At 60.6% G+C, this 55,933-nt stretch carries 58 protein-coding genes (2 of these 58 running past the window's edge); 47 read left to right on the top strand and 11 right to left on the bottom strand.

Going from position 1 to position 55,933, the window contains the following annotated elements; genetic code table 11:
* The 40 genes from HKD27_RS08030 to HKD27_RS07835 all read left to right on the top strand — a co-directional run.
* Window positions 1–655, top strand: partial view of an efflux transporter outer membrane subunit gene (locus HKD27_RS08030; protein ID WP_228518386.1) — the 3' end only. It extends 1,016 nt beyond the left edge of the window; 655 of the gene's 1,671 nt are visible here — the last part of the coding sequence; its start codon lies off the left edge, out of view; it ends in the stop codon at window positions 653–655.
* A 99-nt stretch (window positions 656–754) separates the two neighbouring features.
* On the top strand, window positions 755–1,189 hold the full coding sequence (gene rplK / locus HKD27_RS08025) for a 50S ribosomal protein L11 (protein WP_008852418.1): 435 nt from the start codon (window positions 755–757) through the stop codon (window positions 1,187–1,189).
* Between the two features lie 4 nt (window positions 1,190–1,193).
* The gene (gene rplA / locus HKD27_RS08020; RefSeq protein ID WP_011251974.1) at window positions 1,194–1,886 is read left to right on the top strand and encodes a 50S ribosomal protein L1; all 693 of its coding nucleotides are present in this window, start codon (window positions 1,194–1,196) and stop codon (window positions 1,884–1,886) included.
* A 308-nt stretch (window positions 1,887–2,194) separates the two neighbouring features.
* Complete coding sequence (gene rplJ / locus HKD27_RS08015; RefSeq protein ID WP_041110860.1) at window positions 2,195–2,719, top strand: 50S ribosomal protein L10; 525 nt, start codon at window positions 2,195–2,197, stop codon at window positions 2,717–2,719.
* Between the two features lie 68 nt (window positions 2,720–2,787).
* Window positions 2,788–3,162: a 50S ribosomal protein L7/L12 gene (rplL, locus tag HKD27_RS08010; protein ID WP_041110858.1), complete on the top strand. Its 375-nt coding sequence runs from the start codon at window positions 2,788–2,790 to the stop codon at window positions 3,160–3,162.
* A gap of 240 nt (window positions 3,163–3,402) precedes the next feature.
* Window positions 3,403–7,575, top strand: a complete 4,173-nt coding sequence (rpoB, locus tag HKD27_RS08005) for a DNA-directed RNA polymerase subunit beta (RefSeq protein WP_194264069.1) — start codon at window positions 3,403–3,405, stop codon at window positions 7,573–7,575.
* Window positions 7,576–7,655: 80 nt separating this feature from the next.
* Complete coding sequence (gene rpoC, locus HKD27_RS08000) at window positions 7,656–11,975, top strand: DNA-directed RNA polymerase subunit beta' (RefSeq protein WP_041110855.1); 4,320 nt, start codon at window positions 7,656–7,658, stop codon at window positions 11,973–11,975.
* 375 nt (window positions 11,976–12,350) lie between these two features.
* Entirely contained in the window at window positions 12,351–12,722 is a 372-nt protein-coding gene (rpsL, locus tag HKD27_RS07995) for a 30S ribosomal protein S12 (protein ID WP_011251969.1), read from the top strand.
* A gap of 12 nt (window positions 12,723–12,734) precedes the next feature.
* A complete protein-coding gene (gene rpsG / locus HKD27_RS07990) occupies window positions 12,735–13,211 on the top strand; it encodes a 30S ribosomal protein S7 (protein WP_011251968.1) in 477 nt (158 codons plus the stop codon).
* 115 nt (window positions 13,212–13,326) lie between these two features.
* The gene (gene tuf, locus HKD27_RS07985; protein WP_062496096.1) at window positions 13,327–14,517 is read left to right on the top strand and encodes an elongation factor Tu; all 1,191 of its coding nucleotides are present in this window, start codon (window positions 13,327–13,329) and stop codon (window positions 14,515–14,517) included.
* Window positions 14,518–14,636: 119 nt separating this feature from the next.
* Window positions 14,637–14,945, top strand: a complete 309-nt coding sequence (gene rpsJ / locus HKD27_RS07980) for a 30S ribosomal protein S10 (RefSeq protein WP_007282720.1) — start codon at window positions 14,637–14,639, stop codon at window positions 14,943–14,945.
* Between the two features lie 10 nt (window positions 14,946–14,955).
* Complete coding sequence (rplC, locus tag HKD27_RS07975) at window positions 14,956–15,639, top strand: 50S ribosomal protein L3 (protein ID WP_041110841.1); 684 nt, start codon at window positions 14,956–14,958, stop codon at window positions 15,637–15,639.
* A gap of 11 nt (window positions 15,640–15,650) precedes the next feature.
* Window positions 15,651–16,265 (top strand): 50S ribosomal protein L4, encoded by a 615-nt coding sequence (gene rplD, locus HKD27_RS07970; protein ID WP_011251965.1) that lies wholly within the window; start codon window positions 15,651–15,653, stop codon window positions 16,263–16,265.
* Between the two features lie 41 nt (window positions 16,266–16,306).
* Window positions 16,307–16,603: a 50S ribosomal protein L23 gene (locus tag HKD27_RS07965; protein WP_194689196.1), complete on the top strand. Its 297-nt coding sequence runs from the start codon at window positions 16,307–16,309 to the stop codon at window positions 16,601–16,603.
* A gap of 16 nt (window positions 16,604–16,619) precedes the next feature.
* Window positions 16,620–17,450: a 50S ribosomal protein L2 gene (rplB, locus tag HKD27_RS07960; RefSeq protein WP_011251963.1), complete on the top strand. Its 831-nt coding sequence runs from the start codon at window positions 16,620–16,622 to the stop codon at window positions 17,448–17,450.
* A gap of 16 nt (window positions 17,451–17,466) precedes the next feature.
* Entirely contained in the window at window positions 17,467–17,745 is a 279-nt protein-coding gene (gene rpsS / locus HKD27_RS07955; RefSeq protein ID WP_011251962.1) for a 30S ribosomal protein S19, read from the top strand.
* Window positions 17,746–17,747: 2 nt separating this feature from the next.
* Window positions 17,748–18,176 (top strand): 50S ribosomal protein L22, encoded by a 429-nt coding sequence (rplV, locus tag HKD27_RS07950; RefSeq protein WP_011251961.1) that lies wholly within the window; start codon window positions 17,748–17,750, stop codon window positions 18,174–18,176.
* A gap of 3 nt (window positions 18,177–18,179) precedes the next feature.
* Window positions 18,180–18,857, top strand: a complete 678-nt coding sequence (gene rpsC / locus HKD27_RS07945; RefSeq protein ID WP_011251960.1) for a 30S ribosomal protein S3 — start codon at window positions 18,180–18,182, stop codon at window positions 18,855–18,857.
* A gap of 57 nt (window positions 18,858–18,914) precedes the next feature.
* Window positions 18,915–19,331 carry a 50S ribosomal protein L16 gene (gene rplP / locus HKD27_RS07940; RefSeq protein ID WP_011251959.1) on the top strand — a complete coding sequence of 139 codons (417 nt, stop codon included), beginning with the start codon at window positions 18,915–18,917 and terminating at the stop codon, window positions 19,329–19,331.
* Window positions 19,331–19,564, top strand: coding sequence for a 50S ribosomal protein L29 (gene rpmC, locus HKD27_RS07935; RefSeq protein ID WP_011251958.1), 234 nt, complete (start codon window positions 19,331–19,333; stop codon window positions 19,562–19,564). Before rplP ends, rpmC begins: the two co-directional genes overlap by 1 nt.
* Before the next feature lie 13 nt (window positions 19,565–19,577).
* Window positions 19,578–19,850 carry a 30S ribosomal protein S17 gene (rpsQ, locus tag HKD27_RS07930; protein ID WP_024717239.1) on the top strand — a complete coding sequence of 91 codons (273 nt, stop codon included), beginning with the start codon at window positions 19,578–19,580 and terminating at the stop codon, window positions 19,848–19,850.
* A 12-nt stretch (window positions 19,851–19,862) separates the two neighbouring features.
* The gene (rplN, locus tag HKD27_RS07925; protein ID WP_011251956.1) at window positions 19,863–20,231 is read left to right on the top strand and encodes a 50S ribosomal protein L14; all 369 of its coding nucleotides are present in this window, start codon (window positions 19,863–19,865) and stop codon (window positions 20,229–20,231) included.
* Window positions 20,231–20,551 carry a 50S ribosomal protein L24 gene (gene rplX, locus HKD27_RS07920; protein ID WP_011251955.1) on the top strand — a complete coding sequence of 107 codons (321 nt, stop codon included), beginning with the start codon at window positions 20,231–20,233 and terminating at the stop codon, window positions 20,549–20,551. Before rplN ends, rplX begins: the two co-directional genes overlap by 1 nt.
* An 11-nt stretch (window positions 20,552–20,562) precedes the next feature.
* Window positions 20,563–21,126, top strand: coding sequence for a 50S ribosomal protein L5 (gene rplE, locus HKD27_RS07915; RefSeq protein ID WP_011251954.1), 564 nt, complete (start codon window positions 20,563–20,565; stop codon window positions 21,124–21,126).
* A gap of 132 nt (window positions 21,127–21,258) precedes the next feature.
* Window positions 21,259–21,564, top strand: a complete 306-nt coding sequence (rpsN, locus tag HKD27_RS07910) for a 30S ribosomal protein S14 (RefSeq protein WP_011251953.1) — start codon at window positions 21,259–21,261, stop codon at window positions 21,562–21,564.
* Between the two features lie 12 nt (window positions 21,565–21,576).
* A complete protein-coding gene (gene rpsH, locus HKD27_RS07905; RefSeq protein ID WP_011251952.1) occupies window positions 21,577–21,975 on the top strand; it encodes a 30S ribosomal protein S8 in 399 nt (132 codons plus the stop codon).
* A 10-nt stretch (window positions 21,976–21,985) separates the two neighbouring features.
* Window positions 21,986–22,522, top strand: a complete 537-nt coding sequence (gene rplF / locus HKD27_RS07900; RefSeq protein WP_194689109.1) for a 50S ribosomal protein L6 — start codon at window positions 21,986–21,988, stop codon at window positions 22,520–22,522.
* Window positions 22,522–22,884 (top strand): 50S ribosomal protein L18, encoded by a 363-nt coding sequence (gene rplR / locus HKD27_RS07895; RefSeq protein WP_062496101.1) that lies wholly within the window; start codon window positions 22,522–22,524, stop codon window positions 22,882–22,884. The genes rplF and rplR overlap by 1 nt, the downstream gene beginning before the upstream one ends.
* Window positions 22,885–22,896: 12 nt before the next feature.
* A complete protein-coding gene (rpsE, locus tag HKD27_RS07890) occupies window positions 22,897–23,472 on the top strand; it encodes a 30S ribosomal protein S5 (RefSeq protein ID WP_011251949.1) in 576 nt (191 codons plus the stop codon).
* The gene (gene rpmD, locus HKD27_RS07885) at window positions 23,465–23,653 is read left to right on the top strand and encodes a 50S ribosomal protein L30 (RefSeq protein ID WP_011251948.1); all 189 of its coding nucleotides are present in this window, start codon (window positions 23,465–23,467) and stop codon (window positions 23,651–23,653) included. Before rpsE ends, rpmD begins: the two co-directional genes overlap by 8 nt.
* A gap of 1 nt (window position 23,654) precedes the next feature.
* On the top strand, window positions 23,655–24,143 hold the full coding sequence (gene rplO, locus HKD27_RS07880) for a 50S ribosomal protein L15 (protein ID WP_062448930.1): 489 nt from the start codon (window positions 23,655–23,657) through the stop codon (window positions 24,141–24,143).
* 97 nt (window positions 24,144–24,240) lie between these two features.
* Window positions 24,241–25,614 carry a preprotein translocase subunit SecY gene (gene secY, locus HKD27_RS07875; RefSeq protein ID WP_194263617.1) on the top strand — a complete coding sequence of 458 codons (1,374 nt, stop codon included), beginning with the start codon at window positions 24,241–24,243 and terminating at the stop codon, window positions 25,612–25,614.
* Window positions 25,611–26,192, top strand: coding sequence for an adenylate kinase (locus HKD27_RS07870; RefSeq protein ID WP_194689108.1), 582 nt, complete (start codon window positions 25,611–25,613; stop codon window positions 26,190–26,192). The genes secY and HKD27_RS07870 overlap by 4 nt, the downstream gene beginning before the upstream one ends.
* Window positions 26,193–26,408: 216 nt before the next feature.
* On the top strand, window positions 26,409–26,786 hold the full coding sequence (rpsM, locus tag HKD27_RS07865; protein WP_011251944.1) for a 30S ribosomal protein S13: 378 nt from the start codon (window positions 26,409–26,411) through the stop codon (window positions 26,784–26,786).
* A gap of 57 nt (window positions 26,787–26,843) precedes the next feature.
* On the top strand, window positions 26,844–27,236 hold the full coding sequence (gene rpsK / locus HKD27_RS07860) for a 30S ribosomal protein S11 (RefSeq protein WP_011251943.1): 393 nt from the start codon (window positions 26,844–26,846) through the stop codon (window positions 27,234–27,236).
* Between the two features lie 132 nt (window positions 27,237–27,368).
* The gene (locus HKD27_RS07855) at window positions 27,369–28,388 is read left to right on the top strand and encodes a DNA-directed RNA polymerase subunit alpha (RefSeq protein WP_011251942.1); all 1,020 of its coding nucleotides are present in this window, start codon (window positions 27,369–27,371) and stop codon (window positions 28,386–28,388) included.
* Between the two features lie 27 nt (window positions 28,389–28,415).
* Window positions 28,416–28,838 (top strand): 50S ribosomal protein L17, encoded by a 423-nt coding sequence (rplQ, locus tag HKD27_RS07850; RefSeq protein WP_062496108.1) that lies wholly within the window; start codon window positions 28,416–28,418, stop codon window positions 28,836–28,838.
* 338 nt (window positions 28,839–29,176) lie between these two features.
* Complete coding sequence (locus HKD27_RS07845; protein ID WP_194263616.1) at window positions 29,177–30,487, top strand: MFS transporter; 1,311 nt, start codon at window positions 29,177–29,179, stop codon at window positions 30,485–30,487.
* Window positions 30,488–30,593: 106 nt separating this feature from the next.
* Window positions 30,594–30,818, top strand: coding sequence for a hypothetical protein (locus tag HKD27_RS07840; RefSeq protein ID WP_024717238.1), 225 nt, complete (start codon window positions 30,594–30,596; stop codon window positions 30,816–30,818).
* 61 nt (window positions 30,819–30,879) lie between these two features.
* Window positions 30,880–31,050, top strand: coding sequence for a DUF1328 domain-containing protein (locus HKD27_RS07835; RefSeq protein WP_011251938.1), 171 nt, complete (start codon window positions 30,880–30,882; stop codon window positions 31,048–31,050).
* A 63-nt stretch (window positions 31,051–31,113) separates the two neighbouring features.
* On the opposite strand, the gene HKD27_RS07830 is transcribed toward HKD27_RS07835, so the two are convergent.
* The 4 genes from HKD27_RS07830 to HKD27_RS07815 are packed head-to-tail and all read right to left on the bottom strand — an operon-like array spanning window position 31,114 to window position 40,516.
* Complete coding sequence (locus HKD27_RS07830) at window positions 31,114–32,658, bottom strand: efflux transporter outer membrane subunit (protein ID WP_194689107.1); 1,545 nt, start codon at window positions 32,656–32,658, stop codon at window positions 31,114–31,116.
* Window positions 32,658–35,936, bottom strand: a complete 3,279-nt coding sequence (locus tag HKD27_RS07825; RefSeq protein ID WP_194689106.1) for an efflux RND transporter permease subunit — start codon at window positions 35,934–35,936, stop codon at window positions 32,658–32,660. Before HKD27_RS07825 ends, HKD27_RS07830 begins: the two co-directional genes overlap by 1 nt.
* Window positions 35,933–39,133, bottom strand: coding sequence for an efflux RND transporter permease subunit (locus HKD27_RS07820; RefSeq protein ID WP_062496117.1), 3,201 nt, complete (start codon window positions 39,131–39,133; stop codon window positions 35,933–35,935). The genes HKD27_RS07825 and HKD27_RS07820 overlap by 4 nt, the downstream gene beginning before the upstream one ends.
* Window positions 39,134–39,172: 39 nt before the next feature.
* A complete protein-coding gene (locus HKD27_RS07815) occupies window positions 39,173–40,516 on the bottom strand; it encodes an efflux RND transporter periplasmic adaptor subunit (RefSeq protein ID WP_194689105.1) in 1,344 nt (447 codons plus the stop codon).
* Window positions 40,517–40,798: 282 nt separating this feature from the next.
* Between HKD27_RS07815 and HKD27_RS07810 the strand changes: the two genes are divergently transcribed.
* From HKD27_RS07810 to HKD27_RS07795, 4 genes are all read left to right on the top strand, one after another.
* Window positions 40,799–41,089 (top strand): CsbD family protein, encoded by a 291-nt coding sequence (locus HKD27_RS07810; protein ID WP_194263611.1) that lies wholly within the window; start codon window positions 40,799–40,801, stop codon window positions 41,087–41,089.
* Window positions 41,090–41,165: 76 nt separating this feature from the next.
* Entirely contained in the window at window positions 41,166–41,801 is a 636-nt protein-coding gene (locus tag HKD27_RS07805) for a DUF4339 domain-containing protein (protein ID WP_194689104.1), read from the top strand.
* 146 nt (window positions 41,802–41,947) lie between these two features.
* On the top strand, window positions 41,948–42,571 hold the full coding sequence (locus HKD27_RS07800) for a ribonuclease HII (protein WP_194689103.1): 624 nt from the start codon (window positions 41,948–41,950) through the stop codon (window positions 42,569–42,571).
* Entirely contained in the window at window positions 42,568–43,653 is a 1,086-nt protein-coding gene (locus tag HKD27_RS07795; RefSeq protein WP_011251930.1) for a DNA methyltransferase, read from the top strand. Before HKD27_RS07800 ends, HKD27_RS07795 begins: the two co-directional genes overlap by 4 nt.
* Window positions 43,654–43,724: 71 nt before the next feature.
* On the opposite strand, the gene HKD27_RS07790 is transcribed toward HKD27_RS07795, so the two are convergent.
* The 5 genes from HKD27_RS07790 to HKD27_RS07770 form a co-directional block, all read right to left on the bottom strand.
* Complete coding sequence (locus HKD27_RS07790) at window positions 43,725–44,342, bottom strand: ankyrin repeat domain-containing protein (protein ID WP_041110822.1); 618 nt, start codon at window positions 44,340–44,342, stop codon at window positions 43,725–43,727.
* A 77-nt stretch (window positions 44,343–44,419) separates the two neighbouring features.
* Complete coding sequence (locus tag HKD27_RS07785; protein ID WP_194689102.1) at window positions 44,420–46,459, bottom strand: VWA domain-containing protein; 2,040 nt, start codon at window positions 46,457–46,459, stop codon at window positions 44,420–44,422.
* The gene (locus HKD27_RS07780) at window positions 46,456–49,191 is read right to left on the bottom strand and encodes a DUF4159 domain-containing protein (protein ID WP_194689101.1); all 2,736 of its coding nucleotides are present in this window, start codon (window positions 49,189–49,191) and stop codon (window positions 46,456–46,458) included. Before HKD27_RS07780 ends, HKD27_RS07785 begins: the two co-directional genes overlap by 4 nt.
* Window positions 49,188–50,114 carry a DUF58 domain-containing protein gene (locus tag HKD27_RS07775; protein ID WP_194689100.1) on the bottom strand — a complete coding sequence of 309 codons (927 nt, stop codon included), beginning with the start codon at window positions 50,112–50,114 and terminating at the stop codon, window positions 49,188–49,190. Before HKD27_RS07775 ends, HKD27_RS07780 begins: the two co-directional genes overlap by 4 nt.
* Before the next feature lie 5 nt (window positions 50,115–50,119).
* The gene (locus HKD27_RS07770; protein WP_194689099.1) at window positions 50,120–51,148 is read right to left on the bottom strand and encodes a MoxR family ATPase; all 1,029 of its coding nucleotides are present in this window, start codon (window positions 51,146–51,148) and stop codon (window positions 50,120–50,122) included.
* Window positions 51,149–51,303: 155 nt separating this feature from the next.
* Here HKD27_RS07770 and HKD27_RS07765 point away from each other — a divergent pair, with 155 nt between their 5' ends.
* From HKD27_RS07765 to HKD27_RS07755, 3 genes are read left to right on the top strand one after another with little or no spacing between them, the layout of a single operon-like run.
* Entirely contained in the window at window positions 51,304–51,840 is a 537-nt protein-coding gene (locus tag HKD27_RS07765) for a DUF1285 domain-containing protein (RefSeq protein ID WP_194689195.1), read from the top strand.
* Window positions 51,837–53,027: a CCA tRNA nucleotidyltransferase gene (locus HKD27_RS07760; RefSeq protein WP_194689098.1), complete on the top strand. Its 1,191-nt coding sequence runs from the start codon at window positions 51,837–51,839 to the stop codon at window positions 53,025–53,027. Before HKD27_RS07765 ends, HKD27_RS07760 begins: the two co-directional genes overlap by 4 nt.
* Before the next feature lie 44 nt (window positions 53,028–53,071).
* Complete coding sequence (locus HKD27_RS07755; protein WP_194689097.1) at window positions 53,072–54,826, top strand: ABC transporter ATP-binding protein; 1,755 nt, start codon at window positions 53,072–53,074, stop codon at window positions 54,824–54,826.
* Here the strand turns inward: HKD27_RS07755 and HKD27_RS07750 are convergent.
* Complete coding sequence (locus HKD27_RS07750; RefSeq protein ID WP_194689096.1) at window positions 54,784–55,296, bottom strand: RNA pyrophosphohydrolase; 513 nt, start codon at window positions 55,294–55,296, stop codon at window positions 54,784–54,786. The genes HKD27_RS07755 and HKD27_RS07750 overlap by 43 nt on opposite strands.
* A protein-coding gene (locus tag HKD27_RS07745) for a divergent polysaccharide deacetylase family protein (protein ID WP_194689095.1) crosses the window boundary here: on the bottom strand, window positions 55,293–55,933 show its 3' portion. The gene runs 541 nt beyond the window's last position; the window shows 641 of its 1,182 coding nt (coding positions 542–1,182); its start codon lies off the right edge, out of view; the stop codon is at window positions 55,293–55,295. The genes HKD27_RS07750 and HKD27_RS07745 overlap by 4 nt, the downstream gene beginning before the upstream one ends.

Here is a 55,933-nt window from a genome sequence, read left to right as displayed (position 1 = left end):
GTCACGCGCCGCGTTCTACCCTCATATCACGTTCAGTGCCGAAGGCGGTTTCGAGGATGGCGGTTTCGATCTCGCCAGCATCTCGCGAGCATTCTGGAAGATCGCGGTTCAGGCGGTCGAGCCGGCCTTTACCGGTGGTCTGCGGCGTGCAGCCCTTCAGCGCTCCTGGTCGCAGTACCGGAGCATGGTGGACAATTACCGCTCTGTCGTTCTGTCCGCGTTTCAGGATGTCGAAGATGGCCTGACGCAGACACGCCAGTTCAAGATTGCCCAGGATCAGCAGCAGAAGGCCGTGGATGCGGCGCTGCGCACGCAGAGCATGACCATGGCGCTCTATACGGGCGGCCTGTCGAACTATCTTGATGCCCTTGTGGCCCAGCAGGATGCCCTTCAGGCGCGTCTGGCCGAGGTTGATGTCCAGACGGCACAGGTGCAGTCCTCCGTGCGTCTGGTCCGTGCCCTGGGTGGTGGCTGGAGCGCCAGTGACCTGCCGGGCATCAAGCAGATCGATCCGTTCGGTCCGCTCCAGTACAAGGATCTGCGGACACCGAAGCCCGTGAACGGTATCGACAGTCATGCCTCCCCGCTGGACAATGATCTGCGCGGTGATCAGGTATCGGCAAATGTCCCGCAAGGCTTGACGGGACGGCCCTGACTGGTCTAGGGGTCCGCCTCACTTCGAACGCGGGAGGAGGAGGCGTGGCCGACTCCGTTGAACCGCGGTTCGGGAACGACAAACAGGGGAGTCCCGGATATGGCCAAAAAAGTTGTTGGCTACATCAAGCTTCAGATCCCGGCTGGTAAAGCCAATCCTTCTCCGCCGGTTGGTCCGGCTCTGGGTCAGCGCGGCCTGAACATCATGCAGTTCTGCAAGGAGTTCAACGCCAAGACCCAGCAACTCGAGCCCGGCATGCCGATCCCGGTGGTCATCACCGCCTATGCGGATCGTACGTTCTCCTTCATCACGAAGACGCCGCCGAACACCTACTTCCTGCTGAAGGCTGCCAAGATTTCCAAGGGCAGCCAGACGGTCGGCAAGTCCGCTGCGGTTGGTTCCGTGACGACGGCTCAGCTTCGCGAGATCGCTGAGACGAAGTTCAAGGACATGAACGCCAACGACATTGACGGTGCCGTGCGCATGCTCGCCGGTTCTGCCAAGTCGATGGGCCTGAACGTGGTGGAGGGCTGATATCATGGCCAAGAACAAGCGTCTGACCGCCGCACAGGCAACTGTCGAGCGTAACAAGCCGTATGGTCTGTCCGAGGCCGTCGCTCTGGTGAAGAGCAACGCCAAGGCCAAGTTCGACGAGACGATCGAAATCTCGCTGAACCTCGGCATTGACCCGCGTCATGCTGACCAGATGGTCCGTGGTCTGATCTCCCTGCCGAACGGCACGGGCAAGACCCTTCGCGTTGGCGTTTTCGCCCGCGGCCCGAAGGCTGAAGAAGCCCTAGCTGCCGGCGCGGAAGTTGTTGGTGCGGAAGATCTGGCTGAAAAGATCCAGGCTGGCGAAATCGATTTCGACCGCTGCATCGCAACGCCGGACATGATGGCTCTCGTGGGTCGTCTTGGTAAGATCCTCGGCCCTCGTGGTCTGATGCCGAACCCGCGTCTCGGCACGGTGACCATGGACGTCAAGGGTGCCATCACGGCAGCCAAGTCCGGTCAGGTCGAGTACCGCGCCGAGAAGGCTGGTATCATTCATGCCGGCGTCGGCAAGGCTTCCTTCGATGAAGCCAAGCTGGTCGAGAACATCAACGCTCTGGTCGATGCCGTTCAGAAGGCTCGTCCGACGGGTGCCAAGGGTACGTATCTGAAGAAGGCAGCCCTGTCTTCCACGATGGGTCCGGGCGTTCGCGTTGACGTTGCGAGCTTCGAAGCCTGATTGACAGGTGGTCTTCCTTCTGGGAAAGACCACCACGAAATGACGTCACGCCTTCGGGTGTGATGGCTAAGGGGTGGCCCGCTTCGGTGGGCTGCTTCCAAACCTGTCCAAGACCGCACGTGGACCTTCGGGGCCTTAAGGATCTTTCGGGATCGCGGGCGTCAGACGGGGCGACAGTATTTTTGTGGCTCTGCTGCGATGTGCTGGGTTCGCTCACTTCTGTGGACAGGCGAGCGGGACTGCTTCGAAAGAGGCGGTTCCATGGGTAACCTGGTCCGGTGAAAGCCGGACTGACGAGGAGACAGGTTTTGGACCGTACGGAAAAACGGGCCTTTGTTGAGTTCCTCGCCGATGTGTTTGGCAGCACGTCCATGGTTGTCGTCACCCAGAACAAGGGTCTGACGGTTGCCGATGTGACGGAACTGCGTCGACGCATTCGTGCGGCAGGGGCGACATACAAGGTTGCGAAGAACCGGCTGGCCAGCCGTGCTCTGGATGGGACCCAATTCGACGGCATCGCGCCGCTGCTCAAGGGACCGACCGCGCTTGCGTGGTCCGAAGACCCGGCATCGGTGGCAAAGGTGATCGTCGAGTTCGCCAAGACGAACGACAAACTGGTGGTGCTTGGTGGTGCCCTCGGTTCCCAGACGCTTGGCGTCGACGGAATCAAGGCCCTTGCCGAGCTGCCGTCGCTGGACGAGCTGCGCGCAAAGCTGGTGGGTATGATCAATACCCCGGCCACGCGTATCGCAGGTGTTGTCCAGGCGCCGGCTGGCCAGCTTGCTCGCGTCTTTGGTGCCTATGCCAAGGCCGGCGAAGCAGAAGCCGCCTGAGAATAAAGGTCCGCGCTGCGGCGTAGGCCTTGAACCTGATCAACAGTACATCAATTTAGGATAAGACCATGGCCGATCTGGCAAAGATTGTTGAAGAGCTGTCCGCTCTGACCGTTCTGGAAGCTGCAGAACTCTCCAAGATGCTCGAAGAGAAGTGGGGCGTTTCCGCTGCTGCTCCGGTTGCAGTTGCTGCTGCTGCCGGTGGCGCTGCTGCTGCACCTGCTGAAGAGCAGACCGAATTCACGGTTGTCCTGGCTGATGCCGGCGACAAGAAGATCAACGTGATTAAGGAAGTCCGTGGCATCACGGGCCTGGGTCTGAAGGAAGCCAAGGACCTGGTCGAAGGCGCACCGAAGACCGTCAAGGAAGGCGCGTCCAAGGACGAAGCTGCCAAGATCAAGAAGGCTCTTGAAGACGCCGGCGCCAAGGTCGAAGTCAAGTAATTCACTGACTTCAGGCTGCTCCGTTCGCGGAGCAGTCTCTGCCTGGCAGACAGATGGGGCGGGGATCGCATGCGGTTCCCGCCCGATTTGCCGTTGGAGCAAAACGGGCGTATAGTGCGCGGCTCGCCACGTACTGAAAATTTCATAATGGCCGGTCGTTCCGGTCGTCCGCAATGCTGGGGCCAGTTTCCCAGCGCCGTTTACGGGCGACTCGAAGGTCTGGTGCAGAGGGCAGAAGAGATGAACGCGATCACCAAATCGTTCACGGGACGCAAAAGGATCCGCAAAAGTTTCGGGCGTATTCCCGAAATTGCGCCGATGCCCAATTTGATCGACGTGCAGCGCGCCTCCTACGAGGCATTCCTGCAGATGAACGTGAGCCCTGACAGCCGGCAGGATGCCGGACTGCAGGAAGTCTTCCGTTCGGTTTTTCCGATCAACGATTTTGCGGGTCGCGGTCGTCTGGACTTCATGTCCTACGAATTCGAAGATCCGAAATATGACGTCGAAGAGTGCATTCAGCGCGGTCTGACCTATGCCGCGCCGCTGAAGGTCATTCTTCGTCTGACGACGTGGGACATCGACGAGGATACGGGTTCGCGCTCGATCCACGACATGAAGGAACAGCCGGTTTACATGGGCGATATGCCGCTCATGACCGATAACGGCACTTTCATTATCAATGGCACCGAGCGTGTCATCGTCTCGCAGATGCATCGTAGCCCGGGCGTGTTCTTCGATCACGACAAGGGCAAGACGCATTCTTCGGGCAAGTATCTCTTTGCTGCCCGCGTTATTCCGTATCGTGGTTCCTGGCTCGATTTCGAGTTTGACGCCAAGGACCTGATCTATGTCCGCATCGATCGCAAGCGCAAGCTGCCGGTCACCACGCTTCTGTATGCGCTTGAGGGTGCAAACTACCTCGCGCAGCGTGAGCAGAAAATTGCGGAAGGTGGCGATGTCGAGGGTCTCGATATTCGCGGTATGGATCAGGACGAAATCCTGTCCTACTTCTACGAGGCCGTGCCGTTCACCCGTCTGGGTGGAGAATGGGCGCGTCCGTTCGATCCGGATGCCTTCCGTGGTCTGAAGCTGCTCAGCCCGCTGGTGGATGCTGACACGGGCGAAGTGGTTGCCGAGGCCGATGCCAAGCTGACCGCCCGTATGGTCCGCAAGATCGCGGAAAAGACCCGCGTCGTGCAGGTCGGTCGTCTCGATATTCTCGGACGCTTCCTAGCCTATGATCTCGTGAACGAGAACACGGGCGAGATCTACGGCGAAGCTGGCGAAGAGCTGACGGAAGACCGTCTGGCCGCGCTTGAGGAAATGGGCATCACGGAGCTTCCGCTGCTGTCCGTGGACGGTTCGCACGGTCCCTGGATCCGCAATACGCTGGCTGCTGACAAGAACAGTTGCCGTGACGAAGCCCTGATCGATATCTATCGCATCATGCGCCCGGGCGAGCCGCCGACCAAGGAAACGGCGGAAGCCATGTTCCATGGCCTGTTCTTCGACCAGGGCCGCTACGATCTTTCCGCGGTTGGTCGTGTGAAGATGAACATGCGTCTTGATGTGGACGCGCCGGATACCCTGCGCGTCCTGCGCAAGGAAGACATCCTGCGCACGATCAAGATCATGTGCGAACTCAAGGACGGTCGCGGCCAGATCGACGATATCGACAACCTCGGTAACCGTCGTGTCCGCTCTGTCGGCGAACTGATGGAAAACCAGTATCGCGTTGGTCTGCTCCGTATGGAGCGCGCCATCCGCGAGCGTATGGGTTCCGTCGACATCGACACGGTCATGCCGCATGACCTGATCAACGCGAAGCCGGCTGCTGCTGCCGTGCGTGAATTCTTCGGATCCTCGCAGCTCAGCCAGTTCATGGACCAGACGAACCCGCTCTCCGAAGTGACGCACAAGCGTCGTCTTTCGGCGCTTGGCCCGGGCGGTCTGACCCGTGAGCGCGCAGGCTTCGAAGTCCGTGACGTTCATCCGACGCATTACGGCCGTATCTGCCCGATCGAGACGCCGGAAGGCCCGAACATCGGTCTGATCAATTCGCTGTCGACCTATGCCAAGGTGAACAAGTACGGCTTCATCGAGACGCCGTATCGTCTGGTGGAAGAGGGCGTTCTTCAGGACGGCTGGAAATATCTTTCCGCCATGGAGGAAGAAAAGCTCGTCGTTGCCCAGGCCGACGCCAAGCAGGACGATCAGGGCCGTCTGACGGACGAACTCGTTTCCGTCCGTCGTTCCGGTGACTTCCGCGTTGTTCCGCCAGACCAGGTCACGGCCTGCGACGTTTCGCCGAAGCAGCTTGTGTCTGTCGCTGCCGCGCTCATTCCGTTCCTTGAGAACGATGACGCCAACCGCGCCCTGATGGGCGCGAACATGCAGCGTCAGGCTGTGCCGCTGGTGAAGGCTGATGCCCCGCTGGTCGGTACCGGCATGGAAGCCGCTGTTGCGCATGATTCCGGTGCCACCATCGTTGCCAAGCGTCGTGGTGTCATCGACCAGATCGATGGTGCCCGTATCGTGGTGCGTGCGACGGACGAAGCCGGCGCCACGCAGGGTGTGGATATCTACCGCTTGCGCAAGTACATGCGTTCCAACCAGTCCACCTGCATCAACCAGCGTCCGCTGGTGAAGGTCGGTGATACGGTTCATGCCGGTGACATCATCGCTGACGGTCCCTCAACCGAACTGGGTGAACTGGCTCTGGGCCGCAACGTGCTCGTCGCGTTTATGCCTTGGAACGGTTACAACTTCGAAGATTCCATCCTGATCTCCGAGCGTATTGCCCGTGATGACGTGTTCACTTCGATCCATATCGAAGAGTTCGAAGTCATGGCCCGCGATACGAAGCTGGGTCAGGAAGAAATCACGCGCGACATTCCGAATGTCGGTGAGGAAGCCCTGCGCAACCTCGATGAAGCCGGTATTGTTTATGTTGGCGCCGAGGTGAATCCCGGTGACATTCTCGTTGGTAAGGTGACGCCGAAGGGTGAAAGCCCGATGACGCCGGAAGAGAAGCTTCTGCGCGCCATCTTCGGTGAAAAGGCTTCCGATGTCCGTGATACGTCCCTGAAGCTGCCGCCTGGCACGACGGGTACGATTGTCGACGTTCGCGTCTTCTCCCGCCGCGGCGTGGACAAGGACGAGCGTGCGATGGCCATCGAGCGAGCGGAAATCGAGCGTCTTACCAAGGACCGTGACGACGAGCGTGGCATTCAGGAGCGCAGCTTCTACAACCGTCTGCGTGAGCGTCTGGTTGGCCAGACGGCCGGTGCCGGATTCAAGGGTATCCGTTCCGGTACGCCGATCACGGAAGAGGTTCTGGACGAGCATCATCGCGCAACCTGGGCCAGCATCACGGTCACGTCCGACGAAGTCATGGCGGAGCTCGAAAAGCTGCGCGGTGAGTTCAAGGAAGCGACCCGCCGGATCGATGCGCGTTTCGACAGCAAGGTCGAGAAGCTGCAGCGCGGTGACGAGCTACCGCCTGGCGTGATGAAGATGGTCAAGGTCTTCGTTGCCGTGAAGCGCAAGCTTCAGCCGGGTGACAAGATGGCCGGTCGTCACGGTAACAAGGGTGTCGTCTCCCGCGTTGTTCCGGTCGAGGACATGCCATTCCTTGAGAATGGTCAGGCTGTCGACATCGTGCTGAACCCGCTGGGTGTGCCATCGCGCATGAACATCGGTCAGATCCTGGAGACCCATCTGGGTTGGGCGTGTGCCAATATAGGCGCAAGCATCGGCGATATGGTGGACGAGTATCAGCGGACCGGCGAGCGCAAGCAGGAACTGCTTGACCGTCTGCATGAAGTCTATGGAGACGTAATCTTCAATGACGACATTGCAACGCTGCCGAACGAACAGCTGATCGAACTTGCGAACAACCTTCGCAAGGGTCTGCCGATCGCAACGCCGGTGTTCGACGGCGCCTCCATTCCCGACATCGAAGAGATGCTCGAGAAGGCTGGCGTCAACAAGTCGGGCCAGTCGCAGCTGATTGATGGTCGTACTGGTGAACTGTTCGAACGTCAGACGACGGTTGGCTACATCTACATGCTGAAGCTGCATCACCTTGTCGACGACAAGATCCATGCACGTTCGATCGGTCCTTACTCGCTCGTCACGCAGCAGCCGCTGGGTGGTAAGGCGCAGTTCGGTGGTCAGCGCTTTGGTGAAATGGAAGTGTGGGCCCTTGAGGCATACGGTGCAGCCTACACGCTGCAGGAAATGCTGACGGTGAAGTCGGATGACGTGTCCGGCCGTACCAAGGTCTACGAGGCAATCGTTCGCGAGCAGGACGATTTCGAAGCCGGCATTCCGGAGAGCTTCAACGTTCTGATCAAGGAACTGAAGTCGCTCGGCCTGAACGTCGAACTCGAGCAGAGCGGGCTTTAATTGCCCGCTCCCTCCTTCTCGCCACGGTTCATTTTTAAGGTGTCCGCGGGACGCCGCGGTACACATTGGGGTTTCGGCGCATGAACGAACTCATGAAGATCCTGGGTCAGACCGGCCAGTCGGTGACCTTCGACCAGATCAAGATCCAGCTCGCTTCCAGCGAGCAGGTGCGGTCGTGGTCTTACGGCGAAATCAAGAAGCCGGAGACCATCAACTACCGGACGTTCAAGCCTGAGCGTGACGGCCTGTTCTGTGCTCGTATCTTTGGCCCGATCAAGGATTACGAGTGCCTTTGCGGCAAGTACAAGCGGATGAAGTTCCGCGGTATCGTCTGCGAAAAATGCGGTGTGGAAGTCACGCTGGCCAAGGTGCGCCGTGAGCGCATGGGCCATATCGAGCTGGCATCCCCGGTTGCACATATCTGGTTCCTCAAGTCCCTGCCGAGCCGCATCGCAACGATGCTGGATCTGCCGCTCAAGGACGTCGAGCCGGTTCTGTATTTCGAAAAGTTCCTGGTGCTCGACAAGGGCGTCTGCGAATCCGATCAGATCGATTCGTACAAAAACGGCAAGAAGCGCGACCAGTATCTGCTGGACGAAATCCGCTGCGAAGACCTGCTGGATGAATATCCGGATGCGGGCATCGACGTTGGAATCGGCGCAGAGGCCATCAAGCGCGCGCTGTCCAGCTATGACTGGGGCATTCCGAACGACCAGGAACGTGAGCTGAGCCTCGCGGCGAAGGAAAAGGGCCTGCCGGATCCGTTCGACTATGACGCTGACGTCATGGAAGGCGATTCCGAGAAGACCATGATGCGCAAGAAGCTGCGCAAGGCGACTTCGGAAGCCGCGCGCAAGAAGCTCGTCAAGCGTCTGAAGCTGGTCGAAGCTTTCGTGGAAAGCGGCTCGCGTCCGGACTGGATGATCATGGACATCGTTCCGGTCATTCCGCCGGAACTGCGTCCGCTGGTGCCGCTGGATGGTGGCCGTTTTGCGACGTCCGATCTGAACGATCTGTATCGCCGCGTCATCAACCGTAACAACCGTCTGAAGCGGCTGATCGAGCTGCGTGCGCCGGACATCATTGTCCGCAACGAAAAGCGCATGCTGCAGGAAGCTGTTGACGCCCTGTTCGACAACGGTCGCCGTGGCCGTGCCATCACGGGTGCCAACAAGCGTCCGCTGAAGTCGCTGTCCGACATGCTGAAAGGCAAGCAGGGCCGTTTCCGTCAGAATCTGCTCGGAAAGCGCGTCGACTACTCCGGCCGTTCGGTCATCGTGGTCGGTCCGGAACTGAAGCTGCATCAGTGCGGTCTTCCGAAGAAGATGGCGCTCGAGCTGTTCAAGCCGTTCATCTACTCGAAGCTCGAGAAGTACGGTCACGCCACCACCATCAAGGCTGCAAAGCGCATGGTGGAGAAGGAGCGTCCGGAAGTCTGGGATATCCTGGAAGAGGTGATCCGCGAGCATCCGGTCATGCTGAACCGTGCGCCGACGCTTCACCGTCTGGGTATCCAGGCGTTCGAGCCGACGCTGATCGAAGGCAAGGCCATCCAGCTTCATCCGCTGGTCTGCACCGCATTCAACGCCGACTTCGACGGTGACCAGATGGCTGTTCACGTGCCGCTGTCGCTTGAAGCCCAGCTTGAAGCCCGCGTGCTGATGATGTCCACGAACAACATCCTCAGCCCCGCGAACGGCAAGCCGATCATCGTGCCGTCCCAGGATATCGTTCTGGGTCTGTATTACCTGAGCCTCGAAGTGCCGGAATACCGCGAGACGCCTGACGAAGCCGTCATCAAGGATGGCAAGATCGTCACGGCAGCTCCGCCGGCTTACTCGGATGTCGCCGAAATCGAGAGCGCCATGCTTTCGGGCTCGCTGAAGCTGCATGACAAAATTCGTCTGCGTCTGCCGACGATCGATGCAGAGGGCAAGTCGGTCCGCCAGACGATCGTGACGACGCCGGGTCGTGCGCTGATTGCGCAGATCCTGCCGAAGCACCAGGCCATTCCGTTCAGCCTGATCAACAAGCAGCTGACGAAGAAGAACGTGTCCGACGTGATCGACACGGTCTATCGTCACTGTGGTCAGAAGGAAGCCGTGATTTTCTGTGACCGTCTGATGGGGCTTGGTTTCCGTCATGCAGCCCGCGCCGGCATTTCCTTCGGCAAGGATGACATGATCATTCCGGAAGCCAAGGCAACGCTGGTTGGCAAGACGTCGGAAGAGGTCAAGGAATTCGAGCAGCAGTATCAGGACGGTCTGATCACGGCTGGCGAGCGCTACAACAAGGTGGTTGATGCTTGGTCACGCTGCACGGACGAAGTCCAGGCTGCGATGCTCAAGGAAATCTCCAAGCAGGTCATTGGCAAGCCGACGAACTCGGTCTGGATGATGAGCCACTCCGGTGCCCGTGGGTCGCCGGCCCAGATGAAGCAGCTCGCTGGTATGCGCGGCCTGATGGTGAAGCCTTCGGGCGAGATCATTGAGCAGCCGATCATCGCGAACTTCAAGGAAGGTCTGTCGGTTCTCGATTACTTCACGTCCAGCCACGGTGCCCGTAAGGGCCTCGCGGATACGGCGCTGAAGACCGCGAACTCGGGTTATCTGACGCGTCGTCTCGTCGACGTGGCGCAGGACTGTATCATTGTTGAGCCGGATTGCGGTACGGAGCGCGGCCTGACGGTCCGTGCGGTCATGGATAGCGGCGAAGTCGTTGCCTCCCTGTCCGAGCGTATCCTGGGTCGTACCCTGTCCAAGGATGTGATCCATCCGGTGACGCAGGATGTCATCCTGCCGCGCAACACGCTGATCGAGGAAGCCGAAGCCGAGCTCATCGAGAAGGCTGGTGTGGAAAGCGTCGATATCCGCTCCGTTCTGACCTGTGACAGCCGCGTCGGTATCTGTGCTCACTGCTACGGCCGTGATCTGGCCCGCGGTACGCCGGTCAATATCGGTGAGGCTGTCGGCGTTATCGCTGCCCAGTCCATCGGTGAGCCGGGCACCCAGCTGACGATGCGTACCTTCCATATTGGTGGTGCGGCAACGCGTGGCGCCGAGCAGTCCATGGTCGAAGCGTCCCGCGACGGTATCGTGACGATCAAGAACCGCAACGTCGTCGAGAACTCGCAGAAGGTTCTGGTCGTGATGTCGCGTAACTGTGAGATCCTGCTGACCGACGAAAACGGTGTGGAACGTGCCCGCTACCGTGTGCCTTACGGTGCGCGTCTGATGGTCTCGGAAGGCGAAGCGGTGACGCGGACCCAGAAGATGGCCGAGTGGGACCCGTACACCCTGCCGATCATCACCGAGCAGGCTGGTACCGTCGAGTATCTCGACCTGATCGACAGCATCACGCTCGTTGAGCGCATGGATGAAGTCACGGGTCTGAGCTCGAAGGTCGTCGTTGACTACAAGCAGGCAGCCAAGGGTGTGGATCTGCGTCCGCGTCTGCAGCTCAAGGATGCTTCCGGCAACGTCGTCAAGCTCGCCAACGGCAATGATGCCCGCTACTTCCTCTCGCCGGACAGTATTCTGTCGGTGGAGAATGGAGCAGAGGTCAATGCCGGTGACGTGCTGGCCCGTATTCCTCGCGAAGGGTCCAAGACGCGTGACATTACGGGTGGTCTGCCGCGTGTGGCAGAACTCTTCGAGGCACGCCGTCCGAAGGATCATGCGATCATCGCCGAAGGCGAGGGCCGTATCGAATTCGGGAAGGACTACAAGTCCAAGCGCTGCGTCATCGTCAAGAACGACGATACGGGTGAAGAGACCCAGTACCTCATCCCGAAGGGCAAGCACGTTTCCGTTCAGGAAGGCGACTTTGTCCAGAAGGGCGATCCGCTGGTCGACGGTCCGCGCGTGCCGCACGACATTCTCAAGGTCATGGGTGTCGAGGCCCTGTCCGACTATCTCGTCAATGAGATCCAGGACGTCTATCGACTGCAGGGCGTGAAGATCAATGACAAGCACATCGAAGTCATTGTTCGTCAGATGCTGCAGAAGGTGGAAATTCTCGAGCCGGGTGATTCGACCTACCTGATTGGTGAGACGGTGGACCGTATCGAGTACGAGGGTGAAAACCAGCGTCTCATGGAGAACGGTGATACGCCTGCAAAGGCCATGCCGGTTCTGCAGGGCATCACCAAGGCGTCCCTGCAGACGCAGTCCTTCATCTCGGCGGCCTCCTTCCAGGAGACCACACGTGTCCTCACGGATGCGGCGACGTCGGGCAAGGTGGATACCCTCAACGGTCTGAAGGAGAACGTGATTGTCGGGCGTCTGATCCCGGCAGGAACGGGCAGTGTGATGAACCGTCTGCGGGGCATCGCTGCCAGCCAGGACCGTCAGCGCGTCGGTGGAACGTCTCCGAAGGCCGTCGAAGACGCAGCGGAATGAGAAAGGGATCCCCGCTTTTGAATGAGGCGGGGATCCGGCTCGTCCGATTCCGGAAACTTTCTTTGCAGAATCGGGCCATTTCGGCTGAACCACTTGACTTGGCGTCGAACCCTTCGTAGGTTCCGCGCCCTCGGCTACTGCCTTCCCGGAAGGCTGAAAAAGCCGACGAAGTTTAAAGAATCGCATGCGGTGCCGCTATTCTCTCAGGAGGAAATGCCAAGGCCGCACGCTAAAGAGAGAAGGGAACAGCTCAGGCTGTTTCCTTTTCACGATGTGGAAATGGCAGGCGGTCCTACCGCATGTCGGTTGGAACAAATGTCACGACAGAAACAGCAATGTTGCTGTCTGAAATAGGACAAGGATTGGGAAGGGCGCATGCCGACCATCAACCAGTTGATCGCGAACGGCCGTGAGCCGGCCGCAAAGCGGAACAAGGTCCCCGCACTGCAGGGCTGCCCGCAGAAGCGCGGCGTTTGCACGCGTGTGTATACCGTAACGCCGAAGAAGCCGAACTCCGCTCTGCGTAAGGTCGCCAAGGTGCGTCTGACCAACGGGTATGAGGTCGTGAGCTACATTCCGGGTGAAGGCCACAACCTTCAGGAACACAGTGTTGTTCTGATCCGTGGTGGCCGCGTGAAGGATCTTCCTGGCGTCCGTTATCACATCCTGCGTGGTGTGCTTGATACACAGGGTCTCGCCAAGCGTCGTCAGCGTCGTTCGCTGTATGGCGCGAAGCGTCCGAAGTAAGAGGTATTTGGAATGAGTCGCCGTCACCGCGCTGTAAAGCGCGAGATCCTTCCCGATCCGAAGTTCGGAGACGTCGTCATTACGCGCTTCATGAATGCGCTGATGTACGATGGTAAGAAATCCACTGCCGAAGGCATCGTTTACGGTGCTCTCGAAGTCATGCGCCGTCGCGGCGGCACGACTGCAGATCCGGTGGCCATGTTCCACTCGGCTCTGGACAACGTGAAGCCTGCGGTTGAAGTCCGCTCGCGTCGCGTCGGTGGCGCAACCTATCAGGTTCCGGTTGAAGTCCGCGCCGAGCGCCGTCAGGCTCTCGCGATCCGCTGGCTGATCGATGCCTCCCGCAAGCGTGGCGAGAACACGATGCAGGAGCGTCTGTCCAACGAACTGATGGATGCGGTCAACAATCGTGGCTCCGCTGTCAAGAAGCGCGAAGACACGCACCGCATGGCTGAAGCCAACAAGGCATTCAGCCACTATCGCTGGTAATCAGAACCGGTTAAAGGGCTTCCGGCGGTGTGTCGATCTCCGGATCGTGCACTGACTGGTTTGAACTTTCAGTCTTACTCCCGTTCCAGGTGGAGCGGGGTTTTGGAGAAAGACGATGGCAAAGGCTAAATTCGAGCGGACGAAGCCGCACTGCAACATCGGCACCATCGGTCACGTCGATCACGGCAAGACCTCGCTGACTGCTGCAATCACCAAGACGCTGGCAAAGACCGGCGGCGCCACCTATAGCGCGTACGACCAGATCGACAAGGCTCCGGAAGAACGCGCCCGTGGTATCACCATTTCCACGGCTCACGTTGAGTACGAGACGGCTGACCGTCACTACGCTCACGTCGACTGCCCGGGCCATGCTGACTACGTGAAGAACATGATCACGGGTGCAGCTCAGATGGACGGCGCGATCCTCGTCGTGTCCGCTGCTGACGGTCCGATGCCGCAGACCCGCGAGCACATCCTGCTTGCCCGTCAGGTTGGCGTGCCGGCACTGGTCGTGTTCCTGAACAAGGTTGACCAGGTTGATGATCCGGAGCTGCTCGAGCTCGTGGAAATGGAAGTTCGTGAGCTTCTGTCTTCCTACCAGTTCCCGGGCGACGATATCCCCATCGTCAAGGGCTCCGCTCTTGTGACGCTGGAAGATGGCGATCCGGCTATCGGTGAAGATCGCGTTCTTGAGTTGATGACGCAGGTTGACGCCTACATTCCGCAGCCGGAGCGTCCGGTTGACCGTCCGTTCCTGATGCCGATCGAAGACGTATTCTCGATCTCGGGTCGTGGTACGGTTGTCACGGGTCGTGTCGAGCGTGGCGTTGTCAACGTGGGTGACGAAGTCGAGATCATCGGCCTCAAAGACACCATCAAGACGACTGTTACGGGCGTTGAGATGTTCCGTAAGCTGCTTGATCGCGGCGAAGCCGGTGACAACATCGGTGCGCTGGTTCGTGGCACGAAGCGTGAAGACGTCGAGCGTGGCCAGGTTCTGGCAAAGCCCGGCTCCATCACGCCGCACAAGAAGTTCAAGGCTGAGGCTTACATCCTCACGAAGGAAGAAGGTGGCCGTCACACGCCGTTCTTCACGAACTACCGCCCGCAGTTCTATTTCCGTACGACCGACGTCACTGGCGTCGTGACGCTGCCGGAAGGCACGGAAATGGTCATGCCGGGTGACAACGTTGCCATGGATGTGGAGCTGATCGCTCCGATCGCCATGGACGAAGGCCTGCGCTTCGCTATCCGCGAAGGTGGCCGTACCGTGGGTGCCGGTGTGGTTTCTTCCATCACCGCCTAAGTCCTGCGTTTAGCTGTTGGCTTTGACAGCCCCGGTCAGATTTTTTCTGACCGGGGTTCCCTTTCAGGGGCAATGGCAGTAGGACGACACCCGAATTTTTGAGTTGGACGAACAAGAACATGGACAACCAGAACATCCGCATTCGCCTTAAGGCGTACGATCATCGCGTGCTGGACAACAGCACCAAGGAGATCGTAAACACGGCGAAGCGTACGGGTGCGCGGGTTCGGGGTCCGATCCCGCTGCCGACGCATATCGAACGGTTCACGGTGAACCGTTCGCCACACGTGGATAAGAAAAGCCGCGAACAGTTCGAAATTCGGACTCACCGCCGGCTGCTCGACATTGTCGAGCCGACCCCGCAGACCGTGGACGCCCTCATGAAGCTCGACCTCGCCGCTGGCGTGGACGTCGAGATCAAACTCTAAGGTCCAGACGATGCGAACCGGATTGATTGCAAAGAAGCTGGGAATGACCCGGCTGTTTAAGGAAGATGGCACGCATGTGCCTGTGACGGTCCTTCACCTTGACAATGTCGAGGTTGTGGATGCCCGCACGAACGAGCGCGATGGCTATACCGCCATTCAGCTCGGACTTGGTAATGCCAAGGTGAAGAATGTCACCAAGGCGAACCGTGGCCATTTCGCCCGGACCAAGGTCGAGCCAAAGAAGCATCTGGCAGAGTTCCGCGTCTCTGAAGACGCCCTGCTGGAAGCTGGAACCAAGCTGTCCGCTGCTCACTTCGTTGTGGGGCAGAAAGTTGACGTCACGGGCCAGAGCAAGGGCAAGGGTTTTGCGGGTGTTATGAAGCGTCATAACTTCGCAGGTCTCGAAGCGTCCCACGGCGTCTCCATCAGCCACCGTTCCCATGGTTCTACGGGCCAGCGCCAGGATCCTGGCAAGGTCTTCAAGGGAAAAAAGATGGCAGGTCACATGGGTGACGAGCGTGTTACCACGCTGAACCTTGAGATCGCTGCCGTGGATGAAGAGCGCAACCTGATCATGGTCAGGGGTGCAATTCCTGGTGCGAAGAACGGCCTTGTGCTGATTCGCGATGCAATCAAGAAGGCTCGCCATGCTGATGCGCCGTATCCGGCAGCAACAGTGGCGGCCGCCGGTTGAGGACGAGGGGCATGGAATACGATATCAAGACCCTCGATAACGGTAGCGCAGGCTCTGTCGCGCTTCCCGAAGAGATTTTCGCGGTCACGCCGCGCTCTGACATCATGGCACGTGTTGTGCACTGGCAGCTCGCAAAGCGCCGTGCCGGTACGCACCGTACGAAGGGCATGGGTGAGATTTCTGGCACGACCAAGAAGCCTTACCGCCAGAAGGGCACGGGTTCTGCCCGTCAGGGCTCCCTGCGTGCACCGCAGTTCCGTACGGGTGGCGTTGTCCATGGTCCGGTCGTTCGCGACCACGGCTATGATCTTCCCAAGAAGGTCCGTCGTCTCGGCCTGATCTGTGCCCTGTCGCAGAAGGCAGCCGAGGGCAAGCTGATCGTTCTCGATGCAGCCAACGGTGTCACCAAGACCCGTGAAGCCGCAGCGAAGATCAAGGCCCTGGGCTGGACGTCCGCGCTGATCGTTGATGGCGCTGTTGACGAGCAGTTCGCTCGCGCAATCGCCAATCTGCCGAAGATCGACGTTCTGCCGACCATTGGTGCAAACGTCTATGACATCCTCAACCACGACGTGCTGGTCATCACCCGCGCCGGTCTTGAGGGTCTTAAGGAGCGTCTGGCATGACCACCAATACCGTCATGAACGCACACAAGACGGCACAGAACATGTCGCAGGAAGCCCTGTACGACGTGGTCCGTGCACCGCTGATCACCGAAAAGGCTACGCTTCTTTCCGAGCGTAACCAGGTGGTGTTCAAGGTCGCTCCCTGTGCGACGAAGCCTCAGATCAAGGCTGCGGTTGAGAAGCTCTTCAACGTGAAGGTTACCGGCGTGAACACGCTGGTCCAAAAGGGCAAGGTCAAGCGCGTCAAGGGTCGTCCCGGCCGTCGCTCGGACATCAAGAAGGCGTATGTACAGCTTGCTGAAGGTCAGTCCATTGACCTTACAGCCAAGCTGGGCTGACGCGGGGTAGGATACCATGGCACTCAAGCACTTTAATCCCACGACGCCGAGCACACGCGGCACCGTGCTGATTGACCGCAGCGAGCTCTTCAAGGGCAAGCCGGTCAAGCAGCTGACGGAAGGCAAGAACAAGTCGGGCGGCCGTAACAATCACGGTCGCACCACGGTTCGCTTCCGTGGCGGCGGGCACAAGCAGTCCTATCGTTATGTCGACTTCAAGCGTCGCAAGTTCGACGTGGCCGCAACGGTCGAGCGTCTCGAATACGATCCGAACCGCACGGCATTCATTGCGCTGATCAAGTATGAAGATGGCGAACTCGCCTACATCCTTGCTCCGCAGCGCGTGAAGGTTGGCGATCGCGTCATCTCCGGCGCCCACACGGACGTTAAGCCTGGCAACGCCATGCCGCTGGGTGCAATGCCGGTCGGAACGATCGTGCATAACATCGAGCTGAAGCAGGGCGCTGGTGGCAAGCTGGCCCGCTCCGCTGGCACGTATGCCCAGCTGGTTGGCAAGGACGCTGGCTACGCACAGGTCAAGCTGCAGTCCGGTGAGCTGCGTCTCGTTCGCGGTGAATGCATGGCAACCGTTGGTGCCGTGTCTAACCCCGACAACATGAACCAGCACATGGGCAAGGCCGGCCGTTCCCGCTGGCTCGGACGTCGCCCGCACAACCGTGGCGTTGTCATGAACCCGGTTGACCATCCGCATGGTGGTGGTGAAGGCCGGACCTCTGGTGGCCGTCATCCGGTTACGCCGTGGGGTGTTCCGACCAAGGGTTACAAGACGCGTGTTAACAAGAAGACGGATAGCCTGATCATCCGTCGCCGTAAGTCCGGCAAGTAAGAGGGGGCAAACAGAGATGGCACGTTCCGTCTGGAAGGGCCCGTTCGTTGACGGGTATCTGTTCGGTAAGGCTGAAGCGTCCCGCGCTTCGGGTCGTAATGAAGTGATCAAGATCTGGTCGCGTCGTTCGACGATCCTTCCGCAGTTCGTCGGGCTTACGTTCGGCGTCTATAATGGTCACAAGTTCCTGCCTGTGCAGGTCACGGAGAACATGGTCGGTCACAAGTTCGGTGAGTTCTCGCCGACGCGGACCTACACCGGTCATGGCTCTGACAAGAAGTCGAAGCGGGGCTGAAAATGAGCAAGCCGAAGCACATCCGCACGCTCGCTGATACGGAAGCGCAGGCAGTTGCCCGCAACATCCGCGTCAGCCCGCGCAAGCTGAACCTGGTCGCGGCAATGATCCGCAACCAGCCGGCTGACAAGGCTATCGCCGCTCTGACCTTCTCGCGTCGTCGTATCGCGCAGCAGGTCAAGAAGACTCTTGAGAGCGCCGTGGCCAACGCTGAGAACAATCACCAGCTCGATGTCGATCAGCTGGTGGTCAAGACGGCAGAAGTGGGCAAGTCCATCGTCATGAAGCGTTTCCACGCTCGTGGCCGTGGCCGTTCCGCTCGCGTCGAGAAGTTCTTCAGCCACCTGAAGATTGTTGTTGCCGAGCGTGCAGAAGCACCGGAAGAGACGAAGCCGTCTCGCGGAACCAACAAAGAGCAGAAGGCAGCCTGATCCATGGGACACAAGGTCAATCCGATCGGGCTTCGGCTCGGCGTCAACCGTACCTGGGACAGCCGCTGGTACGCCGGTCAAGACTACGCACGTCTGCTGCATGAAGACCTGAAGCTTCGTGCATTCCTGCGTCGCAAGCTGTCCGGCGCAGGCGTGTCCCGCGTTGTTATCGAGCGTCCGGCCAAGAAGCCCCGCGTTACGATCTACGCCGCCCGTCCGGGCGTCGTGATCGGCAAGAAGGGCCAGGACATCGACGCGCTCCGCAAGGAACTGAGCCGTATGGCGAAGACCGACGTGGCGCTGAACATCGTCGAGATCCGCAAGCCGGAAATCGACGCGACCCTCGTTGCCGAGAACATTGCTCAGCAGCTGGAACGTCGTGTTGCTTTCCGTCGTGCCATGAAGCGCGCAATTCAGTCCGCAATGCGTCTTGGTGCCCAGGGCATCCGGATCACCTGCGGTGGTCGTCTGGGTGGTGCTGAAATCGCTCGTGCCGAAAAGTATCGTGAGGGACGCGTTCCCCTTCATACGCTTCGCGCCGACATCGATTACGGTACGGCAACCGCCAAGACAACGTATGGCACCTGCGGTGTGAAGGTATGGATCTTCAAGGGTGAGATCCTGGCTCATGACCCGCTGGCACAGGATCGTCGTGCTGCGGAGCAGGCTCCCCAGCGCTAAGACTGTGAGCGAAAGCTCACAGTTCCATTGCTGGTGCTGATTTGAGGATTTAACAACATGCTTTCCCCGAAGCGGACAAAGTTTCGTAAGGCCCACAAGGGCCGCATTCACGGTCTGGCGAAAAGCGGAACCCAGCTCAACTTCGGTGCCTTCGGCCTGAAGGCGCTGGAGCCGGAGCGGATCACCGCTCGCCAGATCGAAGCCTCCCGTCGTGCGATCACGCGTGCTATGAAGCGTGCCGGTCGTGTGTGGATTCGTATCTTTCCGGACACTCCGGTCTCGACAAAACCTGCAGAAGTGCGTATGGGCTCCGGTAAGGGTAACCCCGAGTACTGGGCAGCACGTGTCAAGCCGGGTCGTATCCTGTTCGAGATCGAAGGCGTTCCGCCTGAGGTTGCCAAGCTGGCCCTGAGCCTGGGTGCTGCAAAGCTTCCGATCAAGACCAAGTTCGTTCAGCGTATCGGAGACGCGTAATGGCCGACACGTACAAGCCTGCCGATCTGCGCGCGAAGAGCGAGGACGAGCTGAACGCTCTTCTGCTCGATCTCAAGCGCGAACAGATCAACCACCGTTTTTCGGCTGCCACCGGGCAGTCGGAGAACACAAGCCGCGTCAAGGTCGTGCGCCGTGCAGTAGCACGTATCAAGACACTGGCTCATCAATCGAAGAACCGTGCGGGCGCCAAAACGTCCGCCGCTAAGTCCTGAGAGGAGACGGACGATGCCAAGGCGCGTCCTGACGGGTAGGGTCACGAGCGACAAGATGGACAAGACGGTTACCGTTCTTGTCGATCGTCGCATCATGCATCCGCTCTACAAGAAGTTTATTCGCCGCTCCAAGAAGTATGCGGCTCATGACGAAGAGAACGTCTGCCAGACAGGCGATCTGGTCCGCATTGAAGAATGCGCACCGATCTCCAAGCGCAAGACGTGGTCTGTCGTGTCGCGCAACGGAGAGGATCTGGCATCTGCCTCCTCTTCCGTCAGCGCATAAGGGGGTAGGCACATGATTCATCCCGAGACCAACCTGGACGTCGCCGACAATTCCGGCGCACGTCGGGTGCAGTGCATCAAGGTGCTGGGCGGTTCCAAGCGGAAGACCGCCTCGGTCGGCGACGTCATTGTCGTGTCCGTCAAGGAAGCAATTCCCCGCGGCAAGGTGAAGAAGGGTGACGTCCATCAGGCCGTTATCGTTCGCACCTCCTACCCGGTCCGTCGTGCAGATGGCTCCGCCATCCGTTTCGACAAGAATGCTGCCGTTCTGCTGAACAAGCAGCAGGAGCCGATTGGTACGCGTATCTTTGGCCCGGTGGTTCGTGAACTGCGTGCGCGCAAGTTCATGAAGATCATCTCGCTGGCTCCGGAGGTGCTGTAATGGCTGCTCGTATCAAGAAGGGTGACCAGGTTCTGGTCCTCTCCGGCAAGTCCCGTGGCGTTCGTGGCGAAGTCCTCGCCGTGATGCCGAAGGCCGAGAAGGCTGTTGTGCGTGGCGTGGCAGTTGCCAAGCGTCACACGAAGCCCAACCGCATGGGTGGAGAAGGTGGGATCATTGAGCGCGAAATGCCGATCCACCTGTCCAACCTGAAGCTGGTTGATCCGAAGAGCGGCAAGCCGACGCGCGTTGGTTTCCGTATTCTGGAAGACGGTCGCAAGGTTCGCGTTGCCAAGGCAACCGGCGAAGTGATCGAAGGCTGAGGAGCGCAACAATGAGCGAATATAAAAACGCTTTGCCGCGTCTGCACCAGCGCTACGAAGACGTTCTGAAGAAGCAGCTGCGTGAGCAGTTCGGTTACGCCAACGAACTCCAGGTTCCCAAGCTCGAGAAGATCGTGCTGAACATGGGTGTTGGTGAAGCCGCCGGCGACCAGAAGAAGCTTGATGCCGCTGTTGCGGAAATGACCGTCATTTCCGGTCAAAAGCCCGTCAAGACCCTTGCTCGCAAGGCTATTGCCGGCTTCAAGATCCGTGAAGGTCTGCCCATCGGCTGTAAGGTCACGCTCCGTCGTGCCCGCATGTACGAGTTTCTTGACCGTCTGGTGACGATCGCCATGCCGCGTATCCGTGATTTCCGCGGTCTGCCGGCAAACAAGGGCTTTGATGGACATGGCAATTTCGCCATGGGCATCAAGGAACAGATTGTGTTTCCTGAGATCGAATATGACAAGATCGATGCCGTTCGCGGCATGGACATCATTTTCGTGACCAGCGCCAAGTCTGATGCTGAAGCAAAGGCCCTGCTGAAGGCCTTTGATCTGCCGTTCAACGGCTGATCCATAATTTTTCAGACCGATCACGGTTAAAATCAGGATTCGGCCTTCCATTGGAAGGCCGCTTTCCTTTATAGACACGCTGATTGGAAAACCGTCGGGATAGGCCTGACAGGTTCCGGGAGAAAATTCGAGATGGCGAAGGTCTCAGCGGTAAACCGTAATAACCATCGCGCTGCCCTGGTGAAGCGCGACAAGGAAAAGCGGACCGCTCTCAAGAACATCATCAAGGATCGCACACTGTCGGTTGAAGACCGCTTTGATGCGACCCTTAAGCTGGCCCAGATGCCGCGTAATGGATCCGCCACGCGCGTCCGCCTGCGTTGCAAGCTTTCTGGTCGCCCCCGTGCCAACTATCGCAAGTTCGAGCTGAGCCGTATTGCTCTGCGTGATCTTGCCTCCGCCGGCCAGATTCCTGGCATGGTCAAGTCGAGCTGGTAAAGGGTAGATCGAATGTCTTTGTCTGATCCACTGGGCGATATGCTGACCCGGATCCGCAATGCGCAGCGTGCCCGTCATGCTGTCTGCGTTGCGCCTGCATCCAAGCTGCGCGCAAGCGTTCTGGAAGCTCTGAAGCGTGAGGGCTACATCCGTGGCTTCGCCGCCGAGGAACTCCGCAAGGGTGTTGCACAGCTCCGCATCGAGCTGAAGTATGTAGAAGGCCAGCCGGTCATCAAGGAAATCCATCGCGTTTCCAAGCCCGGCCGTCGCGTCTACTCGAAGATCAAGGAACTTCCGCGCGTTTATGCCGGCCTTGGTGTGTCGATCCTGTCCACCCCGCGTGGCGTCCTGTCGGACGTCGAGGCTCGCGCTGCCAACGTTGGCGGCGAGGTCCTCTGCCGCGTCTTCTAAGGAGGATCGCATGTCTCGCGTAGGTAAATATCCCGTCGAAGTTCCGGCTGGCGTGCAGGTTTCCGTTGCTGATGGCTTCTTCAAGGCCAAGGGCAAGCTCGGTGAACTGATCGTTCCGGTGTCCCGTCACGTGGAAGTCAAGATTGAGGGCAGCAACGTTTCCGTCGCTCCTGTCGGTCGTCGCTCCCGCGAAAACTGGACCATGTGGGGAACGACCCGCGCTCTGATCGCCAATACGGTCAAGGGCGTGTCCGACGGCTTCTCCAAGGGGCTTGAAATTCAGGGTACGGGTTTCCGTGCTGCTGTTCAGGGCTCCAACCTGGTGATGAACCTCGGTTTCTCGCACGATGTTGTCTATCCGATTCCGGAGGGCATCAAGATCACCACTCCGCGTCCGACCGCGATTGTCGTTGAGGGTAACGACAAGCAGCGTGTTGGTCAGGTTGCGCTCGATATTCGCAGCTTCCGCAAGCCTGAGCCTTACAAGGGCAAGGGTGTTCGGTACGAGACCGAGGTTCTGCGTCGTAAGGAAGGTAAGAAGAAGTAATGGCATCGCAGCAAGGATTGCAGGAACGTCGCCGTCAGCGGCTGCGCTTCCAGCTTCGTCGCAAGAGCGGCGGCCGGCCGCGTTTGTCGGTCTTCCGTTCCAGCAAGCACATTCACGCCCAGATCATCGACGATGCACAGGGCCGCACACTTGCCAGCGCTTCCACGCTGGAAAAGACGCTCCGCGACGCTGGCAAGACCGGCGCCGACGTGTCTGCGGCTACCGCTATCGGCAAGCTGATTGCCGAGCGCGGTGTTGCAGCTGGCGTCAAGACCGTCGTGTTCGACCGCGGCTCTTATCTGTATCATGGCCGGGTCAAAGCCCTGGCAGAGGCTGCCCGCGAGGGCGGACTCTCGTTCTAAGGAGGATCACACATGGCACGTGAGCCAAGAGAAGGCGGCCGTGGTGGTCGTGAGCGCGAGCAGGGCGATGATCTGGTCGACAAGCTCGTAACCATCAACCGTGTCGCCAAGGTCGTGAAGGGTGGTCGCCGTTTTGCGTTCGCTGCCCTCGTGGTTGTTGGTGACCAGAAGGGACGCGTTGGTTACGGTGCGGGCAAAGCCCGTGAAGTTCCCGAGGCGATCCGTAAGGCAACTGAGCGCGCGAAGCGCACGATGATCCGCGTACCGATGAAGGAGGGTCGTACCCTTCATCACGATACGTTCGGTCACTACGGTGCCGGTAAGGTTGTTGTCCGTGCGGCTGAAGCCGGTACGGGTATCATCGCCGGTGGTCCGATGCGTGCAGTGTTCGAAAGCCTTGGCGTCAATGACGTTGTGGCCAAGAGCCTCGGTACGCGGAACCCGCACAACATGATCAAGGCGACCTTTGCTGCGCTTGAGAAGGCCAGCAGCCCGCGTCATGTTGCTTCCCGTCGCGGCAAAAAGGCTGCTGAACTGTTTGGCAAGCGCGAGCAGGGCCAGACGGAAGCGGAGGTGACAAATGGCTGAGAACGGCAAGACCGTCCAGGTTACGCAGATCGCATCGGTCATCGGTCGTAAACCGGGCCAGGCTGAGACCATTACCGGTCTTGGTCTGCGTGGAATTGGTTCCACGCGCACGCTGGAGGATACTCCGGCCGTGCGTGGGATGATCCGCAAGGTTGCCCACCTCATCAAGGTGGAGGGTTGAAATGAACCTCAACGAACTGCGCGATAACGAGGGCTCTCGGTATCGCAAGAAGCGTCTCGGGCGCGGCATCGGGTCCGGCAAGGGCAAGACGTCGGGTCGTGGCGTCAAGGGTCAGAAGGCTCGTGAGGGCGTGTCCCTCAACGGCTTCGAGGGTGGCCAGCTTCCGCTGTACCGTCGTATGCCGAAGCGTGGCTTCGTGAACATCTTCCGCAAGGAATATGCTCCGGTGAACCTCGGTGCGATCTCCAAGGCCATCGAAAGCGGAAAGCTGGACAAGGCTGCAACCGTCAATGAGGAGTCCCTGCGCAAGGCTGGTCTCGTCAACGGTAGCAAGCTGGCCGGTGTCCGTCTTCTTGCCCATGGTGAGCTTTCGCATGGTGTGACCATCGAAGTGGCTGGCGCTTCTGCTGCGGCTCTGGCTGCGGTTGAGAAGGCTGGCGGCACCGTCAAGGTGCTCGAAACCAAGAAGGAAGCTCAGGCTGACGCCTGATATTTCTTTTCCGGGCTTCGGCCCGGAATAGGGTTGGATAGTGAACAGCGTCCCGTGCTCTCGTGCGGCGACGCTGTTTTCATGAAAGGACAGGTGGATGGCTTCCGCAGCAGAGCAGCTCGCCGCCAATCTCAATATGAGTTCGTTTTCCAAGGCGACCGAACTCAAGAAGCGCATCTGGTTCACCCTGGGTGCGCTGATCGTCTATCGGCTTGGCACGTATATTCCGGTTCCCGGCGTCGATGCGACCGTGATGGGGCAACTTCTTGCCCAGCATCAGGGCGGCATCCTGGGAATGTTCGACATGTTCACGGGTGGTGCGCTTGGACGCATGACCGTGTTCGCGCTGAACATCATGCCGTATATCAGTGCCTCGATCATCATCCAGCTTCTCTCCACGGCGCTTCCGTCCATGGAAGCAATGAAGAAGGAAGGTGAGGCGGGTCGTAAGAAGCTCAACCAGTACACGCGCTATCTTACGGTTTTCATCGCCCTTTTTCAGGCCTACGGCATTGCTGTCGGGCTTGAGAACATGACGGCGCATGGTGCGAATGCTGTGGTGGCCCCGGGGATGTTCTTCATTGCATCCTGCGTCGTGACGCTTGTAGGCGGCACGATGTTCCTGATGTGGCTTGGAGAGCAGATCACGTCCCGAGGTGTTGGGAACGGCATTTCCCTCATCATTTTCGCGGGTATCGTGGCGAACCTGCCGCACGCTCTGGCCAGTCTTTTCGAGTTGGGACGGACAGGGGCTCTTTCGCCTATTTTCGTTGTGATCTTTCTGATCCTGGCGATTGCGGTCATCGGCTTCATCGTCTTCATGGAGCAGGCACAGCGCCGCGTCGTGATCCAGTATCCGAAGCGTCAGGTTGGAAACCGCATTTTTGGCGGTGATTCCACTCACATGCCGCTGAAGGTCAATACGGCTGGCGTTATTCCGCCGATCTTTGCATCTTCCGTTCTTCTGATTCCGGTGACCATTTCCGGGTTCATGAACGGGCATTCGATGCCGGGATGGCTCTCGGTTCTGGGTCAGCAACTGGGGCAGGGCCAGCCGCTTTACATGCTGTTCTATGCGGCGATGATCCTCTTTTTCTCCTATTTCTATGCGGCGATTACGTTCAATCCCGAGGAAACGGCAGAGAATCTGCGCAAGCAGGGGGGCTTCATCCCGGGCATTCGTCCAGGTGCAAGCACTGCAACGTATTTCGACAAGATCCTGTCCCGTCTGACGGCGATCGGTGCGATGTACCTCGTGGTGGTGTGCCTGTTGCCGCAGATCCTGATCAGCAAATACAACGTGCCATTCTATTTCGGTGGCACCAGCCTGATCATTATCGTGTCGGTTACGATTGATACGGTGACACAGGTTCAGTCCCATCTGGTGGCGCACCAGTATTCGGGCTTGATTCGCAAACAGCGTAGCCGCGGTTCCCGTGGTGGTATTCCGGGAGGCTCGAAGCGTCGATGAACATCATTCTTCTTGGCCCGCCGGGGGCAGGCAAGGGAACCCAGGCCAAACGTCTTGAAGCCCTTTACGGCTTCAAGCAGATTTCCACCGGCGACATGCTACGGGCGGAAGTCGCTGCGGGTTCGGCGATTGGCAACGAAGCCAAGGCGATCATGGAGAAGGGGCAGTTTGTTCCTGATCCGATCATTGTTGCCATGATCCAGAACCGGATTGCACAGCCGGACTGCGAGCGGGGCTTCATTCTTGACGGCTTCCCGCGGACCGAAAGTCAGGCTGAGGCGCTGGACACCATGCTGTCCGCTCGTGGCCTGACGATCGATGCCGTTATCCTTCTGGACGTCAACGAAGAGGAACTCGTCGAGCGGATCGCCAGCCGTCGCGGCGAAGATGGTACGCGGCGTCCGGATGACAATCCCGATGTGGTCCGTGCCCGTCTGGATGTCTATCGCAAGCAGACCGCACCCATCCTTCCTTATTATGAGAAGGCCGGGCGCCTGCTGCATGTGGATGGCATGAAAGACGTTGAGAGCGTTGGCAAAGAGATTGATGCCATCGTTGTGGCAGCGAAGAAACACTGAATATTCTGATAGAATCACGAAAAAGTGATCTCTATCATTTGACTCAGGTAGGGTGGGCAGTATATTGCGCGCCCTCGACACAGGTGCAGTCAGGCCGTGTATGCGCATGCCGGAATCGGCAGGTGACAGGTCCGGCTGCGAGATAATCGACCTGGCCACGGCCGGGCACGTAACAGTCTGGTACGGCCCTGAGCCGTTCCAATGGGAGTAACAGGCGTGGCACGTATTGCCGGCGTAAACATTCCGACCAACAAGCGGGTCGTCATTGCCCTGCGTTATGTCTACGGCATTGGCCCGTCGACGGCGCAGTCCATCTGCAACAAGCTCGAAATCCCCGATGCCAAGCGCGTCAACGAGCTGTCTGATGATGAAATCGTGAAGATCCGCGAGCTGATCGATTCCGAACTGCGCGTTGAAGGCGATCTCCGTCGCGAGACCGCAATGAACATCAAGCGTCTGATGGACCTCGGTTGCTACCGTGGCCTTCGTCACCGTCGTGGCCTGCCGGTCCGCGGTCAGCGCACGCATACGAACGCCCGTACCCGCAAGGGCAAGGCCGTGGCGATTGCTGGTAAGAAGAAGGTCACGCGCTAATCCGCGCCTGACATCTTCATCGACGTTTTTCGTTAAACTTTTAGGACGACCTCTCTCATGGCCAAGGCCGCTGCTCCGCGTATCCGTAAAAAGGAACGCAAAAATATCATTTCCGGTGTTGCTCACGTGCTTTCCACGTTCAACAACACCATGATCACCATTTCTGACGCACAGGGCAACGCGATTGCCTGGTCGTCGTCGGGTGCGCAGGGGTTCAAAGGCTCCCGTAAGTCCACGCCGTATGCTGCTCAGGTCGCTGCAGAAGATGCCGGCCGCAAGGCACGCGAGCATGGCATGGAAACGCTTGAGATCGAGGTCTCCGGTCCGGGTTCGGGGCGTGAAAGCGCTCTCCGTGCCCTTCAGGCCGTAGGGTTCAACATTACGTCCATCCGCGACATGACGCCCGTGCCGCACAATGGCTGCCGTCCCCGGAAGCGTCGTCGCGTCTGAGTGATGCTTTGCTGCGTATCGTGCGCGATACGCAGCATCTGTAAGTGATTGCATCTTTTGCCGCACCTCTGGTGCGGGCCCAGGTGCCGCCAATTTCCCTTGGCGTGCTTCGTTGTTTGAAAGGCCACGACCTTGGTTCTCCAGAAAAACTGGCAGTCCCTCATCAAGCCGGAGAAGCTTGAAGTCGAGCCCGGACCGGTTGCCTCGCGCATCGCCACTGTCGTGGCCGAGCCTCTGGAACGCGGCTTCGGCATGACGCTTGGTAACGCACTGCGGCGTATTCTCCTGTCGTCGCTGCAGGGCGCTGCCGTGACCGCCATCCAGATCGATGGCGTGCTGCATGAGTTCTCCGCTGTGCCGGGTGTTCGCGAAGACGTCACGGACATCGTCCTGAACGTCAAGCAGCTCGCCCTTCGCATGCATGGTGAAGGCCCCAAGCGCATGATCCTGACGGCCACGGGCCCGGGTGAAGTGACGGCTGGCCAGATCCAGGCGGGTCATGACATCGAGATCATGAACCCTGATCTCGTGATCTGCACGCTCGATGACGGCGTGAAGCTCGGCATGGAATTCACCGTCAATATGGGCAAGGGCTATGTTGCAGCAGCAGCAAACCGTCCGGAAGATGCCCCGATTGGCCTGATTCCCATCGATGCGATCTACTCGCCGGTGCGCCGCGTGTCCTACAAGATCGAGCAGACGCGTGTCGGTCAGGTTACTGACTATGACAAGCTGCTGTTGACGGTTGAGACCAACGGTGCGGTGACGCCCGAAGACAGCTTGGCTCTTGCAGCCCGGATTCTTCAGGATCAGCTGCAGCTGTTCATCAACTTCGATGAGCCGCGTCCGGTCCAGCATGAAGAGCCGCAGGATGACCTGCCGTTCAACCGCAATCTTCTCCGCAAGGTTGACGAGCTCGAGCTGTCGGTGCGTAGCGCCAACTGCCTCAAGAACGACAACATTGTCTATATTGGCGATCTGGTGCAGAAGTCCGAACAGGAAATGCTCCGCACGCCTAATTTCGGGCGCAAGTCGCTCAACGAGATCAAGGAAGTTCTCACCGGTATGGGGCTGTCGCTCGGCATGAGCGTCCCGGCCTGGCCGCCCGAGAACATCGAGGATCTGGCCAAGCGTCTCGACGAGACGTTCTGAGAACTTTCAAGGTAAGGAAAACTAGCAATGCGTCATGGTGTGAGCGGGCGTAAGCTCAACGTCACCTCTTCTCACCGCGCTGCCATGTTCCGCAACATGGCCGTGGCTCTCATCAAGCACGAGCAGATCACGACGACGCTGCCGAAGGCGAAGGAACTTCGCCCGGTGGTCGAGAAGCTGATCACGCTCGGCAAGCGTGGCGATCTGCACGCCCGCCGTCAGGCTTTCGCACAGCTGCGTGACGACGCCGTCGTGACGAAGCTGTTCTCGGCTGTGGCCGAGCGTTACAAGGGACGTGCCGGTGGCTACTCCCGCGTGCTGAAGGCGGGCGTCCGTTATGGCGACAATGCCGATATGGCCGTGATCGAACTGATCGATCGTGATGTCGCCGCAAAGGGCCAGGACAGCGGACCGAAGCAGAACGTTGCAGAGGAGCAGGAAGCCGCCTGAGGCTCTCTGTTTTCGAAGATTTGAAAAAGGCCGGAGCAGGAATGCTCCGGCCTTTTTTGATTCGTGGTTTCTTTGCCACGATGTTGTGTGATATGCAGTCTCCACTCTTTGCAGACCCATTCCTGTCCCGTGTCGGGACAGCGTGAAATTCCGTTTCCTCACGGGAGCGGTTGCCGCCCTTTTGGAGAACGTTCCGCCGTTCTTCGCGGTGGGTCTGCACAATTCTGAGAAACAGGTCCGAGCACTCTCGTAGGGCCTGCCACGACGCATCGAATATGTATCCCGGCAATGAGGCCTGGATGGGTTCGTGATGCGTCCAGCGTTTGGAGAGCGTTATAATGTCCGAATCTTCCCCCCCTAAACATGGGCTTGCGGAAACCCTTGGGATACCCAGAGCCCTGTTCTGGGCATTTGTGGGACAGCTCCTGTTCATGGTCGGTGATGGCGTGGAGGCGGGGTATCTCGATACCTACATGCTTCATCACGGCCATACGCAGGGTTTCGTGAACGAAATGTTCACTTTCTACGGTGTCACCGTGATGATCGCGGCCTGGTTCTCCGGGCCGCTGTCCGATCTCATGGGGCCCAAGAAAGTCATGTGGCTTGGTCTCATTCTGTGGACCATTCTTGAAGTCGGCTTCCTGTCCTTCGGTCTGGGGCCGAACAGTGGGCCGATGATCCTGCTTTTCTATACACTGCGTGGGTTTGCCTATCCGCTCTTTGCGTATGGTTTTCTTGTCTGGATCGCTGCGGCAACCCCGACCGCCATGCTGGGTTCGGCTGCAGGCTGGTTCTGGTTTTCCTTTTCTGCCGGTCTGCCGACTCTCGGTTCGCAGTTCGCACGTTTTGCCATCCCGGAAATCGGCGAGCTTCGGACCTTCTGGTGTTCGCTGGGGTTGGTGATCGTAGGCGGCTTGGTCGCCCTGCTGTTCACGCATGAACCGACGGGCAAGAAGCGTCTTCTGCCGGAGCATATCCCGGCCCGGGACATCTTCTTCGGATCCATGAGCATCATGTGGCGTGAGCCCAAGACGCTGATTGCTGGTATCGTCCGCGTGATCGATACGTCTTCGGAATATGCCTTCCTGGCCATCATGCCAGCGTTCTTCGTGGATCATCTGGGATTTTCCCTGGAACAATGGCTGAACCTGCTGTCACTCATCTTCCTGAGCAACATCCTGTTCAATCTTGTTTCGGGCATGGTTGCCGATACGCTGGGGCATCGTTTTGTTGTGGCCGTCTTCGGTGGGATCGGTGGCTTTATTGCCATTCCGCTGTTCTATTATGTGCCGCTGTGGTTCCCCGGAAACTTCTGGGCCGTGGCCGCCGCAGGTATCTTCTATGGTGCTACCGTGGCAGCCTTTGTTCCGCTGTCCGGCCTGATGCCGCAGATCTGCCCGCGTGAAAAAGCCGCTGCCCTGTCCATTCTGGGACTGGGTGCTGGTGCGTCCACCTGGGTTGGTCCGGCAGTCGTGGCTGGCTGTGAAGCTGTCTTCGGTCCGGGCATGCAGTATGTGATCTGGACCTTTGCCGTGATCTATCTGGCTTCTGCTGGCATGACGATGGCTCTGACCATATCGCCAGAAGCACGCCGTTACAGCGAAGAGGCTGCGGCGCGGGGCGAAACCGCGCCAGCTGTCGGTCATTGAGTTCAGGGCATTCCGTCATCTCCCTGACGCTGTAAAAGGAGGGGGCAGTCCGGGATCGGGCTGCCCCCTTCCGCGTTGGGAGGCAGTCATGTCAAGGAGAAGAGCTATGGACGCCGATCTGGAACAGTATCTGGAGGCAGGGGTAGGGCGATTGCAGGACGATGCCAGCGCCTGTCCCTGGATGAACGGTCTTGAGAAAAAAGTTTCCAGTGCCGCAAGAGAAACAGAGGCACTTGTCAGCGATTTGATGGTCGATCAGCCACTGTTCTGGTTACTGACCTCGTTTTTCATCGGGATTTTGTTGGGAAAAGGTCTTTTTCGGAAAAGTTAAACTTCCGTAGGCTCGTCACGTTACGACATGACCACGAACTCTTGGGCGAGGAGCCTGCGTCATGCTGCACTATGCGATTGTTTTCTTTATCATTTCCATCATTGCCGGTGTTTTCGGCTTTTCTGGTATTTCGGCCGCAACGGCTGGGATCGCCAAGCTGTTCTTCATCGTCTTCCTCGTGTTGGCAGTGCTGGCCATTCTCGCAGGTGTCGCGGGACTGCACGCTCTCTGAGCCCGGCAGGCGGGGAAGATATGAAAAGGGCGGGTGCCGATGGTCCCGCCCTTTTTCTGTGCTTCAGTTTCCGTTCTTGTCTCTCTGGATGAAGGACGGAAGAAGCGGATTGTCCGTCTGGAGTGAGTTTTTGCTCGGAAGCTGCTGCGTGGTCCAGCCACCGCCAAGATCCGTTATCAGCTTTACTTCGGCAAGGAACTGCTGCTGCCGTACGCTGAGCTGGGTCTCCTGGTACTGCAGGGCATTCTGCTCTGCCGTGATGACCGTTGTATAGATCTGCGTTCCGGCCAGATATTCGTTCATCGAAACCTGAACCGCGGCCTCGGCGGACTTCACGGCAGCATTCTGCAAGGTCAGTTGCTGATCGAGATAATGCAGCCCTGACATCTGATCCTCGGTGTCCTGCAGCGCGGCCAGGACTGTCTGACGGTAGGTGGCGACAGCGTTGTCGTAATCGGCTTCCGCACTGCGAACCGCAGCGGAACGCGAGCCGCCCTCGAAGATGGTCTCTGTTGCCGCCGCACCAAGGCTCCAGGTCCGGGTAGCGGTCTGGATCAGCTGCTGGAGCGGATTACCGCTGTAGCCGTAGGATGCGGAGAGCGTGACCTGCGGGAAGAAGGCCCCGATCTCGTATCCGATTTCGGCATTATAGGCTTCCATGTTCCGCTCGGCCTGCGCCACGTCCGGACGGCGCTGAAGCAGCATGGACGGGACCGCAGCAGGCGCCGGAGGAATCGTCTCGGGCAGGGGAGACGGCGCCAGCGTGAGTTCTGCGGGAGCGCGGCCCGTCAGCATCGCGATGGCATGCTCATACTGCGAGCGGGCAATATGCGCGTTGGAGAGGCTGGCCTGTGTCGATTGCAGGAGATACCGGGCCTGAAGCACGCTTGCGGGATCGGCGACACCGGCTTCGAGCTGGTTCTGAAGGATCTCCAGGTTGTGGCGATACAGATCCACGTTGCGGGCATAGAGCGCAATCAGGCTGTCCTGATAACGCAGATCAAAATAATCCTGAGCCAGCTGGAGCTGATAGGACAGGCGCATGTTGGCAACCAGCGCGGCATCGGCCTGGGTTGCTGCAACCTGCTCCTGCACCTGACGGCGGATCATGCCCCAGACGTCCACGGTCCAGCTTGCCGAGGGTCCGGTCGTCCACGTGTTGGACGTGTAGGACTGGCTGGACGTGTAGGGAATGCCGTTGCTGGCATTCGAGGTACTGCCGCCCTCCGAGTTGCGGTTGAAGCTGAACTTGCCGCTTAGGGTCGGGAACAGCTGCGCGCGGATCGAGTCAATCGTGGCGGCAGCCTTGCGGTACTGCGCCTCGTATTCCTTCAGGCTCTGATTGGATGTGGCAACCCGCTCTTCAAGATCGTTCAGGATGGGATCGTTGAAGATCGTCCACCAGTCTCCCTTGGGCATCTTTGCAAGATCCGGGACCGCAACCTGCCAGCCGGGGGGCGGGGGTGCTTCCTTGAACTTGGCAGAGATGATGGCCTTCGGACGATGATAGTTCGGTCCGACCATGCCGCCGATGCAGCCGCTCAGGAAAGGCAGGGTCGCTGCCCCCAGCAGGGCAGTGCGCAGGGTAGACTTACGGAGGGCGGTCATCAGGACTGTGTTTCCCGGGAAGAAAGATGGAAGAAGGAGGCGATATGGGCCCGCAGACGGCCCATGGCGCGCCCGAACCGGTCGAGATAAAGGAAAATGACGGGGGTGCTGTAGAGCGTCAGAAGCTGGCTGACCACGAGACCGCCAAGGATGGCGATACCCAGCGGACGCCGGAGTTCACAGCCATAGCCGTTGCCAATGATCAGGGGCACGGCGCCGAATGCGGCTGCCAGCGATGTCATGAGGATCGGGCGGAAGCGCAGATGGCTCGCCTGACGGATGGCATCTGTGGGGGACAGACCCTCACGCTGCGCCACCAGGGCGAAATCGATCAGCATGATGGCGTTCTTCTTGACGATACCGATCAGGAGGATCACGCCGATCATTGCCATGAGGGAGAACTCCTCACCGCAGACCTGAAGGGCAAGAATGGCACCCACACCCGCAGACGGCAGGGTTGAGAGGATCGTGAGGGGATGGATCAGGCTCTCATACAGGATACCCAGCACGATATAGACGGCTGCGAGTGCCGCGAGGATCAGCAGGGCCTCGTTGCCGACCGATTTCTGGAAGGCCGCCGCGTTGCCGGCAAACCCGCCATGAATGTCCGCAGGAACATGCAGCTTGACCATGGCGGCCTGAACGGCATCGACAGCCGGACCAAGCGAGACGCCCGGGGCAAGGTTGAAGGAGATGGTCGTCGCGACGGACTGCCCGTCATGGCTGACGGTCAGGGCCGTATTGGTGTTGCGCTTGCGCGAGACGACGGAGAGCGGCACCATTGTGGATGCGGTCGTGGCAACCGCAGAGCCGCTCGAGGCTGACTTGCCGCCGGCGAGCGCGTTGGCCACCGAGTTCTGATAGGAGATCTCGCTCTCGGACAGGGTGGTGGTCGTGGTTGCGGCCTTGACGCGGATGTTGTTGGACGCCGTGCCGCCTGCAGCAGTGCCACCCGAGATGCTGACCCACATCTGCTCCAGCATCGACGGATCCTGCCAGTAGCGGGGGGCCGCCTCCATGACGACGCGGTACTGGTTGAGATTGCCGTAGATGATGGACGCGGCACGCTGGCCGAACGCATCATAGAGCGTGTTGGAAATCAGCTGTGGCGTGACGGAGTAACGGGCCTCCGTATCGCGGTTGATCGCGATGTTGATGCCCTGTCCGCCCTGTTCCACATCCGAGGTGACGTCCATGAGTTCCGGCAGCTTCGAGAGTGCAGCCACGATCTTGGGCGTCCATTCGAACAGGTCCTCGGCGGAAGGCCCTTCCAGCGAATACTGATAGGCGGCATCGCCGGGACGCGCGCCCATCCGGACGCTGCCCGGTGCCATCAGGCGGAGCTGTGCGCCGGGGACGTGGGAGAACCGGCGGGTCAGGCGCTGAATGGTCGTGGCGAGATCGTCCGTGCGCTCGGATTTGGGCTTGAGGGCGACGAACATGTTGGCGGAGTTGGCCGAACGCCCGCCCACGCCACCCATGACGCCCACGACATCGCGGTCGGATGCCACGGCCTTCATGGCCTTGACCACGATTTTCTGGAGCGCCTGGAACGAGATCGACTGGTCGGCGACGACGCGGCCCATGATCTGTCCGGTATCCTCGGACGGGAAAAAGCCCTTGGGCATCTTCACATACAGCACACCCGCAAGAACCAGCGTGGCGGGCAGAGACATTGCGATCAGGAACTGGTGCCCCAGCGCCCAGTCGAGAGAGCGCCCGTAACCCGCGGTAATGCCGTTGATCGAGCGTTCGAGGAAGCGGCCGATCTTCTTCCACAGGCCCGGCCCCTGATCGTCTGTATGGGTCAGGAGTTGGGCGCTGATCATGGGCGTCAGCGTCAGGGACAGGACCAGCGAGATGCAGAGCGTGATGACCATGGTCATCGCGAATTCATGGAATAGGCGCCCGGCAATGCCGCCCATCAGCATGATCGGTGCGAAGACGACGATCAGCGAGACAGTGATCGAGACAACGGTGAAGGCGACCTCGGTCGTACCCTTGATCGCGGCTTCCTGCCGACCGTAGCCCATCTCCATGTAGCGGGCGATGTTTTCCAGAACGACGATGGCGTCATCGACCACGAAGCCGGTCGAGATCGTCAGGGCCATCAGCGACATGTTGTCGAGCTGGTATCCCATCAGCGACATCGCGCCGAAGGTGCCAATAATCGAGACCGGAACCACGATGGCCGGCACCATGATGGCCGACAGGCTGCGCAGGAACAGCAGGACCACGGCCACCACGAGCACGACGGCGATGATGAGCGTCTGTTTCGTATCGTCCAGCGAGGCCCGGATCGTTTTGGAGCGATCGATCAGGATCGAGATATCGGTGTTGCCAGGCAGGGCGGACTGGAGCACGGGCAGACGACTGCGGATGCCGTCAATCGTCTTGATGACGTTGGCCCCGCCCTGGGTGAACACGGTGCAGATGATGGCGGCCTTGCCATTGAGATAGCCGGCCTGCCGAAGGTCTTCCACGCTGTCATTGACGTCCGCCACATCCGTGAGGCGCACGGGCTGGCTGTTGCGGTATGCGATGATCAGGTCGCGGTATTCTTCGGCCTTGGTGGCCTGATCGTTGGTGGAGAGCATCATCCGCTCCCCATTGGCGTCCAGGAAGCCCTTGGGCGTATGGGCATTGGCAGACGCCAGGGCAGCGCGAAGATCCTCGAATCCGATCCCGTAGCGGAACAGACGCAGCGGATTGATCTCGACCCGCACGGCCGGAAGGGACGCGCCCCGGATGTCCACATCGCCCACGCCTTCGATCTGGCTGAGCTGCGGGATCAGGATATTGCTGGCGAAATCGTAGAGTTCCTGCGGCGTCCGGGTGCTGGACGTCAGCGTCAGCGCAAGGACGGGCGGACCATTCGAGTTCGCCTTCATATAGGTCGGGTTGCTGCGCAGGGTCGTGGGCAGATCCTGCCGCGCGCCCTGAAGCGCCGCTTCCACGTCACGCGCCGCGCCGTTGATATCGCGCGACAGATCGAACTGCAGCGTAATGCGCGTCTGGTTGACGGTGGATTCCGACGTCATTTCGGTCACGCCGGAAATCGCGCCGAGATGCCGTTCCAGAGGCCCGGCGATCGTGCTCGCGATTTCGGACGGGGAGCCGCCGGGCTGGTTCGCGGTCACCATGATGACCGGGAAATCCACGTTCGGCAGATCGGCGACCGGCAGGGTGAAATACCCCATGATGCCGCCCATCACGAGGGCGACGGCCAGCAGCGTCGTGCCGACAGGCCTCAGGACGAAGAGGCGGACCAGATTCACGGAGCGCCTGTCTGGGGGTTGGAGGTCTGGGGCTTCGAAGGCGGGGTGCTGCGACGGTGACGCTTGATGAAGGCACGCGTTTTCGTGCCGACCTCATCCATGAACAGATAGATGACGGGTGTGGTGAACAGGGTCAGGAGCTGCGACATCATCAGGCCGAAGACGATGGCCACACCCAGCGGACGACGCAGCTCGGAGCCGACACCCGTGCCGAGCAGCAGGGGCAGGGCGCCGAACAGGGCGGCCAGCGTGGTCATCAGGATCGGACGGAAACGGAGCATGGCCGCGCGCTTGATGGACTCAAGGGGCGTATGGCCTTCCAGACGTTCGGCTTCGAGCGCGAAGTCGATCATCATGATGGCGTTCTTCTTCACGATGCCGATCAGCAGCACAATGCCGATGATGCCCATGATATCGAGATCCATCCCGAACAGATAGAGCCCGATCAGCGCACCGATGGCGGCCGAAGGCAGGGTGGAGAGGATCGTGATCGGGTGGATGTAACTCTCATAGAGAATTCCCAGCACGATATAGACCGCGATCACGGCCGCCATGACCAGCCAGACCTCGTTGGACAGCGACGAGCGGAACGCCGCGGCCGTGCCCTGGAAGGCGGTCTGGAACTCCGGCGGCAGGTTGATCTGCTTTTCCACGCGTTCGATGGCGTCGGTTGCGGTGCCCAGCGAATAACCACTGGCGACGTTGAACGAGACAGTCGTGGCCGGGAACTGCCCATAATGGCTGATCAGCAGCGGCGAGAGCGCATGGGTGATCGTCGTCACCTGCGACAATGGCACGAGACCGGATGTCGGCTGGCGGGTCGGGCCGGACGTGCTGGCGCCGGCTTCGGACGAGATGCCCGGCAGGTAAAGCTGGCTCAGGGACGTCAGGTCTGTCTGGAGCTTCGGATCGGCTTCCAGAATGACGCGGTACTGGTTGGACTGCGTGTAGATCGTGGTGATCTGGCGCTGGCCGTAGCTGTCATACAGAAGATTGTCGATCGTCTGCGGCGTGATGGAGTAACGCGCGCCGGTCGGACGGTCGAGCGAGAGCTGGGCGACCAGCCCCTCGGCCTGAAGATCGGACGTCACGTCCGTCAGGGACGGCTCCTTGCGCAGCGCATCCACGAATTTCGGCACCCAGGTCTTGAAGGTGTCGTAATCCGGGTTTTCCAGCATGAACTGGTACTGCGTGGCGGAAATCGAGGAATCCAGCGACAGGTCCTGGATCGGCTGGACATAGAGTTCGGCGCCGGTCACCTGCTGCCCGACGGAAGAGAGGCGGCGCAGGATCGTCTGAAGGTCGCTCGTCCGCTGTTCACGCGGCTTGAGGTTGATGAGGAAGCGGCCGACATTCAGCGTCATGTTCTGGCCGTCGATGCCGACGAAGGACGAGATGCTGGCGACGTCCGGGTCCTTGAGGATCACGTCTCCAAGGGCGGCCTGACGCTCCTTCATGCCCTCGAACGAAATGGCCTGCGACATCACGGAGATGCCCTGGATGACGCCGGTGTCCTGCGTCGGGAAGAAGCCTTTGGGAATGGTCCAGGCCAGCACGCCTGTCAGGATGATCGTGCCGACCGTGACGAGCAGAGTCGTGACACGGAAGCGCAGCACGACGTCGAGCCAGCGGCCATAGCCTGCGATCAGCGCATTGATGCCGCGTTCGGTGCTGTTGGACAGGCGGCTCCAGACCGTGTTTTTCGTGGACGGCGCGTGCGTATCGGAGAGCAGACGCGCGCACATCATCGGCACCAGCGTCAGGGCGACGATGGCAGAAATGATGATCGTAATGGAGAGCGTCATCGCGAATTCATGGAAAAGACGCCCGACGACATCCTTCATGAACAGCAGCGGGATCAGCACCGCGATCAGCGAGACCGTCAGCGAGATAATGGTGAAGCCGATTTCGCCCGCGCCCTTGAGTGCTGCGGTGTAGCGGTCCTCGCCGGCTTCGACGTAACGCGCGATGTTCTCAATCACCACGATGGCGTCATCGACGACGAAGCCGGTCGCAATGGTCAGGGACATCAGCGAGAGATTGTCGAGCGAGAAGCCCAGCAGATACATCGCCGCCAGCGTGCCGATCAGCGATAGCGGGACGGAGAGGCTGGGAATGATCGTCGCCGGAACGTTCCGCAGGAACACGAAGATCACACCCACGACCAGCAGCATGGCGAGCGCAAGTTCGTATTCCACGTCATTGACCGAGGCGCGGATGGTCGTGGTCCGGTCAGTCAATGGCGTGACGTCAATGCCGGGCGGCAGGTCGAGCTTGAGCTGCGGCAGGACGCGCAGCACGTTGTCCACGACGCCAATGACATTCGCGCCGGGCTGACGCTGCACGTTCAGGATCAGCGCAGGCGTGCGGTTGGCCCAGGCGGCGAGCTGTGCGTTTTCCGCACCTTCGACGACGGTTGCGATGTCCCGCACCCGGATCGGACCGTTGTTCTGATACGCGATCACCTGGTTCATGAGCTGTTCGACGGACTGGATCTGACCGTCGATGCGCAGGGAGGTGGAGCGTTTGGGGCCGTCGAACGTACCGGTCGGCGAATTGACGTTCACCGTGCTGATGATGGTGCGCAGTGTGTCGATCGCGATGCCGTAGGAGGTCAGCTTCGGAATGTTGACCTGGATCCGGTACGCCTTGCGGTTGCCGCCCGACAGGGTGACGAGACCGACGCCGGAAATCTGGCTGATCTTCTGCTCAAGACGCGTGTTGACGTAGTCCTCGACCTCCGGAAGCGGTAGCGTCTTGGACGTGATGCCGAGCGTCAGGACGGGCGTGTCAGCCGGATTGACTTTCGCATAGATCGGGGGGGCGGGCAGATCGCTGGGGAGCAGGGAGGTGGCGTTGTTGATCGCCGCCTGGACTTCCTGTTCGGCCACGTCCATCGACATGTCCAACCCGAAGCGCAGGGTTACGACCGAGGCACCGCCCGAGGACTGGGAGGTCATCTGGTCCAGACCCGCCATCTGGCCAAGCTGGGTTTCCAGAGGTGCGGTGACGGACGTGCTCATCACGTCCGGCCCGGCGCCCGGATAGAATGTCGAGACCGTGATCGTCGGGTATTCGACCTGCGGCAGGGCTGACACGGCCAGGAAGTGATAGCCGAGCAGACCGCTCAGCAGGATGGCGAACATCAGGAGGCTGGTGGCAACCGGGCGCTCGATGAACAGGCGGGACGGATTCACGGTCTTGCTGTTCCCTAATCTTGCTGTTCTGGTCGGCGATCAGTGATTGCCGGTATCGGCGGGCGAGGACGGGTCGTTCTGCTGCTGCGGTGCGTCGGAACTCTGCTGTCCGTTGCGGTGACGGCGGTGCTGACCAGCGGTCTGCTGTTCGGCTTCCGAGGTCTGCTTCGCTGCCGAAGAGGTGTCGGGGATCGAGATCTTCTGCCCCGGACGCAGATGGCTGACACCGTCTGTCACGACGCGGTCACCGTCGTTCAGGCCTTTCTGGATCACGGCATTCGTGCTGTCGGTTGCGCCCACGGTGACGGGAACGACTTCCACGGTCATGTCGGATTTCACGCGGTAGACGAAGCGCCCGTCTGGACCGGTCTGCAAGGCATTGCCGGGGACGAGCAGGGCATTATGCAGCGTCGTGACCAGCAGATGCGGGTTGACGAACTGGTTCGGGAAGAGGTGCTCGTCCTCGTTGGCAAAAATGCCACGCATCCGGACCGTTCCGGTCGAGGTATCGATCTGGCTGTCGAGGGCCTTCACGGTGCCGGTGGCGAGTTTCTGGGTGTTGTCGCTGTTCCAGGCTTCAACCGTCAGTTCGCCGGACTCCCGCAGATGGGTCGCGACTTCGCCAAGCTGGTTCTGCGGGACCGTGAAAATCACGGAGATCGGCTGCATCTGTGTCAGGATCGTCAGGCCGCCGGACTGACCTGCGGTGACATAGTTGCCTACGTCGAGCACGCGGATACCGACACGGCCATCGACCGGCGCGATGATGTGGCAGTACATCACGTTCAGTTCGGCGTTGCGGACATTGGCGCGATCGTATTCGACCTGTCCTTCGAGCTGCTGCACCGTGAATTCCTGATCCCGGGCCGTCATCGCCGAGGTCGAGTTCTGTTTGATCAGGCGCTGGTACCGGGCATTGTCCACGCGGGCCTTTTCAAGCTGCGCGATATCGGCTGCAAGCGTGCCACGATACTGCGCGAGCGTGGCCTCGTAGGGACGCGGATCGATCAGTTCGAGCTCGTCTCCCTTATGGACGTGCTGGCCTTCCTGATAATAGACGGCGGCGATATGGCCGTTGACGCGCGGCGTGATCGTTACGTTGGTGACGGGGACGACCGTGCCGATTTCCTGGAAAATGACAGGCATGTCGCCGATATGGGCACTTGCGACGGCGACGGGCTGTACGCTTCCGTCGGCGGCTGCCCCGCGGGCATGCTTGTGTGTCGCCCCATGGGGGCGGAAGATCGCGAACAGGATCAGGAGAGCGACCAGAAGGACAATTCCCCACAGGATCCAGCGCCGACGGGAACGGGCTGGTGGGGGAGAGGACTGGGCTGTGCTGTTCGTAAGGCGGTCGCTGGAGCCGGCCGTCTGCTGATCCATGGTGGTTCTGTCTTTCCCGTATACCAGAGCGCAGGGCTCTCAGGCGGCGATGCTGTGTGTTTTCATACCTATACGGCAGGAAACCAGCGCCTGCCATGACACGACCTTAAATCCTGTTCAGTTTTGACAACGAAAATCAAAAACCGGGCAAAATGATACGGTTCGTTACTTTTCCCCGGGGCTTGTCTCTTCTGCGCTCAGGGATCATATCGGACTGGAACCGGATGCTCCCGTCGTGCGTTTGAATGCAGACACAGGTCTATCCGGACAGAGGAGAACAAGATGGCTGATACAACTGAGACGAAGGCCGAGGGCCTCCTGGATGAAGCCAAAGGCAAGGTCAAGGACGGTTTAGGCGGTCTGACGGGCGATGCGAAGCTCCAGGCTGAAGGCAAGTTCGACCAGCTTTCCGGCATGGCGCAGCAGGACTTCGCTGACCTGTACGACGAGGGTGAAACCAAGCTCGAAGCCGCGACGGCATTCGTTCAGGATCGTCCCCTGATCTCGCTGGTGATTGCGACGGTCGTCGGAATGATCGTGGGCGGACTGATGTTCGGTCGCAAAAGCTCCTGAGGGAGCAAGAGGCGCTTCGACCACAGCGGCGTCTTTGTGCTAGAAGCCTCCCGGAGTAATCCGGGAGGCTTTTTGCATGGAATGGTTTTACGAGAATAACGGGCAGCAGGCCGGTCCCGTCTCCCGTGAAGAAATTCTGCGTCTGATCATGCAGCAGCGCATCAGACCTGAGACGCTTGTCTGGACGTCGGAATTCGGAGACGTCTGGAAGCCGGCCAGCGCGGCGGGGTTGGTGTCTCCGCTCACGGGGCTGCTGCGCATGTCGGCCGGGATCTCGGAGCACTGGGCCTGGGTCCTGCTGGTCGGACCGTGGCTGATCCAGCGCCTGGCGCTTCTCGTCCTGGATTGGCGGCAGATCCCCGACAGCGAGCGGATGGGGACATTCTCCATCGTCGGAATGATGTCGCTGGCCCTGTTCTTTACAGCCTTCATGCTGGACCGGAACTCCATCCGTGAAAGTGGACAGACCCCGCCGGGCTTCTGGTGGTGGCTGTTCCTGCCCGGATATTTCTGGCGGCGCCGGCAGATTGTCGGGCGCGGGCTGTCGCTCCTGATCGTCAGTCTCGTACTGCTGGCGGCCAACGTGACGGAAAAGATCTATCAGTTGCCCCAGATCGAAACCGAGCTTCAAACCCGGCAGGGACAGCTGAATCAGCCCGTTCCCTCAACCCCGCCGGCCTCGGGTCAGGACAACGAACAGGAAGAACTCTGACGGTGGTGGGAAAGAGTCTTTCCCACCACACTTGACAGACTAAACTTAGAGAACATGCATTTTGGGGCTTCCCTTTCGAGTCGCCATGATTCAAAACCGATTCGGTCACCTGGTTTCGGGGTGTCTGTCGGGGAGAATGCTCAGAAATGCCGGATTACGCCCTGGAAGCTGCCCATGGGGGGCTGGTCGTCGGGATCGACGAAGTCGGGCGTGGTCCTCTGGCAGGGCCGGTAGTGGCTTCTGCCGTAGCATTCACGGCTCCCCCCTCAGAAACCCTGTCTTCCCTCCTCGATGATTCCAAGAAACTGACGGCCCGTCGCCGGATGCTGGCCTATGACGCCCTGATGGCCGATGAGCAGGCGCTGATCGGTATCGGCGCCGCATCCGTCGCGGAAATCGAGCGGATCAACATCGCCCAGGCCTGTTATCTGGCCATGCGGCGCGCGCTGTCCCGTCTGGGACGTACTCCCGATCTGGCGCTTGTGGACGGCAAACATGCCCCGAAGCTGCCATGTCCCATAAAAATGGTGATCGGCGGGGACGGGATCAGCCTGTCTATTGCCGCAGCCTCCATCATCGCAAAAGTGACGCGGGACCGCCTGATGGCGCGTCTGGCCGTGCGTCATGATGCTTATGGATGGGAGCGCAACGCCGGTTACGGCACGGCCGCGCATATGCAGGGACTGAAGCTCCGGGGGGTGACCCCCCATCACAGGCGCGGGTTCGCGCCGATACGAAACATGATTGAAGCAGAGGCACACGCAGCATGAGCGGTGAATTTCCCGTCGACCAGATCCTGCGTGGAGAATGCATCGAAACGATGAAGACGCTGCCCGATGGGAGCGTGGACTGCATTTTCGCCGACCCACCGTACAACCTTCAGCTGCGCGGTGAACTGCGTCGTCCTGACGAAACCGTCGTGGACGGTGTGGACGACGACTGGGACAAGTTCGCGGATTACGCGACCTACGACAATTTTACGCGCGAATGGCTGAGCGAAGCGCGACGCATCCTGCACAAGGACGGCACGATCTGGGTCATCGGATCGTATCACAACGTTTTCCGGCTGGGTGCGATCATGCAGGATCTGGGCTTCTGGATCCTGAACGACATCGTCTGGCGCAAGTCCAACCCGATGCCGAATTTCCGCGGACGTCGCTTTACCAACGCGCATGAGACGCTGATCTGGGCGGCGCGCGGTCCGCAGAGCAAGTATCGCTTCAACTATCAGGCCATGAAGGCCCTGAACGACGATCTTCAGATGCGTTCGGACTGGTACCTGCCGCTCTGCACGGGCAATGAGCGCCTGAAAAACGAACATGGCCTGAAACTGCATCCGACGCAGAAGCCGGAAAGCCTGCTGCATCGCGTGCTGGTCGCCTCGACCAATGCCAATGACGTGGTGCTCGATCCGTTCTGCGGAAGCGGCACGACCCCGGCGATGGCGAAGCGTCTGGGACGCCATTACATCGCCATTGAACGCCACCCGGACTACGTCAAAGCCGCCCGGGAACGCGTGGCGCGTGAAGAGCGCCTGACTTCCGAGCAGCTTGCAACGACCCCCGCTAAGCGCGAAATGCCGCGCATTCCGTTCGGCAGTTTCGTGGAAACCGGTGTCCTTCCGGCCGGGACGCTGCTGTATGACCGGCAAAAGCGGCTGAAAGCAACCGTCACGCCCGATGGCACGCTCGTGTCGGGCAATCAGCGCGGCTCGATCCACAAGCTGGGTGCGATGCTGACCAATGCACCGTCCTGCAATGGCTGGACGTTCTGGTATTTCGAGCGGGACGGCCAGTACGTCCAGATCGATGTGCTGCGTCAGGAAAGCCAGGCGCTCCGCAACGTTGGCTGACGCCCCGGGCAGTGCTCATAAAAAAAGCCGGAGATCAGTCTCCGGCTTTTTTCGTGTCTGGTGCAGAAATATCAATGGCCTGCAAAACCAAGGAAGCCGACTGACGGGTCCGGTTTTCCGCCGCTCGTATCGAAATGCGGGGACGCTGCGACGAGAGAGCGTTTCGGGGTGACGGATTTGCCGCCGATCGTGAGATGGCCGCTGCCGTTCTTCATCTCGACGCCCTCGTCAGAGACGCTGTTCTCGATCTTGCCATCCGGGTTGTAGGTCCGCATCGACAGGAGCAGGAACATGATATCCTTGCGGTTCAGGTCGATGGCCATGTCCAGCGGCGTCTGGTCCAGAACGTTGTGACCGCCCATGTCGGCGCCGCGGTTGAGGGCTTCTTTCGCAGCATTGAGCGAGCCGCGGTTGATGGCATCGAACAGGGCGGTAGTCGGGTTCACGTCCGAACGGGCATGACCGGCATCGTCGTCGGATGCTTCTGCTCCGGGCAGGGCGGAAGGCGGCGCGGCGCGCTGGGCGGCCTTGCGGGCCTCGGCCTTCTTCTGGGCGGCTTCGGCTTCCTGTTCAGCCTCGGCGTCGTCGGCATCCTGAGCCTGGGCGTGATGCCAGGGTACGAGAATCGTCGGCGTCATTGCCAGAGCGGCAACGAGCAGCAGGCGGGGCAGGGTGGGGAGCAGTCGCATGATGCCAATATACTGTGATCGATCGTCCTGTGCGAGTCTGCAGATGCCTCTCAGGCGTGCCGGAATGTGACATTTTTTCAATGACCTTCCCGCCACCAGCCGATTGCGAGGAAAATCAGCGCCGCAAGCAGGGCCGCCCAGGCGGGAACGAGGTCTTTCGTGCGTGTCTCACCCGCGACGGCGGCGGTCGTGACGGGCAGACCCATCCAGTCCGAACCGCTCATGGCGTTACCGGCCGAGACCTGTCGCAGATGGGGCGTCTGATCCGCAATCCATGAGACAGTTCCGCCAGAAGCCTTGGCTGCGCCGTCCATGACGGTCGCGGTGGCGCGCAGGTCCTGCCGCTCGATCGGGTCATGAGAAACCGGGCTGGCGAAGGCAACAAGGCCGTCCTGCCGGACACTCCAGATTCCCGGCAGGGTCGCAGGCACGCTGGCGTGCCAGACGCCCTTGGTCTGGGTCAGTGCGACGGGCAGGCGTTTTCCATCCGGTGCGGTCACGAAGGCTTCCGGCGACACCGTCTGCCCGGCCGCATGACGTTCCACGGTGAGCTGTCCGTTTTCGATCCTGGCGGTGAGGCGGTTTTCCTCAAGATCCGGTTCCTTCATCAGCCAGTGGGACAGGCGGCGCAGAAGTTCGGCCTGCGGTCCGCCGCCACCTTCCCCACGCGACCAGAGCCAGAGCTGGTCCGACAGCAGCATGGCCACGCGTCCCTGATCCACTCGGTCCAGCAGAAGAAGCGGCGCGCCATCGGGACCGTGCATCAGGTCTTCGCCGTGTGACTGGTCCGGATGAAGGGCGCGATACCAGGGGCCCCAGTCTTCCGTCAGGCCCGCAGTTACAGGATGGGTCTTGCCGAGATCGGTCAGGGAAGGGCGGAAGGCGCGGGTAACGATTCCGTCCGTGCTGACATGCGCGGGGAGAACCTGCGCGAGGCTGGTGTCCTGAAGCGTACCGTCCTGTGTGAATTCGGGTCCGGCCGTTACCAGCAGGCCGCCGCCATTGCGCACGTAATCGGCGATGTTGGTCAGGTACTCGTCAGGCAGAATGTTGCTGTTGCGAAAGCCGTCCAGAATGATGAGGTCGAAGCTGCGGATCTTTTCCTGAAACAGTTCGCGGATGGGAAACGGGATCAGCGCCAGATCGGACAGCGGCGTGCCGTCATCGGTGTTGGGAGAGCGCAGGATGGTGAAGTGCACGAGATCGACAGAGGGATCGGCCTTCAGCAGCCGGCGCCAGACGCGCTCGCCCTGATTGGGCACACCTGAGACCAGCAGAACGCGCAACCGGTCCCGGACGCCACGGATGCGCACGACTTCACTGTTGTTCTCGGTGGACGCTTCCCCCGCTAGAGGGGAGACGGATAGGCCGACCAGCGTTTCGCCGGGATGCTGGACGGGCAGCGTGATGTCCTGTGGCGTGCCGGTCTGGATGGGGCGTGTCTGTGGTAGGGCATCGCCGGAGCGGATCGTGAGAATGGCGTCCGAAGCGCTCGGGGCGCCCAGATCGTCCACCTGAACGCGGATCGTGGCGTTCTGCCCGACAATCGCATAGGGCGGCGTGCTCAGGATGCGCAGGCGCCGGTCCTGTTCCTCGTCATGCGCTGTTAGCAGAAGATGCAGAGGAAGCGTCTGGCCGTTTGCTCCATGAAAGCGGGGCGGCAGATGAGGCGGAACGTCATGATCCATTCCATCGGTCACGACGATGGCGCCCGCGAAACGTCCCTGCGGCAGATCGGCGTGGTCCAGCGCCTCGAACAGGCGCGTTCCGTGACCGGTCCCGCCCGGCACATCCACGCGATGCAGCGTCAGGCCCGGAAGATGGGCCGCGTCCTGCATGATCTGTTCGGCAGCGTGATCTGCGATGGCAGTCCGGTGCCCGACCTGCATGGAGGCCGAGCGGTCCACGACCAGAAGCGCATCCTGCGGCACGGGCCGCAGCACCGGATGCAGCGAACGGGGTCCGGACAGCCAGCCCAGCAGGGCCAGAACAGCCAGTGCCCGCCAGAGCATGCCACGCGCACCACGCAGCGCACCGTAAATCGCGCCCGCAACGGTCAGGATTGCCAGTGTCGCCAGAAGCCAGACCGGCAGCATGGGAGAAAGATCGAACATCATGGTGCGTCCTCCTCGTCAACGCTGTCCGGGCTGGTTGCGGCGGCTCCATTGTCGGGTGTGCCGAGGCGGCGGAGCATTTCAGGATACTGGGCCTGATCGTTCTTGTAGTTTCCGGTCAGGGCGTACAGCACCATATTCATGCCGAAACGATAGGCCTGAGTCCGCTGGTCCTCGCCACCGGGAATGACGGCAAAGGGATGGTTGCCCGAACCATCCACGGCCCAAGCATGCGCCCAGTCGCCATTGCCGATGATGACCGGGCTGACGTCATCATTCGCTTCATCGCCGTTACGCGCGACATAGACCGGCTGCCCGGCAACGCGGCCGGGAAAGCCGCTGTGCAGTAAATAGAAAGTGTGAGCCAGAACGTGCTTTTCCGTCAGCTTGGCGAGTGGCGGCACAACGAGGCCATCGGTGACGCGCTGAAGTGCAGCCCGGGCGGCAGAACTGGTTCCGGAATCCGTATCGGTGCCCGCGCCCTGTTCGTCGATCAGCAGGATGCCACCATGATCCATGAACGCATTGAGAGCCTTTGTGCGCTCGGGATCGGCCTGCGCATCGGGTGTGACCGGCCAGTACAGGAGCGGATAGAACGCCAGATCGTCCTTGCCCGGAACGACGCCATCCGGATGGCCGAGCGTTGCGGAACTGCGTGCAGTCGTAAAGTCCGACAGGCCCTGAAGCCCTTCGCGGGAGACAGTGTCGATATCGTCATGGCCGGTGATGACATAGGCCAGCCGTGTATCAAGCGCGGCCTGTGGCACTGTTGTCGGCAGGGGCGGCATCTGCGTCGAGGTCTGGGCATGGGCCACGGGCAGGATCAGCAGACAGGCCACGCCCAGAGCCCCCAGCAGCCCGCGACGCCGCAGGGACAGGATCAGGTCCAGCAGCAGCAGCAGCAGACCGGCCGTCATCAGCGCAGGACCAAGCGGACGGTCCGCATGGGCGCCATCCGGTGAAATGCTGGACCCCAGCAGGACTTCTTCCTTCATTGCGGGCGCAGAATCGGAAAGGTTCAGAGCATGCGTTCCATGGGCCGGACCATAAAGTCCGGCGGGATGCGTAACGGAGACAGGTATATGCGCCAGATCCGAGACACGGATGGAGCGTGCGGCCTGTGGCGGCATGATGAGCCCGCCGTCACTTCCGACAATACGCCAGGGCGCAAGCTCCGAAGGCCCACCGCCCGCAACACCGGCCGAACGTTCGATCAGGCGCTCCAGCATGTCGGGGAACAGCCCCGACAGTGGCACATTGGACCAGTCCGGCGAGGCCGTGACATGGAACAGCACGATCTCGCCATTGCCTTCCGCCCGCGCGGTCACGAGGGGCGTGCCGTCGCTCAGGGCCGCCCAGACATGATCCGTGAGGCCCGTTTCAGGCTTGGCCAGAACCTGCCGGGAGACGGTGACATCGGGCGGGATCGTCAGATCGGAAAACGGAGAGGTTTCAGGGAAGGGTGCCAGTGTCTGCGGCTTGCCCCAGGACATGGGACCGCCGAGCTGCCGCATGCCACTCATGAGATGGACGGGCAGGAGAGCGTCTGATGTAGCGTCGGACGCGGCACCCTGATCGGCGGCGAGGCCGGGACCGGCAAAGCGGACGAGCATGCCGCCATGACGGACCCAGTTCAGAACACGGCTGCGCGTCTGATCGCCGGAAAGCGCACCATCGGTCGCAATCAGGACAGACAGGGGCGCACCCAGCAGGGCCGTCGCATCCCCGCTATGCAGATCTGAAATGGGCTGCAAGGCGCGGTTCAGGAAGAACGCCGAGCCGACAAGAGGTGTGGCATCGCCGGGCGTCTGAAGAATGCCGACAGGGCGGCGGTGATCAGCCTGTCCCATCAGATGCACCGCAGCCGGGCCAGTCGCACCTTCTAGCGTCAGATGATCAAGCTGGTTCCGCAGGAGAGGCGGGAGCGAAATGGTCTGATCCTGCCCGGTTCTGACAGGATACGCCGCGAGCGTTCCACCATTGGCGTTGGCAGCATGGAGTGTCACAGTGCGCGTCGGGCAGGAGAGCGTGTCCACTCTGGCATGAAGGGCGCCGTCCTGACCGGTGGGCGCGGCAAGGCGCAGGATGTCGCAGCTATTCCAGCGCATGTCCTGCACGGAACGGGCCTTTGCGAGCACGTCATGCAGGACAGTGTCTCCGTTGGTCGCCAGCCCGTCCGAAAGGACCATCACGCGCTGGCCCGACAGGTCCCGGTGCTGGAGTAGGGCCGCCAGAGCCTGACGGTCCGTTGGCCAGGGCTGAGGCCGCAGACGGGAGAGATGTTCGGACAGAGCATGTGCGTCATGTGTCGTGAACGCTTCGGGCATCGCGCCATCAGGCGCGCGGGCAGCATGCAGCAGCGTCACGTCCTGACCATTGCGGATCGCAGTTTCGCCGAGGGCCAGAGCCGCCGAAATACGTTCATTCCAGTGCGGAATGGCGGCCCAGCCGTCATCGAGCACAAGGGTGAGCGGGCCGTTTCCGGTTTCGGCCTGATGCGGGGTCAGGACAGGACGGGCCAGTCCGAAAATGACGAGGGCCACGGCGGCCATGCGCAGAAGCAGGAGCCAGAGCGGCGAACGGGCCGCATCTTCGCGCCGCGCCGTCAGCCGGTTCAGGATGAGCAGGGACGGAAAGCGCTGATCCTGCGGGGCAGGCGGCGTGGCGCGGACCAGCCACCACAAGGCGGGCAGCGTGAGAAGACCAAGCAGCAGGAGCGGGGCAAGAAGAATCATCGACCGCCTCCCAATGCCATGTGAAGCGCCAGCAGGGCCGGAAGCGGGTTCTGCGACGTGTCATGCATGATGCAGTCGGCATGGAGCGAGGCCGCACTCTGCTTCAGCGCTGCCAGATGGGTATTCATGGCCTGTTCATAAGCCGGGCCAAGGCTTTCCATGGCCGGAAGCGTCAGAACGCCGCCTTCCAGCCCTTCAAACCGGATTCGTCCGGAGCGTTTCAACTCCCGTTCCGCAGGATCGAGAACGCAGAGAAGATGCGTTCGCACGGGGCGGCTGGCGCAGGTCTTGAGAAATGCGTCGATCCGGTCTTCGTCCCACAGGAAATCGCTGATCACGACCAGATCGGACCGGGCGGGAACGAGTGCCATGCGCGGGAACTCTGGCTCGTCCGCATCCGGATGCAGAAGGGAGGCGGCCAGCCGCGGCAGGACCTGCCGACCAGCCAGAGCGCGTCCCGCCTCAATCCCGGTCAGCAGCCCGGCACGCTCACCACCCCGAAGGGATGCCGAAGCCAGCGCCAGCGTACAGAGCTGGGCCCGCTCCGCCTTGGTGGGCAAGGCATCGGACGAGCGCCACTGCATGGAGGGCGACGGGTCACACCACAGCATCAGCGACTGGGCGTTTTCCCGCTCACGTTCACGGACCCAGAACGTGTCCTCGACCGGAGAGCGGGCAGACTGCCGCCAGTCGATGGACGTTGCGGGCTCGCCGGCGTGATAAGGACGAAATTGCCAGAAATCCTCACCCGCGCCCGAACGCCTGCGGCCATGAACACCGCTTTGCAGGCTCGCGGCAATCTTTTCAGCTTCAAGAACAAGTGCGGGCAGGGCGAGGCTTTCTGCCTGCACGGCTGGAGCGCTGGAAGCGGCGCCCCGGTTGCGGCGGAAGAGACTGCGAAGGGTATCGGACGGACTTTTCACGGCGATCAGAGGAGGGCCTGTGCCTGCTTGCGGATCAGGGCTTCGCGATCCGTCCCCGATGCGCGCGCGCCAAAACCCAGCCCGATACGATGGGACAGAACCGGGCTTGCAAGGGCCACGACGTCATCAAGGCTCGGGGCCAGCCGACCGTCGAGCAGCGCGCGGGCACGGGTCGCGATCATCAGGGCCTGTGCCGCACGCGGGCCGGGACCGTAGGACACGGCTTCCCGTACGTCCTGCGGAGAGGACGGATCCTCCGGACGCAGCGAGCGCGTCAGTGTCAGGATCGCATCCACGATCTGGTCACCAACCGGCAGACGGCGGACGAGATTCTGGGCCGCAAGAAGGCTTTCGGCATTCATCAGGGCAGAAGCCGTCGGTGTTGTGGCGCCCGTGGTCTGAAGCAGCATCTGACGTTCCGCGTCCCGACCTGGAAATCCAAGGCTGATCTGAAGCATGAAACGGTCGAGCTGGGCTTCAGGAAGCGGATAGGTGCCTTCCTGCTCGATCGGGTTCTGGGTCGCGAGAACGTGGAAAGGACGCGGAAGGGCATAATCCTTGCCGCCCTGCGTGACACGGCGCTCCGCCATGGCCTGAAGCAGTGCGGACTGGGTACGCGGGCTGGCACGGTTGATTTCATCAGCCAGAACAAGCTGACCGAAAATCGGGCCGGGCAGGAAGCGGAAGGCACGCTGCCCGTCCGTATCCTGATCGAGAATCTCGGCACCTGTAATGTCCGACGGCATCAGGTCGGGCGTGAACTGAATGCGCGTGGCGTCCAGACCCAGCACGCGCGACGCCGTATTGACCAGAAGCGTCTTGCCCAGACCGGGCGCGCCCATCAGAAGCGCGTGACCACCGGACAGGATCGTAACCAGAACCTGTTCAATGACGCTGTCCTGGCCCAGAACAATTCCGCCGATGGCCTGGCGGACATGACGGAGAACCGGGGCCAGACGGTCGGCTTCAGCCACGTCCGCCTCGCCCTGCAGGGTGCCGGCGGAAACGCCGGAAGAATATTGCTGCTCGCTCATGACACCAGTCTGACAGGTGTGGGGGTTTCATCAAGGCTCGATTGCACCCAAGTTGGTGTGAGAAGAGAGTTTTTATGCAGTTGGAGGGAAAATTGAGCGATCATCAGTTCCGGCAGGCGGCCCGACCTGACGCCGCCCTGTCTCCAGATCCCCTGATGCCTCCGTCTTCCTTTCCCGGAACGCCTGGTACAGGCCCCCGGCTGCTGCCTTTTCTCATTCAGCGCGACGGCACCTGGCTTTACCGGGGCTCGGCGATCAAACGCAAAGCCATGCTGTGCATGTTCTCTTCGATGCTCACCCGCGATCCTGAGGGAACCTACTGGCTGAAAACGCCGATGGAACAGGGGATCATCCAGGTCGAGGATGTGCCATTCGTGGCGGTCGAGCTGGACTTCCGTGGCACCTGTGGCCGGCAGCAGAATCTCTGTTTTCGCACCAACATGGATGAGTTGATCTGTATTGGCCCCGAACATCCGCTCTCCTGTGACTGGGACCGCCCGTCGGACGAGTGCGCCAGCGTACCCTATGTCCATGTCCGTGACGGCGAGGGGGCTTTCCCCATCCTCGCACGGGTGACACGTGCGGTGCATTACGAACTCGCGGCCCTTGCGGTTCCCGGACATGTGAAGGGTGAGCCCTGTCTCGGTGTCTGGAGCCAGGACTGTTTCTTCCCGCTTTCGCGCCTTGCATGACGCAGAACTCCGGCCTGCTGGAGCGGCTGCCAGATCGTACGGGACTGGATCGCATATGGGCGGTCTTGCCTGAGGCTCGCCTTGTCGGAGGATCGGTGCGCGATCTGCTCGCCGGTGTTGCCGTCCATGATCTGGATCTGGCGACTCCGGAACCGCCAGATGATGTGCAACGCCGGCTGGAAGAGGCCGGCATCCGCGTGATTCCCACCGGGCTTGCCCATGGGACCGTCACGGCATTGCTGGACAATGTACCCTACGAAATCACGACCCTGCGTCGCGACGAGGAAACGGACGGGCGCCACGCGATCGTGGCCTGGACGCAGGACTGGGCGGAAGACGCGGCCCGGCGGGATTTTACGATCAACGCCATGTCGCTGGACCGTCACGACCGGCTCCATGATTATTTTGGCGGCCGTGAGGATCTTCAGAACCATCGCGTGCGGTTCGTTGGAGACGCCTCGCGCCGGATCGCGGAAGACGCGCTGAGAGCCCTTCGTTTCTTCCGGTTCGATGCGCGATACGGGCATGGCGTTCCTGACCGGGAGGCATGTCAGGCCGTCTCGGAGCAGCTTGGACTGATTGGCACGCTCTCGGCTGAACGGGTGGCCTCGGAACTGCTGAGAATTCTGTCCGGTCCGCGCCTGAACGAAACGATCGGGGCAATGGCATCGGTCGGCCTGCTTCAGGTGCTTCTACCAGAGCCGGATCAGCATTTCCTGAACCGTCTGTTGGCCTGTGAGGCCCCCGTGTCTTCCCTGCTCAGGCTGTTTGCGCTGTGTCACCGGCATAGCCCGGAGCTGACTGGCCGCCTGAAACTGTCCAACGCGGATGGCACAAAGATCGAGGCCTGGGCGTCAGCTCAACCGGCCTTGCATCCGGAACTGTCCGATGACGACCTGCGTCGTCTGCGGGTGCTACAGGATCTGGACCGGCTTGTAGAGCGGAGCTGGTTGCTTCAGGCCCGTCTTGTGGGCGCGCCTGACAGTGCGTGGGACCGGTTCCGTTCACGGTTGCAGGCCATGCCGCAGCCCGAATTCCCGCTATCGGGCAAGGATGCCATCACGCAGGGGCTTCGCCCAGGGCCGGGGATGGGGCAATGGCTGAAAACGGGCCGGGACTGGTGGATGGCGCAGGGATGCCTGCCGGACCGGAGCGCGTGCCTGGCCTATCTTGCCACGCAGAAATGAAACGGCGGTTTCGCCCTTTTCGCAAGGCCTGCTAAACCCCCGATATGACGAAAACGACAGCTCTTGATACGGACAGCCGCGTCCTGATGAAACGCATCTGGCGTGAGGAAATGCGCCAGCATGTGGGACGGATCATCTCCGTCATTGTTCTGACGGTCCTGATGGCAGGGCTGACCGCGCTTTATCCCGCGGTCATCAAGCGAGCTGTGGATATGTTCGCGGCGCATGATTCCCGGATCCTCTATCAGGTGCCGGCTCTGGTCGTGATCGTGACTGGACTGAAAGCCGCGTCCCAGTACGGGCAGACGATCGCCGTGCAGGGACTGGTTCTGGCCGTAATCCGCGGATTGCAGTCGCGCATGTTCGCCCATGCACTTCAGGCGGATGTCTCGACCATCGAAAAAGACGCCCCCGCCAAATGGGCCGCCCGTTTCACCACGGATGCCATTTCGATCCGCGAGGCCATGATCCGTGTGGTCAACGCGCTCGGTGATGCGGTGACGGTGGTGGGGCTCGTCATTTCCATGATCGTCACGGACTGGGAACTGAGCCTGATCGCGCTTGTGCTCTACCCGGTCGCGGCCGTGCCTATCCAGAAGCTGGGCAAGAAAGTGCGCCGGGCCTCGGGCGGCATGCAGGAACAGATCGGCGAGACTTCGGCCCTGCTCAACGAAAGTTTTGCCCTGGCCCGGCAGGTCCGCATCTACCGGATGGAAGAGCGGGAAAGTACGCGCGTCGATCACTCGCTGGATCTGCTGCACTCGGCCTTCCTGCGGATTGCCAAAGGACGCGCGCGTGTCGATCCGGTTCTGGAGGTTCTGGGTGGTGCCGCCGTCGCTGCCGTGCTGGGCTTTGCGGGCTGGCGCGCGGCCCAGGGCGGTGCGACACTGGGGGACTTTACCGCCTTTATTGCCGCTCTCCTGACTGCCGCCCGGCCAATCCGGGCGCTGGGCTCGCTTAATACGGCTCTTCAGGAAGGACTGGCCGGTCTGTCGCGGGTTTTTGCCGTGATCGATGAACCCCCGGCTGTTGTGGAACGTCCGAACGCGAAACCCCTCCCGTCCGGAAAAGGACATCTGGCGTTCCAGCAGGCCAGCTACCGTTACGAGGATGGGAGGGTTGGTCTGCAGAACCTGACCTTCGAGGTTCAGCCTGGGAAAACCGTCGCGCTCGTAGGGCCGAGCGGCGCCGGAAAATCCACGGCGCTTTCCCTGATCCCGCGTCTGCATGATGTCAGCGCGGGCAGCATCCGTCTTGAAGGGATGGATCTGCGGGATCTGACCCTGTCTTCCCTTCGGGACGCCATCGCGTATGTCAGCCAGGATACGACCCTGTTCGACATGTCCGTGCTTGAAAATATCTGGATCGGGCGGCCTTCCGCATCACGCAGCGAGGTCGAAAAGGCCTGCGCCATGGCGGCGGTCGATTTCCTCGATAACCTGCCGGCGGGTTTGGAAACACGCGTCGGGCCGGGTGGACGCCGATTGTCCGGTGGTCAGCGTCAGCGCGTGGCTCTGGCCCGCGCCCTGCTTCGTAACCCGCGCATCCTGCTGCTGGATGAAGCGACGAGTGCGCTTGATTCCGAAAGCGAGGCGCGGGTGCAGAATGCACTGGCAAACCTGCGTTCAGGCCGTACGACAGTGATCGTCGCGCACCGGCTTTCCACCGTGCAGGCTGCCGATCTGATCGTTGTGATGGATCAGGGCGCCGTTGCCGAAGCCGGCACCCATGCCGAACTTCTCCGCAAGGATGGCCTTTATGCGCGGCTGGTGCGGACCCAGTCTCTGGCAGCAGCCTGAAAAAGCGCTGCCAGTTCAGGAATCAGATCGGCATAGAGGGCTTTCTTGAAGCCCAGATTGCGTTTCAGAACCGCCTGCGGCTCAACCCACTCCCAGGCGTCGAATTCAGGCGGGTCCTGAAGATCCAGACGGATATCGGAATCCTGTCCCTCGTAACCCATCACGAACCATTTCTGGGTCTGCCCCCGAAAACGTCCTCCCAGGGCCTTTCCGATCAGGTCAGACGGCAGATCATAGGAAAGCCAGCCACTCCGTTCGGCCAGAATTCTCGCGTTCTGGGTTCCAATTTCTTCTCCCATTTCCCGCAGGGCCGCGACCTGTGGTGTCTCACCTTCATCAATACCGCCCTGTGGACACTGCCAGACGTCTCCCGGAAGGTCTGTGCGCCGGGCGATGAACAGCTTGCCGTCACGGTTGAAGAGCGCAATTCCCACATTCGGGCGGTAGGGAAGGGTCATGGGATCGGTCATAGGGGCGCTACCGGATTGGAAGGTGAAAGATTGGCGGCCTGATCGTTGCTGATGCCGCTATCCGCAAAAGCTGATGGCGGTACAACGACGAAGTTCTGCGCGGCCGGACCTTTAAGCCAGTTTGCGAGACGGTCGATCATGACAGGCGTGATCGGCCCGACCATCAGCAGGATCTTTGCCGGCTTTCCGTCCTGAGGCAGCAGGGCGGCCAGGCGGCTGTCCAGAGTGGCGGCGTCCGTATCTCCGTCGATCCAGGCTGTTGCCGTCATCCCGCGGGTGCGCCGGCCATCCTGCGCGGATCCCGCCAGATAGAGCAGGCCCCGGCTGCTGATGGCACTGGCAATTGGGGAAAAATCGGGCGAAGTCGCATAGCCGCCGCCCGGCTGGTCGTCCCCGTTTTCAGACGCATCCGTCAGTCCTTCCGCGCCTGCGGCACGGGAGAGGCACCATTCCAGTTCGCGCTGATCGTCAGCAGCGGAGTTTCCATATCCCAGCGCATGTGGACCTTCATCGACCTGTTCGGGATGGGCGCTCTGCATGGGAAGGGTGACATAGACTTCCCTGTGGCTGGCATGAGCCCGCGCAATGATGTCGCTGATATTGCTGACATAAGGTGAAATCCCAACCGCCACAGGCG

It is taken from the genome of Gluconobacter sp. R75690 (assembly GCF_015244525.1).
Taxonomy (GTDB): domain Bacteria; phylum Pseudomonadota; class Alphaproteobacteria; order Acetobacterales; family Acetobacteraceae; genus Gluconobacter; species Gluconobacter potus.
Note: the sequence above shows the minus strand (reverse complement) of the source record. Positions and strands in the feature narration are given on the sequence as shown.

What these genes read in the sequence shown, in the direction of transcription:
- rplX (WP_011251955.1), top strand. Translation starts at nt 20,231, where the DNA reads ATGGCTGCTCGTATCAAGAAGGGTGACCAGGTTCTGGTCCTCTCCGGC.
- rplL (WP_041110858.1), top strand. Translation starts at nt 2,788, where the DNA reads ATGGCCGATCTGGCAAAGATTGTTGAAGAGCTGTCCGCTCTGACCGTT.
- rpsN (WP_011251953.1), top strand. Translation starts at nt 21,259, where the DNA reads ATGGCGAAGGTCTCAGCGGTAAACCGTAATAACCATCGCGCTGCCCTG.
- rplP (WP_011251959.1), top strand. Translation starts at nt 18,915, where the DNA reads ATGCTTTCCCCGAAGCGGACAAAGTTTCGTAAGGCCCACAAGGGCCGC.
- HKD27_RS07805 (WP_194689104.1), top strand. Translation starts at nt 41,166, where the DNA reads ATGGAATGGTTTTACGAGAATAACGGGCAGCAGGCCGGTCCCGTCTCC.
- rplO (WP_062448930.1), top strand. Translation starts at nt 23,655, where the DNA reads ATGAACCTCAACGAACTGCGCGATAACGAGGGCTCTCGGTATCGCAAG.
- rplE (WP_011251954.1), top strand. Translation starts at nt 20,563, where the DNA reads ATGAGCGAATATAAAAACGCTTTGCCGCGTCTGCACCAGCGCTACGAA.
- HKD27_RS07870 (WP_194689108.1), top strand. Translation starts at nt 25,611, where the DNA reads ATGAACATCATTCTTCTTGGCCCGCCGGGGGCAGGCAAGGGAACCCAG.
- HKD27_RS07800 (WP_194689103.1), top strand. Translation starts at nt 41,948, where the DNA reads ATGCCGGATTACGCCCTGGAAGCTGCCCATGGGGGGCTGGTCGTCGGG.
- rplD (WP_011251965.1), top strand. Translation starts at nt 15,651, where the DNA reads ATGGAATACGATATCAAGACCCTCGATAACGGTAGCGCAGGCTCTGTC.
- rpsE (WP_011251949.1), top strand. Translation starts at nt 22,897, where the DNA reads ATGGCACGTGAGCCAAGAGAAGGCGGCCGTGGTGGTCGTGAGCGCGAG.
- rpoB (WP_194264069.1), top strand. Translation starts at nt 3,403, where the DNA reads ATGAACGCGATCACCAAATCGTTCACGGGACGCAAAAGGATCCGCAAA.
- rplR (WP_062496101.1), top strand. Translation starts at nt 22,522, where the DNA reads ATGGCATCGCAGCAAGGATTGCAGGAACGTCGCCGTCAGCGGCTGCGC.
- rplA (WP_011251974.1), top strand. Translation starts at nt 1,194, where the DNA reads ATGGCCAAGAACAAGCGTCTGACCGCCGCACAGGCAACTGTCGAGCGT.
- HKD27_RS07785 (WP_194689102.1), bottom strand. Translation starts at nt 46,459, where the DNA reads ATGATGTTCGATCTTTCTCCCATGCTGCCGGTCTGGCTTCTGGCGACA.
- HKD27_RS07830 (WP_194689107.1), bottom strand. Translation starts at nt 32,658, where the DNA reads ATGACCGCCCTCCGTAAGTCTACCCTGCGCACTGCCCTGCTGGGGGCA.
- HKD27_RS07965 (WP_194689196.1), top strand. Translation starts at nt 16,307, where the DNA reads ATGTCGCAGGAAGCCCTGTACGACGTGGTCCGTGCACCGCTGATCACC.
- HKD27_RS07840 (WP_024717238.1), top strand. Translation starts at nt 30,594, where the DNA reads ATGGACGCCGATCTGGAACAGTATCTGGAGGCAGGGGTAGGGCGATTG.
- HKD27_RS07815 (WP_194689105.1), bottom strand. Translation starts at nt 40,516, where the DNA reads ATGGATCAGCAGACGGCCGGCTCCAGCGACCGCCTTACGAACAGCACA.
- HKD27_RS07755 (WP_194689097.1), top strand. Translation starts at nt 53,072, where the DNA reads ATGACGAAAACGACAGCTCTTGATACGGACAGCCGCGTCCTGATGAAA.
- rpsK (WP_011251943.1), top strand. Translation starts at nt 26,844, where the DNA reads ATGGCCAAGGCCGCTGCTCCGCGTATCCGTAAAAAGGAACGCAAAAAT.
- rplN (WP_011251956.1), top strand. Translation starts at nt 19,863, where the DNA reads ATGATTCATCCCGAGACCAACCTGGACGTCGCCGACAATTCCGGCGCA.
- rplV (WP_011251961.1), top strand. Translation starts at nt 17,748, where the DNA reads ATGAGCAAGCCGAAGCACATCCGCACGCTCGCTGATACGGAAGCGCAG.
- secY (WP_194263617.1), top strand. Translation starts at nt 24,241, where the DNA reads ATGGCTTCCGCAGCAGAGCAGCTCGCCGCCAATCTCAATATGAGTTCG.
- rpsC (WP_011251960.1), top strand. Translation starts at nt 18,180, where the DNA reads ATGGGACACAAGGTCAATCCGATCGGGCTTCGGCTCGGCGTCAACCGT.
- rpsH (WP_011251952.1), top strand. Translation starts at nt 21,577, where the DNA reads ATGTCTTTGTCTGATCCACTGGGCGATATGCTGACCCGGATCCGCAAT.
- tuf (WP_062496096.1), top strand. Translation starts at nt 13,327, where the DNA reads ATGGCAAAGGCTAAATTCGAGCGGACGAAGCCGCACTGCAACATCGGC.
- HKD27_RS07780 (WP_194689101.1), bottom strand. Translation starts at nt 49,191, where the DNA reads ATGATTCTTCTTGCCCCGCTCCTGCTGCTTGGTCTTCTCACGCTGCCC.
- rpsS (WP_011251962.1), top strand. Translation starts at nt 17,467, where the DNA reads ATGGCACGTTCCGTCTGGAAGGGCCCGTTCGTTGACGGGTATCTGTTC.
- HKD27_RS07770 (WP_194689099.1), bottom strand. Translation starts at nt 51,148, where the DNA reads ATGAGCGAGCAGCAATATTCTTCCGGCGTTTCCGCCGGCACCCTGCAG.
- rpoC (WP_041110855.1), top strand. Translation starts at nt 7,656, where the DNA reads ATGAACGAACTCATGAAGATCCTGGGTCAGACCGGCCAGTCGGTGACC.
- HKD27_RS07750 (WP_194689096.1), bottom strand. Translation starts at nt 55,296, where the DNA reads ATGACCGATCCCATGACCCTTCCCTACCGCCCGAATGTGGGAATTGCG.
- rplB (WP_011251963.1), top strand. Translation starts at nt 16,620, where the DNA reads ATGGCACTCAAGCACTTTAATCCCACGACGCCGAGCACACGCGGCACC.
- rpsQ (WP_024717239.1), top strand. Translation starts at nt 19,578, where the DNA reads ATGCCAAGGCGCGTCCTGACGGGTAGGGTCACGAGCGACAAGATGGAC.
- rpsG (WP_011251968.1), top strand. Translation starts at nt 12,735, where the DNA reads ATGAGTCGCCGTCACCGCGCTGTAAAGCGCGAGATCCTTCCCGATCCG.
- rpsL (WP_011251969.1), top strand. Translation starts at nt 12,351, where the DNA reads ATGCCGACCATCAACCAGTTGATCGCGAACGGCCGTGAGCCGGCCGCA.
- rpsJ (WP_007282720.1), top strand. Translation starts at nt 14,637, where the DNA reads ATGGACAACCAGAACATCCGCATTCGCCTTAAGGCGTACGATCATCGC.
- HKD27_RS07765 (WP_194689195.1), top strand. Translation starts at nt 51,304, where the DNA reads ATGCCTCCGTCTTCCTTTCCCGGAACGCCTGGTACAGGCCCCCGGCTG.
- HKD27_RS07835 (WP_011251938.1), top strand. Translation starts at nt 30,880, where the DNA reads ATGCTGCACTATGCGATTGTTTTCTTTATCATTTCCATCATTGCCGGT.
- HKD27_RS07795 (WP_011251930.1), top strand. Translation starts at nt 42,568, where the DNA reads ATGAGCGGTGAATTTCCCGTCGACCAGATCCTGCGTGGAGAATGCATC.
- rpmD (WP_011251948.1), top strand. Translation starts at nt 23,465, where the DNA reads ATGGCTGAGAACGGCAAGACCGTCCAGGTTACGCAGATCGCATCGGTC.
- rpmC (WP_011251958.1), top strand. Translation starts at nt 19,331, where the DNA reads ATGGCCGACACGTACAAGCCTGCCGATCTGCGCGCGAAGAGCGAGGAC.
- HKD27_RS07810 (WP_194263611.1), top strand. Translation starts at nt 40,799, where the DNA reads ATGGCTGATACAACTGAGACGAAGGCCGAGGGCCTCCTGGATGAAGCC.
- rplQ (WP_062496108.1), top strand. Translation starts at nt 28,416, where the DNA reads ATGCGTCATGGTGTGAGCGGGCGTAAGCTCAACGTCACCTCTTCTCAC.
- rplC (WP_041110841.1), top strand. Translation starts at nt 14,956, where the DNA reads ATGCGAACCGGATTGATTGCAAAGAAGCTGGGAATGACCCGGCTGTTT.
- rplF (WP_194689109.1), top strand. Translation starts at nt 21,986, where the DNA reads ATGTCTCGCGTAGGTAAATATCCCGTCGAAGTTCCGGCTGGCGTGCAG.
- rplK (WP_008852418.1), top strand. Translation starts at nt 755, where the DNA reads ATGGCCAAAAAAGTTGTTGGCTACATCAAGCTTCAGATCCCGGCTGGT.
- HKD27_RS07760 (WP_194689098.1), top strand. Translation starts at nt 51,837, where the DNA reads ATGACGCAGAACTCCGGCCTGCTGGAGCGGCTGCCAGATCGTACGGGA.
- HKD27_RS07790 (WP_041110822.1), bottom strand. Translation starts at nt 44,342, where the DNA reads ATGCGACTGCTCCCCACCCTGCCCCGCCTGCTGCTCGTTGCCGCTCTG.
- HKD27_RS07845 (WP_194263616.1), top strand. Translation starts at nt 29,177, where the DNA reads ATGTCCGAATCTTCCCCCCCTAAACATGGGCTTGCGGAAACCCTTGGG.